The 55,608-nt window shown below is 70.1% G+C and carries 54 protein-coding genes (1 of these 54 only partly in view); 40 read left to right on the plus strand and 14 right to left on the minus strand.

Features of this window, described 5'->3' with window-relative positions; translation table 11 throughout:
- The first annotated feature begins 83 nt into the window (after positions 1–83).
- The 4 genes from HEP74_RS01010 (at position 84) to HEP74_RS01025 (ending at position 2,063) form a co-directional block, all read left to right on the plus strand.
- Positions 84–365 (plus strand): type II toxin-antitoxin system RelE/ParE family toxin, encoded by a 282-nt coding sequence (locus tag HEP74_RS01010; protein ID WP_185814803.1) that lies wholly within the window; start codon positions 84–86, stop codon positions 363–365.
- A gap of 14 nt (positions 366–379) precedes the next feature.
- On the plus strand, positions 380–670 hold the full coding sequence (locus tag HEP74_RS01015) for a HigA family addiction module antitoxin (protein ID WP_185814804.1): 291 nt from the start codon (positions 380–382) through the stop codon (positions 668–670).
- A 150-nt stretch (positions 671–820) separates the two neighbouring features.
- On the plus strand, positions 821–1,483 hold the full coding sequence (gene trhA / locus HEP74_RS01020) for a PAQR family membrane homeostasis protein TrhA (protein WP_185814805.1): 663 nt from the start codon (positions 821–823) through the stop codon (positions 1,481–1,483).
- A 127-nt stretch (positions 1,484–1,610) separates the two neighbouring features.
- The gene (locus HEP74_RS01025) at positions 1,611–2,063 is read left to right on the plus strand and encodes a hypothetical protein (protein ID WP_185814806.1); all 453 of its coding nucleotides are present in this window, start codon (positions 1,611–1,613) and stop codon (positions 2,061–2,063) included.
- Between the two features lie 186 nt (positions 2,064–2,249).
- Here the strand turns inward: HEP74_RS01025 and HEP74_RS01030 are convergent, their stop codons facing one another.
- The 5 genes from HEP74_RS01030 to HEP74_RS21815 all read right to left on the minus strand — a co-directional run bounded on the left by HEP74_RS01030 (position 2,250) and on the right by HEP74_RS21815 (position 5,755).
- A complete protein-coding gene (locus tag HEP74_RS01030; protein ID WP_185814807.1) occupies positions 2,250–2,669 on the minus strand; it encodes a BA14K family protein in 420 nt (139 codons plus the stop codon).
- 221 nt (positions 2,670–2,890) lie between these two features.
- On the minus strand, positions 2,891–3,184 hold the full coding sequence (locus HEP74_RS01035) for a DUF2388 domain-containing protein (RefSeq protein ID WP_185814808.1): 294 nt from the start codon (positions 3,182–3,184) through the stop codon (positions 2,891–2,893).
- Between the two features lie 226 nt (positions 3,185–3,410).
- Positions 3,411–3,602, minus strand: coding sequence for a hypothetical protein (locus tag HEP74_RS01040; protein ID WP_185814809.1), 192 nt, complete (start codon positions 3,600–3,602; stop codon positions 3,411–3,413).
- Between the two features lie 481 nt (positions 3,603–4,083).
- Complete coding sequence (locus HEP74_RS01045; RefSeq protein ID WP_185814810.1) at positions 4,084–4,995, minus strand: hypothetical protein; 912 nt, start codon at positions 4,993–4,995, stop codon at positions 4,084–4,086.
- Between the two features lie 217 nt (positions 4,996–5,212).
- A complete protein-coding gene (locus HEP74_RS21815) occupies positions 5,213–5,755 on the minus strand; it encodes a lysozyme inhibitor LprI family protein (protein WP_255427840.1) in 543 nt (180 codons plus the stop codon).
- A 303-nt stretch (positions 5,756–6,058) separates the two neighbouring features.
- Here HEP74_RS21815 and HEP74_RS01055 point away from each other — a divergent pair, with 303 nt between their 5' ends.
- The 12 genes from HEP74_RS01055 to HEP74_RS01110 all read left to right on the plus strand — a co-directional run bounded on the left by HEP74_RS01055 (position 6,059) and on the right by HEP74_RS01110 (position 19,313).
- Complete coding sequence (locus HEP74_RS01055; RefSeq protein WP_221893149.1) at positions 6,059–6,769, plus strand: hypothetical protein; 711 nt, start codon at positions 6,059–6,061, stop codon at positions 6,767–6,769.
- 84 nt (positions 6,770–6,853) lie between these two features.
- Complete coding sequence (locus tag HEP74_RS01060) at positions 6,854–8,452, plus strand: peptidoglycan-binding domain-containing protein (RefSeq protein WP_185814812.1); 1,599 nt, start codon at positions 6,854–6,856, stop codon at positions 8,450–8,452.
- A 206-nt stretch (positions 8,453–8,658) separates the two neighbouring features.
- Positions 8,659–9,561: a DUF4424 family protein gene (locus HEP74_RS01065; RefSeq protein ID WP_185814813.1), complete on the plus strand. Its 903-nt coding sequence runs from the start codon at positions 8,659–8,661 to the stop codon at positions 9,559–9,561.
- Positions 9,562–9,727: 166 nt separating this feature from the next.
- Positions 9,728–11,137: an MFS transporter gene (locus HEP74_RS01070; RefSeq protein WP_185814814.1), complete on the plus strand. Its 1,410-nt coding sequence runs from the start codon at positions 9,728–9,730 to the stop codon at positions 11,135–11,137.
- Between the two features lie 323 nt (positions 11,138–11,460).
- Positions 11,461–12,276, plus strand: a complete 816-nt coding sequence (locus tag HEP74_RS01075) for an EcsC family protein (protein WP_255423624.1) — start codon at positions 11,461–11,463, stop codon at positions 12,274–12,276.
- A 188-nt stretch (positions 12,277–12,464) separates the two neighbouring features.
- Positions 12,465–13,583 carry an alpha/beta hydrolase gene (locus tag HEP74_RS01080; RefSeq protein ID WP_255427841.1) on the plus strand — a complete coding sequence of 373 codons (1,119 nt, stop codon included), beginning with the start codon at positions 12,465–12,467 and terminating at the stop codon, positions 13,581–13,583.
- 156 nt (positions 13,584–13,739) lie between these two features.
- Positions 13,740–14,615: an NYN domain-containing protein gene (locus HEP74_RS01085; RefSeq protein ID WP_185814815.1), complete on the plus strand. Its 876-nt coding sequence runs from the start codon at positions 13,740–13,742 to the stop codon at positions 14,613–14,615.
- Positions 14,616–14,672: 57 nt separating this feature from the next.
- Positions 14,673–15,275: a DUF938 domain-containing protein gene (locus HEP74_RS01090; protein ID WP_185814816.1), complete on the plus strand. Its 603-nt coding sequence runs from the start codon at positions 14,673–14,675 to the stop codon at positions 15,273–15,275.
- Positions 15,276–15,459: 184 nt separating this feature from the next.
- Positions 15,460–16,476, plus strand: coding sequence for a glycosyltransferase family 2 protein (locus HEP74_RS01095; protein WP_185814817.1), 1,017 nt, complete (start codon positions 15,460–15,462; stop codon positions 16,474–16,476).
- A 10-nt stretch (positions 16,477–16,486) separates the two neighbouring features.
- On the plus strand, positions 16,487–17,224 hold the full coding sequence (locus HEP74_RS01100) for a hypothetical protein (RefSeq protein ID WP_185814818.1): 738 nt from the start codon (positions 16,487–16,489) through the stop codon (positions 17,222–17,224).
- On the plus strand, positions 17,215–18,402 hold the full coding sequence (locus tag HEP74_RS01105; RefSeq protein ID WP_255427842.1) for a hypothetical protein: 1,188 nt from the start codon (positions 17,215–17,217) through the stop codon (positions 18,400–18,402). Before HEP74_RS01100 ends, HEP74_RS01105 begins: the two co-directional genes overlap by 10 nt.
- Entirely contained in the window at positions 18,399–19,313 is a 915-nt protein-coding gene (locus HEP74_RS01110; protein ID WP_185814819.1) for a fatty acid desaturase family protein, read from the plus strand. Before HEP74_RS01105 ends, HEP74_RS01110 begins: the two co-directional genes overlap by 4 nt.
- A gap of 84 nt (positions 19,314–19,397) precedes the next feature.
- Here the strand turns inward: HEP74_RS01110 and HEP74_RS01115 are convergent, their stop codons facing one another.
- Positions 19,398–19,742 (minus strand): hypothetical protein, encoded by a 345-nt coding sequence (locus HEP74_RS01115; RefSeq protein ID WP_185814820.1) that lies wholly within the window; start codon positions 19,740–19,742, stop codon positions 19,398–19,400.
- 378 nt (positions 19,743–20,120) lie between these two features.
- Between HEP74_RS01115 and HEP74_RS01120 the strand changes: the two genes are divergently transcribed.
- On the plus strand, positions 20,121–20,900 hold the full coding sequence (locus tag HEP74_RS01120) for a hypothetical protein (RefSeq protein WP_185814821.1): 780 nt from the start codon (positions 20,121–20,123) through the stop codon (positions 20,898–20,900).
- A gap of 314 nt (positions 20,901–21,214) precedes the next feature.
- Here the strand turns inward: HEP74_RS01120 and HEP74_RS01125 are convergent, their stop codons facing one another.
- Positions 21,215–24,922 (minus strand): indolepyruvate ferredoxin oxidoreductase family protein, encoded by a 3,708-nt coding sequence (locus tag HEP74_RS01125; protein ID WP_185814822.1) that lies wholly within the window; start codon positions 24,920–24,922, stop codon positions 21,215–21,217.
- Positions 24,923–25,112: 190 nt separating this feature from the next.
- Between HEP74_RS01125 and HEP74_RS01130 the strand changes: the two genes are divergently transcribed.
- Together HEP74_RS01130 and HEP74_RS01135 are read left to right on the plus strand one after the other, a co-directional pair.
- On the plus strand, positions 25,113–25,721 hold the full coding sequence (locus HEP74_RS01130; RefSeq protein WP_185816443.1) for a tetratricopeptide repeat protein: 609 nt from the start codon (positions 25,113–25,115) through the stop codon (positions 25,719–25,721).
- Between the two features lie 488 nt (positions 25,722–26,209).
- Complete coding sequence (locus tag HEP74_RS01135) at positions 26,210–27,124, plus strand: AEC family transporter (RefSeq protein WP_185814823.1); 915 nt, start codon at positions 26,210–26,212, stop codon at positions 27,122–27,124.
- 126 nt (positions 27,125–27,250) lie between these two features.
- Here the strand turns inward: HEP74_RS01135 and HEP74_RS01140 are convergent, their stop codons facing one another.
- A complete protein-coding gene (locus HEP74_RS01140) occupies positions 27,251–28,744 on the minus strand; it encodes an AAA family ATPase (RefSeq protein WP_185814824.1) in 1,494 nt (497 codons plus the stop codon).
- 123 nt (positions 28,745–28,867) lie between these two features.
- Between HEP74_RS01140 and HEP74_RS01145 the strand changes: the two genes are divergently transcribed.
- From HEP74_RS01145 to HEP74_RS01185, 9 genes are all read left to right on the plus strand, one after another.
- Positions 28,868–29,500, plus strand: a complete 633-nt coding sequence (locus HEP74_RS01145; RefSeq protein ID WP_039006481.1) for a nucleotide-binding protein — start codon at positions 28,868–28,870, stop codon at positions 29,498–29,500.
- A gap of 15 nt (positions 29,501–29,515) precedes the next feature.
- Positions 29,516–29,992: a SixA phosphatase family protein gene (locus tag HEP74_RS01150; RefSeq protein WP_185816444.1), complete on the plus strand. Its 477-nt coding sequence runs from the start codon at positions 29,516–29,518 to the stop codon at positions 29,990–29,992.
- 50 nt (positions 29,993–30,042) lie between these two features.
- On the plus strand, positions 30,043–30,597 hold the full coding sequence (locus tag HEP74_RS01155) for a YceI family protein (RefSeq protein WP_255427936.1): 555 nt from the start codon (positions 30,043–30,045) through the stop codon (positions 30,595–30,597).
- Positions 30,594–32,591 (plus strand): phospholipase D family protein, encoded by a 1,998-nt coding sequence (locus HEP74_RS01160; protein ID WP_185814825.1) that lies wholly within the window; start codon positions 30,594–30,596, stop codon positions 32,589–32,591. Before HEP74_RS01155 ends, HEP74_RS01160 begins: the two co-directional genes overlap by 4 nt.
- Before the next feature lie 109 nt (positions 32,592–32,700).
- Positions 32,701–33,120 (plus strand): hotdog fold thioesterase, encoded by a 420-nt coding sequence (locus tag HEP74_RS01165; RefSeq protein WP_185814826.1) that lies wholly within the window; start codon positions 32,701–32,703, stop codon positions 33,118–33,120.
- Between the two features lie 76 nt (positions 33,121–33,196).
- Complete coding sequence (locus HEP74_RS01170; RefSeq protein ID WP_185814827.1) at positions 33,197–33,991, plus strand: lysophospholipid acyltransferase family protein; 795 nt, start codon at positions 33,197–33,199, stop codon at positions 33,989–33,991.
- Between the two features lie 71 nt (positions 33,992–34,062).
- Positions 34,063–35,055, plus strand: coding sequence for a YheT family hydrolase (locus HEP74_RS01175; RefSeq protein ID WP_185816446.1), 993 nt, complete (start codon positions 34,063–34,065; stop codon positions 35,053–35,055).
- A gap of 241 nt (positions 35,056–35,296) precedes the next feature.
- Entirely contained in the window at positions 35,297–37,369 is a 2,073-nt protein-coding gene (locus HEP74_RS01180; RefSeq protein ID WP_185814828.1) for a tetratricopeptide repeat protein, read from the plus strand.
- Between the two features lie 20 nt (positions 37,370–37,389).
- Positions 37,390–38,001 carry a YbhB/YbcL family Raf kinase inhibitor-like protein gene (locus tag HEP74_RS01185; RefSeq protein WP_185814829.1) on the plus strand — a complete coding sequence of 204 codons (612 nt, stop codon included), beginning with the start codon at positions 37,390–37,392 and terminating at the stop codon, positions 37,999–38,001.
- 398 nt (positions 38,002–38,399) lie between these two features.
- Here the strand turns inward: HEP74_RS01185 and HEP74_RS01190 are convergent, their stop codons facing one another.
- The gene (locus tag HEP74_RS01190) at positions 38,400–39,191 is read right to left on the minus strand and encodes an undecaprenyl-diphosphate phosphatase (protein WP_185814830.1); all 792 of its coding nucleotides are present in this window, start codon (positions 39,189–39,191) and stop codon (positions 38,400–38,402) included.
- A 223-nt stretch (positions 39,192–39,414) separates the two neighbouring features.
- Between HEP74_RS01190 and glnA the strand changes: the two genes are divergently transcribed.
- The 7 genes from glnA to HEP74_RS01225 all read left to right on the plus strand — a co-directional run bounded on the left by glnA (position 39,415) and on the right by HEP74_RS01225 (position 47,266).
- On the plus strand, positions 39,415–40,824 hold the full coding sequence (glnA, locus tag HEP74_RS01195; protein WP_003480122.1) for a type I glutamate--ammonia ligase: 1,410 nt from the start codon (positions 39,415–39,417) through the stop codon (positions 40,822–40,824).
- Between the two features lie 327 nt (positions 40,825–41,151).
- Positions 41,152–41,490: a P-II family nitrogen regulator gene (locus tag HEP74_RS01200; RefSeq protein WP_039009092.1), complete on the plus strand. Its 339-nt coding sequence runs from the start codon at positions 41,152–41,154 to the stop codon at positions 41,488–41,490.
- Between the two features lie 19 nt (positions 41,491–41,509).
- The gene (locus HEP74_RS01205) at positions 41,510–42,949 is read left to right on the plus strand and encodes an ammonium transporter (RefSeq protein WP_185814831.1); all 1,440 of its coding nucleotides are present in this window, start codon (positions 41,510–41,512) and stop codon (positions 42,947–42,949) included.
- Positions 42,950–43,288: 339 nt separating this feature from the next.
- Positions 43,289–44,326: a two-component system sensor histidine kinase NtrB gene (locus HEP74_RS01210; RefSeq protein WP_185814832.1), complete on the plus strand. Its 1,038-nt coding sequence runs from the start codon at positions 43,289–43,291 to the stop codon at positions 44,324–44,326.
- A 10-nt stretch (positions 44,327–44,336) separates the two neighbouring features.
- Positions 44,337–45,761 (plus strand): nitrogen regulation protein NR(I), encoded by a 1,425-nt coding sequence (gene ntrC, locus HEP74_RS01215; RefSeq protein WP_185814833.1) that lies wholly within the window; start codon positions 44,337–44,339, stop codon positions 45,759–45,761.
- Positions 45,762–45,979: 218 nt separating this feature from the next.
- Positions 45,980–46,561: a superoxide dismutase family protein gene (locus tag HEP74_RS01220; protein ID WP_185814834.1), complete on the plus strand. Its 582-nt coding sequence runs from the start codon at positions 45,980–45,982 to the stop codon at positions 46,559–46,561.
- Positions 46,562–46,630: 69 nt separating this feature from the next.
- A complete protein-coding gene (locus HEP74_RS01225) occupies positions 46,631–47,266 on the plus strand; it encodes a superoxide dismutase family protein (RefSeq protein ID WP_185814835.1) in 636 nt (211 codons plus the stop codon).
- A gap of 67 nt (positions 47,267–47,333) precedes the next feature.
- Here HEP74_RS01225 and HEP74_RS01230 read toward each other — a convergent pair whose 3' ends face one another.
- Both HEP74_RS01230 and HEP74_RS01235 read right to left on the minus strand, forming a co-directional pair.
- Complete coding sequence (locus HEP74_RS01230; protein WP_185814836.1) at positions 47,334–47,963, minus strand: TonB family protein; 630 nt, start codon at positions 47,961–47,963, stop codon at positions 47,334–47,336.
- 87 nt (positions 47,964–48,050) lie between these two features.
- Positions 48,051–48,938 carry a hypothetical protein gene (locus tag HEP74_RS01235; RefSeq protein WP_185814837.1) on the minus strand — a complete coding sequence of 296 codons (888 nt, stop codon included), beginning with the start codon at positions 48,936–48,938 and terminating at the stop codon, positions 48,051–48,053.
- Between the two features lie 103 nt (positions 48,939–49,041).
- Here HEP74_RS01235 and HEP74_RS01240 point away from each other — a divergent pair, with 103 nt between their 5' ends.
- Entirely contained in the window at positions 49,042–50,322 is a 1,281-nt protein-coding gene (locus HEP74_RS01240) for an acetyl-CoA C-acetyltransferase (RefSeq protein ID WP_185814838.1), read from the plus strand.
- 209 nt (positions 50,323–50,531) lie between these two features.
- Complete coding sequence (locus HEP74_RS01245) at positions 50,532–51,101, plus strand: hypothetical protein (protein WP_185814839.1); 570 nt, start codon at positions 50,532–50,534, stop codon at positions 51,099–51,101.
- 114 nt (positions 51,102–51,215) lie between these two features.
- Here the strand turns inward: HEP74_RS01245 and HEP74_RS01250 are convergent, their stop codons facing one another.
- From HEP74_RS01250 to HEP74_RS01260, 3 genes are all read right to left on the minus strand, one after another.
- Complete coding sequence (locus HEP74_RS01250; RefSeq protein ID WP_185814840.1) at positions 51,216–52,487, minus strand: heme biosynthesis HemY N-terminal domain-containing protein; 1,272 nt, start codon at positions 52,485–52,487, stop codon at positions 51,216–51,218.
- Complete coding sequence (locus HEP74_RS01255) at positions 52,484–53,461, minus strand: uroporphyrinogen-III C-methyltransferase (RefSeq protein WP_185814841.1); 978 nt, start codon at positions 53,459–53,461, stop codon at positions 52,484–52,486. Before HEP74_RS01255 ends, HEP74_RS01250 begins: the two co-directional genes overlap by 4 nt.
- A 118-nt stretch (positions 53,462–53,579) precedes the next feature.
- Positions 53,580–54,356: a uroporphyrinogen-III synthase gene (locus HEP74_RS01260; protein WP_458309642.1), complete on the minus strand. Its 777-nt coding sequence runs from the start codon at positions 54,354–54,356 to the stop codon at positions 53,580–53,582.
- A 42-nt stretch (positions 54,357–54,398) separates the two neighbouring features.
- Between HEP74_RS01260 and HEP74_RS01265 the strand changes: the two genes are divergently transcribed.
- The 3 genes in view from HEP74_RS01265 to HEP74_RS01275 are tightly spaced (at most 53 nt apart) and all read left to right on the plus strand, a layout consistent with a single transcriptional unit that may run on beyond the window.
- Positions 54,399–54,869, plus strand: a complete 471-nt coding sequence (locus HEP74_RS01265; RefSeq protein ID WP_185814843.1) for a YiiD C-terminal domain-containing protein — start codon at positions 54,399–54,401, stop codon at positions 54,867–54,869.
- A 37-nt stretch (positions 54,870–54,906) separates the two neighbouring features.
- A complete protein-coding gene (locus HEP74_RS01270; protein ID WP_185814844.1) occupies positions 54,907–55,326 on the plus strand; it encodes a hypothetical protein in 420 nt (139 codons plus the stop codon).
- A 53-nt stretch (positions 55,327–55,379) separates the two neighbouring features.
- Positions 55,380–55,608, plus strand: partial view of a rhodanese-like domain-containing protein gene (locus HEP74_RS01275; RefSeq protein ID WP_185814845.1) — the 5' portion only. 206 nt of this gene lie beyond the right edge of the window; 229 of the gene's 435 nt are visible here — the first part of the coding sequence; the start codon lies at positions 55,380–55,382; its stop codon lies off the right edge, out of view.

Here is a 55,608-nt window from a genome sequence, read left to right on the forward strand (position 1 = left end):
GCAGATTCAGCCAGCGCAGCGAAGGGCGCGCAGGATCTCCATGACGGGTTGCGTCATATGACGAGCTGCGTTATGGTTGCTGCGTGATCCGGAACTTTGTCGACAAGGAAGCCGAAAAGATCTGGCAGGGCACGCCTTCCCGGCGATTGCCGGCCGACATCCAGGCCGTGGCGCGGCGCAAGCTGCGCATGCTCAACAGCGCGGCCACGCTGGACGATCTGCGTGTTCCGCCGGCCAACCTTCTGGAGGCTTTGAAGGGAAACCGTAAGGGTCAGTGCAGCATCCGGATCAACGATCAATGGCGCGTGTGCTTCCAATGGAAGGACGGCGATGCGCTGGACGTGGAAATCGTCGACTACCACTGACCCATCGAGCCGCCATGAAGACCCTGCCCAACATCCACCCCGGCGAAGTCCTGCTGGAGGAATTCCTGACTCCGCTGGGCATCAGCCAGAACGCACTGGCGCGCGCCGCCGGCGTGCCGCCGCGCCGCATCAACGAGATCGTGCTGGGCAAGCGCAGCGTCAGTGCCGACAGTGCGATCCGGTTGGCGGCCGCGCTCGGGACCAGCGAGCGCTTCTGGCTCGGCCTGCAGGCCGACTACGACCTGGAACAGGCGCGGCGCGCGCTGGGTGCGCAAGCGCGCAAGATCGAACGCATCGCGGCGTAGCCGCCGCCATGCACGCAGCCGTTGCCGCCGCGCCGGACAGCGGTAGCGGCCGGCGGCCGAGAAAGCCGACTGATCGTCGCGGCCAGCGCGTATCCTGTGCTCCCCCCTCGCGCAGCGGCGCCGTCCCCCGACGTGCGCCGAAGACTCGCCTTGTCCGTGCCTGCCCCCGCTCCCGCCGCCCATTACAAAACCACCGGTGCCCGCCGCGCCGACCTGATCGTGCACGCCGCCGGCCTGCTGCTGTCCATCGTCGGCGGCGCCATGCTGATCTGGCGCCCCCACGCCAACCACGCGCTGCTCCTGGCCACCTGCGTCTACGCACTGGGGATGCTGGTGATGTTCGCTTGCTCGGCGGCCTACAACTTCGCCACGCCGCAGCGCCAGCCGATCCTGCGCAAGCTCGACCACGCCGGCATCTTCGTGATGATCGCCGGCTCCTACACGCCGCTGTTCGTGCTGGCGCTGTCCGGCGCCTGGGTCTGGTCGATGACCCTGGCGGTGTGGGGCGTGGCGCTGTTCGGCGTGTTCGCCAAACTGTTCCTGCCCGGCATCAGCAAGGGTTTCTGGGTGGCGATCTACCTGCTGCTGGGCTGGGCCGGCATCGTCGCGATCAAGCCGCTCATGGCCAGCCTGGACAGCGCCGTGCTGTGGTTCATCGCCGCCGGCGGCATGTTCTACACGGTGGGCGTGGGCTTCTACGTGCGCAAGTCGATGGTCTACAACCGCGCCATCTGGCACGCGCACGTGCTGGGCGGCGCGCTGTCGCACTGGTGCGCCATCTGGTTGTGCCTGCAGCCGTTGCAGACGGCCTGAACCGGCGCGCAAGGGCGAGCGCCGGCGGCGGCATGCGTCCTCCCATCGCCGCGGCAATGGCGACGTTCAGCCGCCGACCGTAAGCTCGGCAGTTGCCAGGGCGATGCATGGAAAAGGATCGATCTCGATGTGCAATGCCGCGCGTTTCGTCGTTGCCGCCGCGCTGCTTGGCGCGGTCGCGCAGGCGCATGCCCAGCAGGCCGACCCCGCGCCCGCCGCGGCCAGCCCGCCGCAGCAGGACATCCAGACCCTCGACGAAGTGCGCGCGCTGCCGCCGGACGTGGAGCAGCCGCTGGACCTGTATCGCTTCAAGAATCCGGTCAGCGCCCAACCCAACCGCTTCGACAAGGATTGGCGGCCACCGCCCTCGGTGGAGCAGGTCAGCCAGGGCGGCGGCTACATCGCGCTCGGCGTCTATTACGTCGCCGGCAAGGTCGCCAAGGGCCTGCACACCCTCACCGGCGCGCCGGACCAGGTCCAGGCGGCGGTCGCCCGCCCGCCGCCGTTGAGCGATGCGCAGATCCGCCGCGCCGCAGAGATCTGCGACGCGCAGAATGCGGACTGCGCTGGGCAGCAGTGAGTGTGTCCCAACTGATGCAGCCAGCGGTCCCAGCCGCTCGCCGGGTGGGGTCGCTCATCCCGTAGAAGATTGCGCTGCAGCACTTCGGTCTTCGACCAGGCCCGCGCGTGTCGCGCTCACCCGGCATCGAGAAGCCTGCCCCACGTTCTGCGCGGCTTGCGCAAAACGCGGGCAGGCGCTCGCCGCTTACAGCGAGCAGCGCAGGCGGCGGCCGCGATGGACGAAGGTGTCGGTGCGCGCGTCGTAGCTGCGGTAGCGCTGCTGGCAGGTGCGCACGTGGCGATACCAATCGTCGTGCCGCGCGCGGTGCGCGGGCGGGTTGCCCGGACGCGGGCCCCACTTGGGATCCCAACGCCCATAGCGCTTGTCGTCCGGGCGGTCGTCCCTGCGGTGGTCGTCGCGGTGGTCGCCGGGCCGATCGTCATGGCCGTTGTCGTGCCGCGCTTCGTCGCGGCGATCCGTGCCCAGTTGGCCCGGCCGCGGCGGGTCGTCGTGGCGCCGGCCGTCGTCGTGGCGGTCCTGGGGCGGGACCTGGTCCGCGCCTGCAACGGCAGGAAGGCCGGCGGCCAGGGCGCAAGCGAGCACAACGCCAAGCATCTTGTTCATTCGATTCTCCATGGGCGGGTAACGCACTGCGTGCGATCCGGCGCTGACGCTACGCGCACCGGTACGGTGACGCCGTGATGCCGGCCGTCCGTGCAGGCGGGCCGGCCGTCTGGCGAACGTGGGCGATGAGCGAATGGAGCGTGGCTGGCGGGTAGCCAGTGTCGAATGGGGACCGGGATGCCGGATGGAGTTGCCGCCGGACCGCAGTCGCCAGCCAGGTGTCAGCGGGCGAGGATGGCCTGGGCCAGTTGCAGGTCGCTGGCCCGGCGCGCGCCCGGGTCGCGTTCGCGCAGCGCGCGCAGCGCCGATTCCAGTTGCGCGCCGCGGATGCGGCCGTCGCTGGCGACGAAGCTGGCGGCATCGTCGCGCGCCTGCAGCACCACTTTGTCGTCGCCGGAACTGCTGCTGCCGGCCGAGGACGCGCCGGCGGAGCTGCCGGCGAAGCTGGAGGCCTGGGCCAGCATCGGCAGTGACAGGCTCGCCAGCAACGCGCCGGCCAAGGTGATCTTGTTCATGGATATCGCTCCAGGGTGGGTGCAGCGTGTTGCCGGCGCTCGGCGCCGGACGTTCGGCTATCGCTGCTGCAGATTGCCGCAGCGACTGCATCATCGCGTCGAATGGCGCTGCGCGCTGCAGCGAACCGATGCGCGCCGCACTGCCGGCGCTGGCCCGCGCTGCCGATGCTGCGGTGGCGTCGCTCGCGTGCGCGGACGCATGCGCCCGCTACCGACGCCGGCGCGTTCAATCGCGCCGACCGCAACGGTCCGAGCGACTGCGCGACAGCATCGCGGCGATCGTGTGCAGGCGCCGGCTCATCCAGCCGGCTGCCGGGCGCACGCGCGCCGACGGGATCTCCGGAAGGTCGAACAGCGCCTGCTCGCCTGGACGCAATGCGGGCGAGGAGGCGGAAGGAGTGGGATGGTGCGGCTTCATGGGGGAGGCCTGGCGGGGGTGGCAAAAAAGCGCTGGGGGGAATGAATGGCCGACACGATGCAGCATTGTTGCTACGCGGCGACGACGGGTCAGCGCTGCCGTCGTTGCCTGCTCGGAACGCTATTCCGAATAGCTTTGTAAAAAAACCAAACTGTACGGTTCTATTATTGAGCGGCTGCCTGTTGTTGTCAACACGAAACCCAGCAAGCAGTTCAGCTCGCGGCGTGGCGTTCGGCGACATCGCTGCGGCCATCGGCCGGCACCTGCAGTTGCCGGTGGGCTCGGTGCCGGCCGAGGCAGCGCCGGCGCAGTTCGGCTGGATGTCGCGCTTCGCCAGCCAGGACGTCCCCACTTCCAGCGCATGGACGCGCGAACGGCTGGGCTGGCAGCCGACCCGCCGGGCCTGCTGCAAGACCTGGACGGCGCCGGCTATTTCGCCGGTTGAGCCGATCGCGAGTGACGTTTACCGGCGTTGCCGACCTCAGCCGCAGGCCCAGTCGAACTGCATGTCCTTGAAGTCCAGTTGCGCGTTGCCGCCGCCGAAGTTGTAGCCGCCGAAGTCCTCTTCGAACCCGATGTAGTACGGGCTGAATTCCGGCACGTTCTGCACCGGGCGCATGGTGCCGCCGAGGTGGTTGACGGCGTGGCCGGCGGCCCAGTGGTGTTCGCGATAGTTCTCGGTCGCGATCTCGCCGTCCAGCCAGTAGTGGAAGGGCTGATAGTCGCCATCGCCGGGCGTATCGCCGAAGTACTCCCGCGGCGGTTTGCCGGCGTTGGGATCGTTGGCGCGCGCGCTCAGCTCGAACGGGCGATGGACGATGTGCGGGTCGCGCGCTTCCGGCAGTGGTATCTCCCGCCGCTCCCACGCAGCGAAGCCAGCTGCCGCTCCGGCGCCGAGCCACTGCGGCACGGCCAACACGTGCTGCAGCGGACTATCCACCAGCGGCGGCGGTGGGCACGGCGGGCCATCGGCTTCGTCCTGGCTCAACAGGATCACCGCGTAGGCGCAACCCAGGATGTCGCGCATCCGCCACAGCCTCGGATGCGCCTGCCGCGCGCGTTCCCAGAAGGGCAGCAGTGCCGCGTCGTCCGGCGGCAGCGGGCTTGGCGCATCGATCACGTCCCCCATGCCATCCGGTCCGCCGATCGGGCCGCCGTCGTTGTGATCCAGCGACGTGGCGAAGAACGACAGCGCCACCACGTCGGGACCATGCACGCGATAGTCCTCCGGCAGCCGCAGAGTGAAGCCGTGCAGCATCGGATAGCCGCTGTGCGGATCCAGCGGCCACTGCGCCGGGCGAATCCCGGGCGGCAGACCGAAGCACCAGCCGTCGCTATGGCGTGATGGTGGGCCGTCGTGCCAGTCGCCCAGGGCGATGTCGTAAGCGTGCATATGTCGTCTTCGGTTCGCGGAGCGATGAGATTCGCCGCCGTCGCGTGGAGGATGACAGGGCACTTGCAGGAGCGGCTTCAGCCGCGACAAGAAAGCGCGGTGACGTCACCGGGCATCGGATTCCCGTCGGGGCTTAAGCCCCTCCAGGATTGGGCAAATCGCGAGCCTTGTAGGCGTCACTTCGCCGCGACGGTCCACTTGCCACGCGTGGGCCAGTTCAGCGGGCTGCGCCGAGATATTTCTCCAGTTCGTCGGCGCGCGCGCAGATCCGCCACAGCGCCGCTTCGGCGCGCTGCAGGCTCTCGGCCTGGCTGCCGCCGTAAAGCGAATTGTCCAGATCGCGGGCCTGGGCATTGGATTGCTCCCAGGCGTATTGCGCCTCCATCAGCCGTGCGCGTGCGCTGCCATCGAGTTCGTAGCGCAGCCGGTCGTAGACCCGGGCCAAGCGGTCATCCTGCAAGGTCTGCTCGCGCTCGATGCAGCGCTCCTGATCGACCCCGCCACGCGCTTGCTTGCGGCAACTCAGGTAGGTGGCCGACAAGCCCTTGGGTGCACCCGAGTTTTGCGGCTGCTGCTGCTGTTGCAGCTGCTGAATCTGTTGCAGTTGCTGCTGCATCAGCTGTTGCTGCTGCTGCTGCATTTGCACCTGCTGCTGTTGCTGTTGCTGTTGCTGGTCCTGCGCTGCGGCGTCGACGCTGGCGACCGCGGTCAGCAGTACGACCCACAACAGCCAGCGGCGCTTGTGTTCCCTGGTTTCCATGCGTCCTTCCCCTTGTATCGTTTCCATGTGCGAGGACAGCTTTGCAAGTCTGCGGTTAATGTTTCGCAAAGAATACGGTGCGTGCAGCGATCCTGGCGATGCCGACCCACAATACGATGCCCGGAACCCTGAAATGGTATAGCCCCCCAAGAGATGGGGAGCACGGATCGCACCGCATGCCGGGGCTATACTCGCGCCGCTTCTCCGTCTCGCGACCTCGATCTGCTCAGGACCACGGATCGGTTCGCGCGCTCTCACTGGACGCGTCCCTGGAGTGCTATGACTTCCAAGCTCTTGCCACTCGTGCTGGCCACCGCGCTGCTGGCCGCTTGCCAGCCCGAACAAGGCTCCGCGGCGGCATCTGCCGCGGCCGCCCCTGCCGCCGCCATCGCCGACCCGATGCCCGCAACACCCGCCAGTGCAGTGGTGGCGCCTGCGTCGGGCGACGCCACGCCTTACCCGGCATCCTCGCTGCGCGCGGCGCTGACGGTCCTTGCGGCCGCGCAGCCGCCTTCCTGGGCTCAGGTGAAGGCGATTCCCGGTCTAGGCGAACTGGTGCCGGCCGACGGCGTGCGCATCTACCCGGTGGCCGTCCGCGGCAAGACCACCCTGGCCGGATTCGGCGAAGCGCCGCTGCCGGACGGCAAGGTGGGAGCGGATGCCGGAACGCGCACGGGCAACGAAGGCGAGGCCAGCGTGACTTTCGCTGGCGATGCGGCGACGGCGCTGCTATTGGTGGTGCGCAAGTTCTATCCGAGCACGGACTACGCCAAGGTCTTGCGCGCGCAATTGCGCGCCGGCGATCGGGTGGTGCGCCGCGATGGTGTCTGCGACGACAGCATCCCTTCGCCTGCGCCGGCCGCCATGGAGTATTGGGTCGCGCTGAAGGATGCCGAGCGGCCGCTGGCGGTCACCGCTTCGACGGTGGACGGCGGCAAGAACGGGCCGGGCTATACCGATTTCGAATTCAGGCGCGGCGGCGCCAATGTCACGCTGGCGCAGTGCGATCGCTGAAGCGCTCGCTCTGCGTCAGTTGATCCCGGATTGTGGGATTCATCCAACGGCGGCCTGGGGCCGGTCTTTGCAAGGAGCAGCGAGATGGACGACAAGCGCAGCGAAAATTCGGTCGCGACCGCACGTGCGTGGACGCAAGGCAACATCGCCGGCCTCGACGACAGCATGACCCGGCGGTTGGTGGCATCGACCGTCTACACCGAGAGCAACGGCGGCGATCTGGCGATCACCAATGACCAGGGCTACGTGGGCCGCTATCAGGCCGGTGCCGGGTGGCTGGCCGATGCCGGTCTGGTCGATCAGGACCGCTATCGGCAGGCGCTGAAGGATTCCGGCTATACGCGCGAGTGGGACTGGGCCGTGTCCGGCGGCATGACCCGGTTTCTGAACAACCCGGAAAACTGGAACAACGGCCTGAGCCTCGAGCAGTACAAGGCCTCGGCCGATGTGCAGGACGGCGCCTTCAAGACCATCAGCGATGCGGCCTACCAGCAGGCCATGCGCACCGGCGTGCTGCACGAGGGCGATACGCCCGAACATATCGCCGGCATCTTGAAGGCGCGGCATATCTCCGGCGCCGGCGGCGCGGCGCAGGTGGTGCAGGGCAGTTCGGTCGCCGACTCCAACGGCACCAGCAACGCCGACTACTACAACGATATCGCCATCAACCAGGATCGCCTGGATGCCGGCATGGGACTGGACCCGGCGCGCGCGCGCAGTGTGCTGATCCGCGGCGCATTGCAGGATGGGCAGCTGGCGCCCGGCGAAAAGGGCGAGGGCGTGCGCCAGCTGCAGGAAGCACTGGCGGCACAGGGCTATGCGGTGGGGACGCCGGACGGCAAGTTCGGTCCGAACACCGAGCGCTGCGTGCGCGAGTATCAACAGGCTCACGGCATGCCGGTTACCGCGACGGCCGATGCCGCGATGCTGGCGGCGCTCGGCGTGGGCCAGCATATCCGGCAGATGCCCGATGGCGCATTGCACGACGGCCGGCTGGAGCACGGCGAGAAAGGCGATGCGGTGCGCGCCTTGCAGCAGGCACTGCGCGACAACGGCGAGCAGGTCGGAGTCGATGGCGATTTCGGATCCGGCACGCAACGCGCGCTCAAGCATTACCAGGAAGGCGCGGGCTTGGCGCCGACCGGTGTGGCCGACCGGGAGACCCTGCAAGCGCTGGAGCTGGGTGCCTTGTTGCAGCAGGTTCCGCAGTCGCCCTCCGCCACGGCGACGCCGTCCGCACCAGTCGTGGCCGCGCCGCAACCGTCGGCGCCACCGCCCGGTACCGACGCGACCGCGGTGGCGCCGGTCAGCATGGCCGATCCCGGGCATCCGGATCACCCGATGTACGCCGACGTGGTCGGCAAGTTGGAGGCGCTCGGCGATCGTGCTGCGTTTCAGGGGCGCGAAGCGCTGGAGCGCGCTGCCGGCCAGATCGTGGTCGAGGCCAAGGTCAGCGGCTTGCACAAGGTGGACCACGTGGTGGCGAGCAACAACGGTGGTTTCATCGCCGTGGAAGGCGGATTGCACGATCCTGCGCATCGCCGTGTCTATGTCGATCAGGCGCAGGCCGTGAGCCAGTCGGTCGAGCAGAGTTCGCGCCAGCTGGAAACGTTGAACGCCGACGTGCAGCGCTTGCAGGCACAGGAGCCGTCGCAGAATCAGGCGCGCGGCATGCCGATGTGACCGGTGCCGGCGTTGCCTGCGCAGGGATGTGCAGACCGCCAGCTTGCCCGCCGCACGGGGTTTGCCCGGTCCAGTCGATCAGGCGAAGGTAACGCCCGAGCTGATCGGCCACAGAATATTCGGTGCTGGCCGCGCGCGAACCCCTAAGATAGCGCGCTCGTTAGCGTTCAAGCCGATGCGCGCCCCCTCTTCTCACTTGCCTCGCCATGACCCCGACACGCCTGCTGGTCCGCACCCTGTTCGCCCTCGTGCCGCTGTTCGCGGCCACCGCCCATGCCAACGACAGCAGCTTCGGCGATGCCAACGGCACCATCCAGCTGATCCAGCAGCCGGATATCCGCATGAGCAAGGAGGCCTTGTTCATCAGCGAGGATCTGGTGCGGGTGGACTACGTGTTCACCAACACAAGTACGCGCGATCTGGTGGTGCCGATCGCGTTTCCGATGCCGCCGATGTACTTCGGCATGGCCGACCACAGCAAACTGACCGAGTTCAAGCTGTGGGTGGACGGCAAGCCGGTGCGTACCGAGCGCAAGCTGGTGGCGCAGCTGGAGAATGGGACCGACGTGTCGCGGCAGTGGGCGGCCAGCGGCTGGAGCAGCGACGACCTGGCCAGCTACACCGAATCCGGCGAGACGCCGAAGGGCCGCAAGCCGCTGCCCAAGAGCTGGTTCGACCCGGATGGGCAGCCGCTTTTCACGCTCAGCGAGTATTTCACCTGGCAGCAGCCCTTTGCCGCGGGCAAGGCGGTGTCGATCCGTCACAGCTATGCGCCGAGCCTGGCGAGCGGCGTACCGCAGCCGGCCAGCGAGTTGATCCGCGACTACGCCAAGGACACCTGCATGGATGCCGGCGCGCAGCAGAGCGCGCGCCGCCGCGAGGGCGAGCAGGGCCTGCAATGGAGCAACCTGCGCTACATCCTGTTGACCGGCAACAACTGGAAGGGGCCGATCCAGGACTTCCACCTGACCCTGAAGAAGCGCGCGCCGAGCGACATGCTCAGCCTGTGCTTCGACGGCGCGCTGAAGCGCACCGATCCACTGACCTTCGAATTCGAGCAGAAGGAGTTCGTGCCGAAGCAGGATCTGAACGTGCTGTTCCTGCACTAGTTGGCTGACGCTGCGCGCGGGCCGAAGCCGACGTCCCGCTGAACGCGAGCCGGACTGCGCCGGCAACCATCGCCGCTTGCGGTAGCGGATACGCAGGGCAATCGGGCAGCATGCGCCAGCGCCGACGGTCGAGGCCGTCGGCGACCCTTTTCGCCGGTGCATGCCCATGCTCGATCCTGTCGCTGCTCGTTCCGATTCCGTCGCGCTGGTGGCCGCGCGCATCGATCGCCTGCCGGCCACGGCGACGCTGTGGCGCCTGGTCGCGCTGCTGGCGCTGGGCGGCTTCTTCGAACTGTACGACCTGTTCCAGACCGCCTACATCAGCCCGGGCCTGCTGCGCGACGGCATCTTCGCCACCGGCGCGGCCGGCGCGTTCGGAATCGCCGACCAGGCGGCGTTCGCGTCGGCCACCTTCCTGGGCCTGTTCCTCGGCGCCAGCCTGCTCAGTCCGTTCGCCGACCGTTTCGGGCGGCGTCCGGTGTTCACCTTCGCGCTGCTCTGGTACACCGCCGCGACCGTGGCGATGGGCCTGCAGAGCACGGCGTTGGGGGTGATCGGGTGGCGCTTCGTGGTCGGCATCGGCCTGGGCATCGAGCTGGTCACCATCGATACCTATCTGTCCGAGCTGATGCCCAGGCACATGCGCGGGGCGGCCTTCGCGTTCGCGTTCTTCGTGCAGTTCCTGGCGGTGCCGGCGGTGGCGGTGAGTGCGTGGGCGCTGGTGCCGCATGCGCCGTTCGGGGTCAGCGGCTGGCGCTGGGTGGTGCTGCTCAGCGGCACGTTCGCGGTGGCGATCTGGTGGCTGCGCCGGCGCCTGCCGGAATCGGCGCGCTGGCTGGCGGCGCAGGGCCGGCAGGCCGAGGCCGACGCCGTGCTGCGCCTGCTCGAGGCAGGTTGCACGGCCGACCTGGGCCGCGCGCTGGACGCGCCGCAGCCCGAACCGCAGCTCGCCGCCACCGCGGCGACGCAGGGGCGTTTCGCCGCACTGTGGAAAGCGCCTTACCGGCGCCGCGTGGCGATGCTGGTGGCGTTCCATGTGTTCCAGGCGATCGGCTTCTTCGGCTTCGGCAACTGGTTGCCGGCCCTGTTGTCGGCGCAAGGCGCGGACAGCGTGCACGGGCTGGGCTATGCGTTCGCGATCTCGCTGGCCTATCCGCTGGCGCCGCTGCTGTTGCTGCGTTTCGCCCAGCGCTGGGAGAACAAGTGGCAGGTGGTGTGGTCGGCGCTCGGCGCGGTGCTGTTCGGCGCGCTGTTCGCCTGGCAGACCCAGCCGCTGGCGATCATCGCCTGCGGCGCGGCGATCACCTTCTGCAACGCCTGGATGAGCTTCGCCTACCACGGCTACCAGGCCGAACTGTTCCCGACCGCCTTGCGCGCCCGCGCGGTGGGCTTCTGCTATTCCTTCAGCCGCCTGTCCACCGCCGGCAGCAGCCTGCTGATCGGGCTGTTGCTGGAGCGCGCCGGCAACCGCGGCGTGCTGGCCTTCATCGTCGCCAGCCTGCTGGCGGTGGCCGGGATCATCGGCTTCTTCGGCCCGCGCACCCGCAACCGCACGCTGGAGCAGATCGCAGGCTAGGGCGTGTCACCGATTCCGGAGTAGGTCGCGTTGGGTCTGTCAGGTCGCCAGCCGGTGCTGCGTGGCGCAGCGCCTGACTGGCGGTCAGGTCAAGCCGCGCGGCGCCGGCTGGCGGCCTGACAGGCCCAACCCGCAGGGCCGCTCTTGTGCGCCCTCGGCGCACGTCATCGCCTGGGTGGAACCACGCACAAGAGTGGCGCGATCTGCTCGGGGATTGATGACGCGCCCTAGGGCGCCGTGTTCCCGGTCTCGTCATCTGCTCTCGACAGCATCGCGGCGGCGGCCGGTGCATGCTGTGCGTTCCCACGCCACGACTCCTGGCCATGACCTCCAATCTCCCCGTTCCCGCCATGGATGCCGCCGACCACCGCGATCTGGCCCAGGCGCACGCGCTGCTCGAACATCCCGGCCTGGCGGCGAAGATCGCCAATACGGTCGGCGCGCCGATCGAGGATCTGCTCAGCAAGCGCCTGCCGAAGGCGCTGTCCTCGCGGATCGACGCGATCAGCCATCGCGCGCTGCGCATCGCCTTGCGCTCGGCGCTGCTGACCCTGCGTACCCAGGCACCGGGTGCGGCGCGGCCGCGCCTGCATGGTGTGGCGGTGGCCGCCACCGGTGCCGCCGGCGGTTTCTTCGGCCTGCCCGGGTTGCTGGTGGAATTGCCGCTGACCACCACGCTGATGCTGCGTTCGATCGCCGACATCGCCCGCGCCGAGGGCGAGCGGTTGGACGATCCGGCGACCACCCTGGCCTGCCTGGAAGTGCTGGCGCACGGCGGCCGCAGCGCGCGCGACGACGGCAGCGAATCGGGCTACTTCGCGGTGCGCACGGCGATGGCGCAGCAACTCAGCGCCGCCGCGCAGTACATCGCCGCGCACGGCATCGGCAGCAAGGGCGCGCCGGCGCTGGTGTCGCTGATGTCGCGGATCGCGGCGAAGTTCTCGATCACGGTCAGCGAGAAGCTGGCCGCGCAGGCGGTGCCGCTGGTCGGCGCGGCCAGCGGCGCGCTGCTCAACACGGTGTTCATGGCCCACTTCCAGGCCATGGCGCGTGGCCACTTCATCGTGCGTCGGCTGGAGCGGCGCTACGGCGAGGCCGCGGTGCGGCAGGCCTACGAGGCGTTGCCGGCGTCGGCATAAGCCAGGGCGACGTGCTTCCTGGTATGGATTGACGACGACCTGAGCGTTGTACGTTTTCCTGCCTGAAGACGGCGGGCGCGCGTTGGCATTGCGCGCAGCGTCGCCTGCGTTCGGCGGGATCGCGCAAAGCCGCGCGCGTGCGGCGCCGGTATCCTTTGCGCTCGATCGCCGCCTGGGAGGGCAAGCACGTGACGCGATACCTGCGGAACACGACACCGGCGCTGTTGGCGCTGCTCGCGAGCCTGGCGGCCCCGGTGGCGATCGCCGCCGAGGCTGCGGCGCACGACGGCATCCGCCACATGCCCGCATTCGACCTGCCGCTGTCGCCGTTCCTCAGCCCGCAAGCGCAGGCGGCGGCGCGCGACGGCATGGCCCATGGCGATCCCTTGGCGAAGATGGACAACGCCACGCTGGCGCGCGAACTGCCGCGCATCCGCGCCGAGACCGAGGCTTGGGCGAAGGGCGTGGTGGAGCCGCTGCGCGAGCGCTATGGCGTGAAGATCAGCACCGCGACCTGGAACGGCGTGCCGGTGACGCTGGTGCAGCCACGCGCTGCGTCGCCGGCGCAGCGCCAGCGGCTATTGATCGAACTGCACGGCGGTTCTTTCGTGATGGGCAGCGCCGCCTCGTTCGGCATGATGGAGGCGATTCCGGTGGCGGCGATGACCGGCGTCACCGTGGTCAGCGTCGACTACCGGATGGGGCCGGAACACAGGTTCCCCGCGGCCAGCGAGGATGTGGCCACGGTGTACCGCGAAGCGCTCAAGCGCTATGCGCCGCAGCACATCGGCCTGTTCGGTTGCTCGGCCGGCGGCGTGCTGACCGGCGAGTCGCTGGCCTGGTTCGCCAAGGAGAAGCTGCCGATGCCGGCCGCGGCGGGCATGTTCTGCGCCGGCGGCGATGCGCGTTACCGCGGCGATTCGCGCTATGTGGTGGCGGCGGTGAACGATGCGCCGCTGCCCGATGCGCAGGGCGCGCTGCCGATCATGGAGGACCTGTACTACGGCGCAGACGTGGATTTCCACGATCCGCTGGTGTCGCCGGTGTTTTCCGATGCGGTGCTGGCGCAGTTTCCGCCACTACTGTTCATCACCGGCACGCGTGCGGCCGAGCTGAGCAATGTCGCCTACACCCATTCGCGGCTGGTCGATCTGGGCCGCGAAGCGGATCTGCACGTCTGGGACGGCATGGGCCATGCGTTCCATCTCAATGACGCGCTGCCCGAGAGCCAGCAGGCCTTGCGGGTGATCGCGCGCTTCTTCCGCAAGCATCTGCAGTTGCCGCCCGCGCCTGCGGCAACGCCCTGACAGCGGGATCGCGCCTGGCGACGCGGCGACCGCCGCCATTCTTCGAGACTGGCCGCCGCTGTGCCGGAGTGGCACAGTGGCGCCTGGCGCCGAGCGCGCCGGCGTCACCACGCTGCGCTCGGCGCGGCCGCTTTCGTTTCCACGCAGGTCCTTGCCATGAAAACCCGTTCCAGATCCGAGACCGACGACGACCAGCCGCGCCTGGCGGTGCTGATCGATGCCGACAACGCGCAACCGTCGGTGATCGAAGGCTTGCTGGCCGAAGTGGCCAAGTACGGCGTGGCCAGCGTCAAGCGCATCTACGGCGACTTCACCAGCACGCGCATGACCCAGTGGAAGCAGGCGCTGCTGAAGCACTCGATCAGCCCGGTGCAGCAGTTCGCCTACACCAGCGGCAAGAACGCGACCGACAGCTCGCTGATCATCGACGCGATGGACCTGCTGTACACCGGCCGTTTCGACGGCTTCTGCCTGGTCTCCAGCGACAGCGATTTCACCCGCCTGGCGCAGCGCCTGCGCGAGGAGGGGCCGACCGTGTACGGCTTCGGCGAGCGCAAGACGCCGGACGCATTCGTGCAGGCCTGCGACAAGTTCATCTACACCGAAGTGCTGCGCAGCGAGGCGGCCAGCCCCGAACCGTCCAAGCCGGCAGCGGCGGTCGCCAAACCGGCGCGCAAGGGCCGCAAGACGCCACAAGGTGCGCAGGCTGCGCAGACGGCCAAGCCCGAGGCGACGGCCGTGGCCGCAACCACGGCGGCGCCCGCTGCGCCGGCCGATGCGAAGGCCGCGCCGCTGTCGGCACCGCTGAAACTGCTGCGCCAGGCGATCGAGGAAGCCTCCGACGACCAGGGCTGGGCCGGACTCGGCAGCGTCGGCAGCTATCTCAACAAGGTGCGCCCGGATTTCGATCCGCGCCTGTACGGGCACAAGAAACTCAGCGATCTGCTGCGCCGGCTGTCGGCGCAATTCGAACTCGAGGAGCGCGGCAACGAAGGCGGCAGCAAGCGCATCTTCGTGCGTTCGCGCAGTTGACCGCGATGCAACGCCGCGCGGCGCTGGCGCGCGCCGGCCACAACCGAGCGATGAACGATGCACGATAGACCCTACGCCCCCTCCTGCGACCGCAATGGCGACCCGATCCTGCAGGTGCTGCAGCGGCATTTCGCCGATCGCCGCCATGTGCTGGAGATCGGCAGCGGCACCGGCCAGCATGCGGTGCATTTCGCCGCCGCCTTGCCGCAGCTGACCTGGCAATGCAGCGAGCGCGCCGAGCACCTGCCCGGCATCGCGCAATGGCTGGATGCGGCGGCATTGCCGAACACGCCGCCGGCCTTGGCCCTGGACGTGCAGCAGGGGCCATGGCCGAGCGCCGGCTACGACGCGGTGTTCACCGCCAACACGCTGCACATCATGGGCTGGCCCGCGGTGCAGGCGTTCTTCGCCGGCGTCGGCACGCTGTTGGCCGACAGCGATGACGGCACGCTGGCGGTGTACGGGCCGTTCAATTACGGCGGCACCTTCAGCAGCGACAGCAACCGCGAGTTCGACGCCTGGCTGAAGGCGCGCGATGCCGCGAGCGGGATCCGCGACTTCGAGGCGGTCGCCGCGCTGGCGCAGGCGCAGGGCCTGGTGCTGCAGGAGGATGCGGCGATGCCGGCGAACAATCGTTGCCTGGTGTGGCGGCGCGGCTGAGTCCTGCGTCGTCCGGCAGCGCGCGTTCGGGTCCTGCCGCGGCACGGTGCCTGCGCAGCGAACACGGTGGTTCCCCGGTATAGTCGCTGCGATTTCAGGGACGCTGCCGTCCCCTCCCGTTCGAGCGCACAGGCCATGTCGTCGTGCGCGGCGCGGGCCATGGACGCCTACCGGGACTTGTTCGATGTCGATGCTCATTGCCGCGCGCAGCGCCCTGGTCCTGGAGACCAACAACCTGCGTGGCGGGGACGCGGCGGCGGTGCGCGCCGAGGCGAGCCTGCAGCGGGTCATGCGCGCCCTGGCCGCGCAGAGCGTACCGCTGGACGCGCTGGCGCAACTGATCGTGACCCACGATGGTTTGAGCGAAGCGGCGTGCGCGGCGCTGGTCGCGATCGCCGGGCGCCCGATCGGGTTCGTCTGCATCGACGCGGCGACCGGCTATTACGACGCCAAGAACGCCGGCTTCGCCGCCACCGATCCGCAGCGCTGCGACTATGTGGTGTTCGCCGACGCCGACTGTCTGCCGGATCGCGAGTGGCTGGCCGCACTGCTGCAGCCGTTCGCGCAAGCACCCGCGCCGGCGGCGGTGGCCGGGCGCACCAGCTACCGTGCCGACGTGCTCGGCACCGCGCTGACCACGCTGGACTTCATGTACTTCCCCAGCCCGCTGCAGGCGCAGGCGACGCGGAACTTCTATGCCAACAACGTGGCGTTCCGGCGCGAGGTGTTCGCCCAGCACGGCTATCAGCCGCTGGACGGCGTCTACCGCGCGCACTGCCAGGTGCTGGGGTTGCGCCTGCAGGCGGCGGGGGTGGCGGTGCATTACGCGGCGCAGGCGCACACCGTGCACCGGCTGCCCGATACTCGCCGCGAGGCGCTGCAGCTGCGCTGGTGGCGCGGCCAGGACACGCTGGGCCTGACCCCGCACCTGGTGCGCGCCTACCTGCCCGACGCACTGCAGTGGCTTGGTCGCAGCGGGCCGCTCGGGCCGCTGTGCGTGCTCGCCTCGCGCCTGTGGTTCAGCATGGGCGCGTTGAACCGGCAGGACCTGCCGCCGCTGCGCGGCCTGCGTTGGTGCGCTGCGCTGCTGCTGATCGCCGGCTTCTCCGCGGTGGACATGGCCGGCGCGCTGGCGCGCGGGCTGGGCTGGCGCCGTGGCGGCCAGGCCGACGCGCAGGCACTGTCCTATCACCGCGCGTGAGCGGCAGCCGGTGACGGCGCTGCCCGAGGGCGAGGGAGCCACCATCGCCACCCTGCGCGACCTGGAGCCGCCGCCGCTGCACGGCCCGCTGCGCTGGCAGGCGTGGCTGGTCGATCGGATCAAGCGTGCCGCGTTGCGGCAACTGCATGCCAGCGTCGCCGGCGAACGCCTGCTGCTGCGCATGTACCTGATCGGCGAGGAAGCCACCGAACTGGCGTTGCAGCGCGAAGTGCCGGTGCAGCGGCCGGCCTGGCTGGTGCCGCTGATGGACCGGCACCTGCAGGAAGAGCAGTGGCATGCGCAGGCGTTCGCCGCCGCGCTGGCCGCGCGTGGCGATCTGCAGCCCACGCGCCGGCCCGACCGCCTGAGCCGGCGCAAGATCGCGCAGTGGCATCGCCTGGCCGAGCGCTATGCCGGCGCCTTCGCGCAGGGGCTGCTGGTGCCGGCGTTCGCGATCGGGCTGTGCGCCGAGCAGATGGCGTCGCGGGTGCTGCAGCGGCATTGCGCGACCTTGCCTGCCGAGCATGCGCTGCAGCCCTTGCTGAGCCGGGTGCTGGGCGACGAACAACGGCACGTGCGGCAATGCCGGCAGATCCTGCAGCGGCTGGTGAGCGTGCAGGAGCAGCTGGCGTTGAGCGCCTTGCTGGCCGAGGTGCGGCGGATCGACCGTGCCTTCGGCGTCAGCGGCGCGCTGGGCATGTACCTGGCCGGGTTGCTGCTGCGCGTGCGCGGCGCAGTGTGGCGCTGAGCGCGCCGCGGCTGTTGTACCTGGCCACCGCCGATGCGCGCGGGCACCTGATGCGTGCGCAATTGCTGACCCACGCGCTGCGCGCGCAGGGCGCGCACGTGGATGTGCTGACCACCTCCGAGGCGGGTGTGCAGTTCCTGCGCCGCTTCGGCATCGAAGCCGCGCTGCTGTCGCCGCGCTACGCCGTGCAGTTCGATGCGCGGCAGAACATGCGCGCGGCTGCGACCGATGCCAATGTCGCCGCCTACCTGCTGCACCCGGCACGGATGCTGCGCGACATCCTGCGGCTGCGACGTCGCCTGCGCGGCGTCGACCTGATCCTCAACGATTCGTTCCATCCGGCGCTGCTGGTGATGGGCATGCTGCCCGGCTGGCGGCGCAAGATCGTTCATGTCTATGGCGCCAGCCTGCGCGCGGCGCTGCAGGGGAATTTCGACGGGCGCCTGCCGCGGCCGGTGGCGGCGCTGTTCGCGCGGCTGATCGGCTGGCAGATCGACGCGGCGGCGGGGCAACTGGAGCACGATTTCGCGCAGCCGCGGCTGCAGGCGTGCGGCCGACGTTTCCGCCTGCCTACCCCGGTCGCGCTGGCCGCGCCTGCGGTGCCAGGCGCGCAGCCGCAGGCGCCGACCGCGGCGGTGTACCTGAATCCGCACTTCCGCGATCCGGCCTTGGCGCAGGCGCTGGAGCAGGGCCTGCAGCGCGCCGGCCTGCACAGCCACCGGGTCGGCGAAGGCTATGCCGATCGCGCCGGCTGGGTGGGCGAGGATCCGCAGTGGATCGCCTGCGCCGCCGCCAGCACGCTGCTGGTCTCGGCGCCGGGCATGGCTGCGCTGTCGGTAGCGCAGGTGTATCGGCGGCCGATCCTGCTGCTGCTCACCGAGCAGCCCGAACAGCAGCGCAATGCGCGCCGCGCCGCGGCCTGCGGGCTCCCGCACCGGACCGTGGTGTGGCGCGGCGATGGCGAGGCGTTCGCGCAGGCGGTGGCAGCGGCGTGCCGTGCGCTGCAGTCCGAACCGCTGCCACCCGCGCCGGAACCGGCCCCGCTCGATGCGCCCGCGCGGCTGCAGCTATGGGTGCAACTGATCCTGGGGCTGGCGCGTGGGCAATGCGTGCCGAGCGCCGATGCTGCCGTTCCCGCACCCGCTCCTGTAACGGTGCGACAGGAGCAGGGCGCATGATCGCCGCCTTGCCGCCGGCGTTGCGGCGGCTGAGCCCGTGGCGCAGTGCGCTGGCCTTGGCATTGGACTGGGCAATGATCGCGTTGTGCTTCTCCGCGGCGATCCGCTATCCGCATCCGCTGGTGTATCTGCTGGCGGCGCTGCTGGTGGCGCGCACCCAGTTGGCGCTGGCGGTGATGATGCACGAGGGCGCGCACGGCCTGCTGGCGCGGCGGCAGACGCACAACGACCGGTTGGCGCAACTGTGCGCGGCCGGGCCGTTGTTCCTGTCGCTGTTCGCCTATCGCCAGGGCCATCTGCAACACCACCACGCGCCGATGGCCGACGACGATCCGGTGGCGATCGTGTTCGGCATCGCCGATTACCCGGTCTCGCGGCGCCGGCTGGCGGCGCGCTTGCTGCGCGATGTTACCGGCATCGGCTACGTGCTCGCCGTGCGCGATGCGCTGCGGCGGCGTCGCGCGCGTGCCGCCGAGTCCGGCGCGCCGGCGCCGGCCGGCCATCTGCCGTTTGTGCTGGGTTCGATCCTGGTCAGCAACGGCGCGTTGCTGGGGACGCTCGCCGCGCTCGGCCACGCAGGGTTGTACCTGGGCCTGTGGCTGCTGCCGGCGCTGACCTTCCTGCAACTGTTCGCGCGCATTCGCGCCATCGCCGAACATGCCGGCTATCCCGCGTGCGCCGACCAGCGCCACAACGCCCGCAGCATCGTCCGCCGCAGCTGGCAGACGTTCTTCTGCGGGCCGCACGCCATCCACTATCACATCGAGCACCACCAGCACGTGCGCGTGCCGTTCTACCGACTGCCGGACGTGCATCGCTGGATGCACGCGCACGGGCAGTTGCCTGCAGCCAATCTGTACCGCGGCTACGGCGCGGTGCTGCGCGAGGTCAGCCGCGGTCCGGCGGCATGATCGGTGCGATGCGCGGTGTGCGGCGCGCGCATACGACGCGGTGCATACGGTGCAGCGTGCCGATGCGTTCGCCGCAAGCGCCGCCTACAGCGGTTGCGCCGTGCACAACGCACGCATGCTGGCCGAACCCACGGTCTGCCGGTTTGCATCGGTGACCAGCACATTGGCGGTGATGTAGCCGCTGGTCCTGGGACAGTAGAAGCTGCAATAGGCCTGGTTGGTACAGTTCGCCGGATAAATCACGTTCAGCCCGTTGGAGTTGAACGACCAGGCATAGCCGTAGGCGCCGGCTGGCGTCACGTCGGCATAGCAGAGATCGCTGCCGGTGCAGTCGAGGGTGACGCTCTGGGCGCGTGCCGATGGGGCGATGCCCAGGGATGCGGCAGCGACGAACAGCAACGCGGCGAGTGTCGAAACGGCCTTGTTCATATGTATGTCCTGGCTGATGTTCCCCTGCGTCCGCGATGCTGCCAGATCGCTTGGGCGAAGACGCGATGTCCATCACCGTCCATGAAACGCAGCAGATAGACACGTCGCGACGTGGCGCATCTGGGATTGATTTCTCGGCGCATCGGTACGGCGATGGTTGCGCCTGCAGGGCGGCGGCGGGCAATGGATGCACCGCAGCATGGGGTTGCCGTGCCGGCGCTGCCGAGGCGACGTTGCGGGCACGTGAGGACAGGGGCGTGCAGCCTCATCGCGCGCTCACCCCGGTGGCACGGGGGATTAACCGGACGTTCGCCACTGTGCGACCACCACGGGCCGATGCAGATGGCCGGTGATCCCATCAACTGCGGAGCGTTCCCAATGAGCAGCAACAACGAAGCACGCGATCTGAATCGCGATCCCATCTCCGGCACGCCGGGCTCGCATCCGGTCGGCGTCGGCATCGGTGGCACCGCGGGTGGCGTTGCCGCGGGTGCGCTGGCCGGTACCGTGTTCGGGCCGCTCGGCACGCTGATCGGCGCCGCGGTCGGCGTGGTCGCCGGTGCAGCCGCGGGCAAGGGCGTGGCCGAACGCATCGACCCCACCGGCGAAGCCGAGTACTGGCGCGAGGAATACCGTAACCGCGACTACGTGAAGTCCGACTACGACTACGAGCGCGATTACGCGGCCGCCTACGGCCTTGGCCTGCAGGCGCGCGAGCAGTATCCGACCCGCAGCTGGGAAGAGAACGAAACCGAGTTGTCGCGCGACTGGGGCACGCGCCGCGGCGAATCGCGCCTGGAGTGGGAAGACGCGCGCCTGGCGGCACGCGATTCCTGGCAGCGCGCCGACACCACCTATCGCACCTATGAAGACAGCGACCGCTACTACGCCGAGCGCTTCGACCGCGTCGACTACCGCGATCCCGATGCCGGCTACGACGACTACCGCCCGGCCTACCGCTACGGCATCCAGGCGCGCAGCCGCTATCAGGACCGCGACTGGGACGACCGCCTGGAATCGGATCTGGAAAGCGGCTGGGAACGCGCCAAGGATCGCTCGCGGCTGACCTGGCAGCAGGCCAAGGCGGCGGTGCGCGAGGCCTTCCATTCGGACCGCTATGGTTCGGGCCGCGGCACGCCGACTGACCCGCGGGTTTGATAGCGTGAGGTGAGCATTGCGATCACGCGGGCATAGTCGCACTCGCGCCGTCGCGATCAACGCGTTTCGCTCTGCCCTCTAGAACGCTGCCGGCACGATGCCGGCAGCGTTTTTTATGGAAAACCGGATGCTTGGCCGCTGCACTGTAGGAGCGGCTTCAGCCGCGACCGTTTTTGTCCGATCGACGACGTTGTTGAACTAGCCGACACGCCAAAGGTCGCGGTTGAAACCGCTCCTACAAGAGCGTGCGGGGCGCAGTGCAGGAGGAGCTTCGGCCCCAAGCGCCGTTGCTGCGTTGCGCGCGCCTCCGTCATTCAAGCCGCCTGCACGATATGCAGCGCCTTCGGATTGCGCCAGGTCGCCAGCAGCCGCGCCTCGCGCTGCTTGGCTTCGTGCAGGTGCGCTTCCTTGACGTGGCCGTAGCCGCGGATGTGTTCCGGCACGCTGGCGATCTCCACCGCCAGCGACAGATTGTCCGCCGCCAGCCGTTCCAGCAGCTCGCCCACGGTGCGTTCGTAGTCGGCGATCAGCTGCCGTTCGCCGCGGCGTTCGGCGCTGTAGCCGAACACGTCGAACGCGCCGCCGCGCAGCACGCGCAGCCTGGCCAGCCACTTGAACGCGGTGAACATCCACGGCCCGAACTCGCGCTTCAGCGCGCGGCCTTGCGCGTCCTTCTTGGCCCACAGCGGCGGCGCCAGGTGGAAGCGCAGCGAATAGGCACCGTCGAACTGCTGCTGCAGCTGGCGCTGGAAATCGCCGCTGGTGTACAGCCGCGCCACTTCGTATTCGTCCTTGTAGGCCATCAGCTTGAACGCGTAGCGCGCCACCGCCTCGGTCAAGGCGGTGGAACCGGCGGCGATGCGCTGCTCGGCCTCGCGCACGCGTTCCACCAGCGCGGCGTAGCGTGCGGCGTAGGCGGTGTCCTGGTAATCGACCAGGAACGCGCGGCGGCGCGCGACCAGTTCATGCAGCGAGCGCGACAGGCGGGTGTCGTCCAGCGGCGCATGACCGGTGTCGGCGGCATCGCCGGCGGCGGGCAGGTCGCGCGCCTGGCGCGCGTTGTGCGGATTGCGCGGCGCGGCGCTGGCGCCGCCTTCGTGGCCTTCCCATTCGCCGGGCGGCAGCTGCTGCAGCCGTTGCGCGGTGGGTTCGGTTCCGGCAGCGATGCTGCCGGGCATGCCCGCGGCCTGCTGCACCGCGGCCAGGTCCAGCGCCGCCAGACGGCCCCAGGCGAAGGCCTGCTGGTTCATCGCCACGGCGGCACCGTTGAGTTCGATCGCGCGCATCAGCGCGTCGTGCGACAACGGCACCAGCCCCTGCTGCCAGGCGTAGCCGAGCATGAACAGGTTGCTGGCGATGGCGTCGCCGAGCAGCGCGGTGGCCAGTTGCGTGGCGTCGAGCAGCAAGGGCTCGCGCCCGCCCAAGGCCAGGCGCACGCCGGCGATGATGTCGGCCGCGGGGAACTGCATGTCCGGATGCGTGGTGAAGGTGCCGGGCATCGCCTCGTAGGTGTTGAGCACCACCTGCGAGCGGTCGCCGCGCACCTTGGACAGCGCCCAGTAGTCGTTGACCACGACCATGTCGCAGCCCAGCACCAGGTCGGCCTCGCCGGCGGCGATGCGCACCGCGTGCAGGTCCTCGGGCTGGCGCGCCAGGCGGATATGGGTGGTGACCGCGCCGCCCTTCTGCGCCAGTCCGGTCTGGTCGAGCACGCTGGCGCCCTTGCCTTCCAGGTGTCCGGCCATGCCCAGCAGCGCGCCGATGGTGACCACGCCGGTGCCGCCGACGCCGGTGATCAGGATGTTCCAGGGCTGCGCCAGGTCGCTGCGGAACACCGGCGGCGGCAGGTCCTGCAGCAGCGTGGCTGCGTCGGCCTTGCGGCCCTTGCGCAGCGCGCCGCCATGCACGGTGACGAAGCTGGGGCAGAAGCCGGAGACGCAGGAATAGTCCTTGTTGCAGCCGGACTGGTCGATCTGGCGCTTGCGCCCGAACTCGGTTTCCTTCGGCAGCACCGACACGCAGAAACTCTTTTCGCCGCAATCGCCGCAGCCTTCGCAGACCAGCGAATTGACCAGCACGCGCTTGGCCGGATCGGGCAGCTTGCCGCGCTTGCGCCGGCGCCGCTTCTCGGTGGCGCAGGTCTGGTCGTAGATCAGAATGCTGGTGCCCTTGACCTCGCGCAGGCGCTTTTGCACCGCGTCCAGCTCGCCGCGGTCGTGGAACTCCACGTCGCTGGGGAACAGCTCGCGGCGCCGCGTCCACTTGCCGATGTCGTCGCTGACCAGGGCGATGGTGTGCACGCCTTCGGCACGCATCTGCCGGGCGATGTCGGGCACGCTCAACGTGCCGTCCACCGGCTGCCCGCCGGTCATCGCCACCGCGTCGTTGTAGAGGATCTTGTAGGTGATGTTGACGCCGGCGGCGATCGACTGGCGGATCGCCAGCGAGCCGCTGTGGAAATAGGTGCCGTCGCCCAGGTTCTGAAACACGTGCGGGGTGTCGGTGAACGGTGCCTGCCCGGCCCAGGTGACGCCTTCGCCGCCCATGTGGGTGAAGGTGTCGGTGGAGCGGTCCATCCACGTCACCATGTAGTGGCAGCCGATCCCGCCGAGCGCGCGCGAGCCCTCCGGCACCACGGTGGAGGTGTTGTGCGGGCAGCCGGAGCAGTAATGCGGCACGCGCGGGAAATTGGCGCGCGGCAGGGCCATCTCCGCTTCCTTGGCCTCCATCCAGCGCAGTCGCTGCTCGATCGATTCGGTGTTGAAGAACCGTTGGATGCGCTTGCCGATCACCGCGGCGATGGTCGCCGGGGTCAGCTCGCCGGTGGACGGCAGGATCCACTCGCCGGCCTCGTCGTACTTGCCGACGATGCTCGGGCGCGGCCCGGCGCTGGCCGGCCAGTTGTAGAACTGCTCCTTCATCTGCCGCTCGATAAAGGCCTTCTTCTCCTCCACCACCACGATGTCGTCCAGGCCCTGCGCGAACGCGGCGATGCCGATCGGCTCCAGCGGCCAGGTCATGCCGACCTTGTACACGCGGATGCCGATGTCGCGGCAGGCGCGTTCGTCCAGGCCCAGGTATTCCAGCGCCTGCAGCACGTCCAGGTAGCTCTTGCCGGTGGTGACGATGCCCAGCCGCGCGTGCGGCGAATCCATCACCGTGCGGTCCACGCCGTTGGCGCGGGCGAAGGCCTGCGCGGCGCGCACCGCGTAACGGTGCAGGCGCATCTCCTGGTCCAGCGGCGGATCCGGCCAGCGGATGTTGAGCCCGCCCGGCGGCAATGCGAAATCCTCCGGCAGCACGATCTGCCGCGCGAACGGATCCACCTCTACCGAGGCCGAGGATTCCACCGTCTCGGCGATGGTCTTGAAACCGATCCAGCGCCCGGTGTAACGGCTCATCGCCCAGCCGAGCAGGCCCAGGTCGAGGATGTCCTGCACCCCGGCCGGGTTGAGCACCGGCATCATCGCGCTGACGAATTCCTCTTCCGAGCCGTGCGGCAGGGTCGAACTGCGGCAGGCGTGGTCGTCGGCGGCCAGCGCCAGCACGCCGCCGTGGCGCGAGGTGCCGGCGGCGTTGGCATGCTTGAACACATCGCCGCAGCGGTCCACGCCCGGGCCCTTGCCGTACCACATCGCGTACACGCCATCCACGCGCGCGCCGGGGAACAGGTTGGTCTGCTGCGTGCCCCACACCATGGTCGCGCCCAGGTCCTCGTTAAGGCCGGGCTGGAATTTCACGTTGGCCGCGTCCAGGTGCCTGCGCGCGCGCCACAGTTCCAGGTCGAAGCCGCCCAGCGGGCTGCCGCGGTAGCCGCTGACGAAGCCGCCGGTGTTGAGACCGGCGGCGCGGTCGCGCAGCTGCTGCATCAGCGGCAGGCGCACCAGCGCCTGCACCCCGGACAGATAGATGCGGCCGTCGGTACGGGTGTATTTGTGCTCCAGGGTGTAGCCGCTATCCACGCTGTCGGCGGCCGGTGCGGCGAGGGAGGACGGCGGACGCGGATCGGCGATGCGGTTCATGGCTTGCCTGGAGATGGAAGGCTGGCGCGCGCGCGGCGCAGGCCGGGCACGATCCCCCGATTGTATCAGCGGCATTTTGTGCGCCCGCCCCTCGCTCCCGGCGGCGGACGCGGTTAGGATGCGGATGGGGGAGGGGACCACCTCCAAGGGGTTGTCAGCAGTGAATGCACATAAATACGCACTGGCCGCGATGCTGGCCTGGGTGGGCATGGCCGCGGTCGATGCGCAGGCGCAGGCCTTGCCGGCGCCGAAGGAGTTCTATTTCGACCAGGATCGCAGCACCACGCGGCCGGTGGCGGCGATCGCCGGCAGCGGCGAGGCGCTGGTCGATCGTCTCGCCAGCACCGTGCAGCGCGATCCGAACGCGGTCGAGGCGCGCGCGCAGCTGGCGGCGATCGCGATGGCCGGCGGACGCCGCGAACTGGGCGAAGAGCTGTACCAGACGGCGCTGCGCGCGCTGAGCGCCGGCGCGCAGCGCCGCCAGATCGAGTGGAACTACGGCTGGGACCTGTTGCGTGCCGGCGACCCGGCGCGCGCGCTGGCGCAGTGGAGCGGCCTGGTCAATGGCCGTCCGGCGGCACCGGACTGGGTGCCGCCGACGCTGGCGCTGGTGCTGTGGCGGCTGGACCGCAAGGACGAGGCGGTGAAGTGGTACGCCGCCGCGGTGCGCACCTGGCCGGACCAGTGGGGCGCCGGCGCCGATTTCGCCAAGCTGCTGCCCGCCTGGCGCGACGACGAATGCGCCACCCTGGCCGACGTGCAGGCCGCCTGGCAGGCCAAGCCGCCCGCCTGGCCCTGAGCTGCGCTTGTCCTCGCGCTGTGGCCTGAGTCGCCGCCACCGCTACAGCTAGCGATGGCGTAGCTGAGTCACTGCAGGAGCGTCTTCGGCCTCGACGCTGTGCGCGGTCGTCAGGTGCATCGCTCCGTTCGTCGCGGCTGAAGCCGCTCCTACAGGGACTTGCGCCAAGCCGGCCGGGTGCACTGTGGGAGGGGCTTCAGCCCCGACGCAGGAACGCTGCAAGCACCCGAGCCACCGCGCAGCGTTCCGCCGCATGGTGCATATCCGAAACCGAAGAGTGCATCGCTTCGTTCGTCGCGGCTGAAGCCGCTCCTACAGGGGCTTGCGTCAAGCTGGCCGGGTGCACTGTGGGAGGGGCTTCAGCCCCGACGCAGGAACGCTGCGTGCGCCAGCGCCGCACGCCGCGCGCTGCGCTGCATGTGATCGACCGGCTTGCCTGCATGCGCATGCGATGATGCCGGCGTACCCGCCACATTCCCGTTGTACCGATGGCTTTCGACGCGTTCGCCCTGATCCTGGCCATGTTGGCGCTCGGCATGCTGTTCGCGCGCCTGCGCGTGTTGCCGGCCAACACCACCGAAGTGCTCAACGGCGTGGTGATGTACCTGTGCCTGCCAGCCTCGGTGCTGATCTACGTGCCGCGCCTGCAGTTGAACCTGTCCCTGCTCGGGCTGATGCTGACCCCATGGCTGCTGGCTGGCGTCACCGTGCTGGCGGTGCTGGCGCTGCGCCGGCCGCTGCGCCTGCGCCGCGAGGAGCACGCCGCGTTGCTGCTGTGCGTGGGCCTGAGCAATTCCAGCTTCATCGGCTATCCGATGGTGCGCGCGCTGCTCGGCGAGACGGCGCTGCCGTATGCGGTGATCTACGACCAGTTCGGCACCTTCGTGCTGCTGTCCAGCTTCGGCCTGTACGTGCTGGCCCGCTACGGCGGCGAGACCCCGCCGTCGCTGCGGCAGACGCTGCTGCGCATGGCCCGCTTCCCGCCGCTGTGGGCGCTGGCGTTTGCGTTGACCCTGATGCCGGCGCAGCCACCGGCGTGGATCTCCTCGGGCCTGCAGCATCTGGCCGATGCGATGCTGCCGCTGGTGATGCTGGCGGTGGGCTTCTCGATCCAGTTGCGGCTGCCGCGCGAGGAGCTCAAGCCGCTCGCCGCGGGCCTGCTGCTGAAGCTGCTGCTGTTGCCCGCCCTGGCCTGGCCACTGTCGTGGGCGCTGGGCCTGCGCGGACAGGCATTGCAGGCCAACGTGCTCGAATCGGCGATGCCGACGATGATCACCGCTGCGGCGCTGGCGATCTCGCACCGGCTGGCGCCGCGGCTGGCGGCGGCCTTGGTCGGTTACGGCATCCTGCTGTCGCTGGCCACGCTGCCGGCATGGGCGTGGCTGCTGGGGGCGCTGGGCTGACGCTTTCCGTTTCGGCGTGCGCGATCGCGAGTCGGGCGCCGTAGGCGGCGCTAGGAGGGCGCTACAGGCAAAACCCCGCGCGAGGGTGAAGCACCTTCCGCAGCGAGACGGAACCCAGCCGGTCGCTCAATCCGCCGGCACCGTGCGCTCGCGCGCCCATTCGCGCAGCGCCTGCACCTGTTCGGCCATCATCACCGACAGCGGCCGCGTGCCGCGAAGTTCCTGCATCAGCAGCTCGGTGTCCAGCGGCCGGCTCTCGGCATGCGCCGCGTACAGGCCGGAGACGATGGCCTGCTCGATCTCGGCGCCGGAAAAGCCGTTCGCCGCGGCGGCCAGCGCCGGCAGCGCGAAGTCGTCCTCGCGCAGTTTGCGCCGCGCCAGGTGCAGGCGCAGCAATTCCACCCGCGTGTCGGCATCGGGCAGGTCGACGAAGAAGATCTCGTCGAAGCGGCCCTTGCGCAGCAATTCGGCCGGCAGTTCGTGCACCTGGTTGGCGGTGGCGACGATGAACACGCCGCCGCCAGCGGCGGTGCCGCCACGCTCGGCCATCCAGGTCAGCAGGTAGCCGAGCACGCGCCGCGACACGCCGCCGTCCTCGCCGCCGCTGGCCAGGCCCTTCTCGATCTCGTCGATCCACAGCACGCACGGCGCCAGTTGCTCGGCCGCGGCCAGCGCGCCGCGCAGGTTCTTCTCGGTCTCGCCGTGGTACTTGTCGTACAGCGAGCCGAAGTCCAGGCGCAGCAGCGGCACGCCGAAGCCGGCGGCGGTGGCCTTGGCCAGCATCGACTTGCCGCAGCCCTGCACGCCCAGCAGCAGCACGCCCTTGGGCGGGTCCAGCCCGGGCGGGGCGGCGCCGGCGAACACCGCGCGGCGTTGCTCGATCCAGCGCTTGAGCCGGCGCGCGCCGGCCACGTCGGCGAAGCGGGTGGCGTCGTATTCGTAGTGCAGGTGGCCGCTGCGGTTGAGCAGCTCGAACTTGAGCTTGGCCAACTGCGGCAGGTCGGCGGCGTTGAGTGCGCCGTCGGCGTAGATCAGCTGGCGGGCGATGCGGCGCGCGTCGATCAGGCTCAGCCCCTGCAGGTTGCGCACGACCTGCTTGACCGCCTCGCCATCCACCTCGACCCGGCGCCCGCCGAACTCGCGCGCGTAGCCGGCGGCCTCTTCCTGCACCATCTTCAACAGCGCATTGGCGTCGGGCAGGCGCGGGTTGAAGCGCGTGGCCAGCGCTTCCAGCTCGGCCGGCAGCTCGATCTTGGCGCCGATCAGCACCAGCACGTGCGGCTGGCAGTGGCGGCGCTCGACGATGTCGCGCAGCAGGCGCTGGTGGCTGGCGTAGCCCAGGTACGGCACCACGTCCAGCAACAGGTAGATGCCGCGCTGGTCGGCCTGCTTGATCGCCTGCAGCACCGCGCTGGCGTCGGGCGGGCCGCTCGGCTCGTCCTCGCGGTCCAGGTCGATGCGGCGCAGGCCTTCGGTGATCGACCAGCGGTACAGCGCGCGCCAGACCTGCATCAGCGCCTGCCGGAACAGCGCCACGATGCGCGCCTCCTCCTGGGTCTCGATGACGATCAGGGGGGTGTTGGCGCGGATCAGCGCGGTCAGGTCCTGCAGCTCGCTCATGGGCGATCCGTTGCCGTGGGGCCGCCACGATAGCAACGCGCCGCCCCGCCCGCTACGCGTTGACTACCGGCCAACATGGGGCCGGTGTACGCTGCGGCCTCTTCTTCCGGAAGCGAGGCGCGCATGAAGACGATCCTGGTGGCCGGCTCCAAGGGCGGCGTGGGCAAGACCACGATTGCCACGCACCTGGCCGCGTACTACGCGCTGGCCGGCAAGCGCACGGTGCTGGCCGATGCCGACCCGCAGGGCTCCTCGACCCGTTGGGCCGAGCGCCGCGCCGGCCTGGACAGCGCGGTGCTGCCGATCGACGCCAGCCGCAAACGCAACTGGCGCGCGGCGCTGCCGGACGACACCCAGCGGGTGATCATCGACGGCGCGGCCGGCGCCATGGCCGAGGATCTGGCCCAGTTCCTGGACGAGGCCGACGCGGTGGTGGTGCCGGTGATGCCGTCGGCGCTGGACATCGAGGCCACCGTCGGCTTCCTCAACACCCTGGCCAAGGTGCCGCGGGTGCACCAGCGCAAGCTGCCGGTGGGGTTGGTGATCAACCGCAGCAAGCCGTGGACCCACGCCGCGCAACAGGCGCTGGAGATGCTCGGCGGCTGGCCGTATCCGGTGCTGGCGCAGCTGCGCGACAGCCAGGCCTACGTGGTGCTGGTCGGCCTCGGCCGCAGCCTGTTCGACTACCGTTCCGCTCAGGTGCGCGATCACCAGCAGGACTGGGAACCCTTGCTCAAGTGGCTCAAGAAGGCCTGACCGATGACCATCGTCCTGCGTGAAGTGATCCTGCTGCGCCATGCCCATGCCGAGCCGGCCGACACCGGCCAGGCCGATTTCGACCGTCCGCTGTCGCCGCACGGCATCGCCGAGGCCGAGGCCGCCGGGCGCTGGCTGCTGGAGCAGCGGCTGGTGCCCGACTGCGTGCTGTGCTCGCCCGCGCGGCGCGCGCGCGAGACCCTGGAAGCGGTGCTGGAAGTGACCGGCTATGCCGAGCAGCGCCTGGAGCCGCGGATCTACGAGGCCACCTCCGGCACCCTGGCCGCGCTGATGGACGAGCATCGCGACGTCGAACGGCTGCTGCTGGTCGGTCACAACCCGGGCCTGGAGCAGCTGGCGGCGCTGATGCACAGCGGCCAGTCCGGCGACTACCGCGGCATGCCCACCGCCAGCGTGGTGGTGCTGACGGTGCCGCAGGACGCGGCGATCGAGCCGGGTGTCGCCCGACTGACCGCGTTCTGGTGGCCCTGAACGCACCGCGCCGGCGCCTGAGCCCGGCGCTGTGCACCGCGCTGCTGTCGCTGTGCCTGGTGCCGGGCTGGGGTCGCGCGCAGGCGCCGCCGCTGTCGCCGGAGGAGCATGCCTTCGACCCGGCCCAGTCGCGCTTCGGTTTCGAGATCCGCACCCGCTTCGGGCAGCGCATCGAGGGCTTCTTCCCGCGCTTCGAAGGCACCGTGGAGATGCTGCCCGACGGCCGCCACCAGGTTCGCCTGCGCCTGTTCACCGCCTACGTGCAGATCCCCGGCAAGCCGCGCTACACCGGCTGGATGCGCGGCGAGGATTTCTTCGACGCGGAACGCTTTCCGACCGTGTCCTTCGATTCGCAACCGTTCTCCCCGCAACTGCTGACCACCGGCGGCGCGCTGGTCGGCACGCTGAGCATCCGCGGGGTCGGCCATACCGAGACCCTGACCATGATGCCGTCGGCCTGCAGCCGTCCAGGCTATGATTGCGATGTGATCAGCCGCGGTACGGTTCTGCGTGGACGTTATGGAATGGACAAGTGGGATCTGGCCTTGAGCGATCGGGTCACCTTCGTGCTGCGTGCACGGCTGACCGGAGCGGACGCCCGGTGACGGCGTGGTTGAGGGTCCTGGTGCTGGCGGCGATGCTGCTCGGCAGCGGTTGCGCGAGCCTATCGCAGGCCCAGCACGGCCGTGCTGTGGCAATCGCCGAGGCGGCGCGCGATGGCCGCGTCGACTGCACGCAAAGCGACCACTGCGCGCTGGCCTCGCCGCTGCGCGCGCTGGCGGGCAAGGCCTTTGCCGCATCCGGCGACGCCGCGCCGCACCACTACGCCACCATCCTGGACCACGGCGAGGAAGCGCTGGTGGCGCGGGTCAACCTGATCCGCAGCGCCAGCCGCAGCATCGACCTGCAGACCTACATCTTCGACAAGGACGACAGCGCGCGGCTGGTGATGGACGAGCTGCTGGCCGCGGCGCGGCGTGGCGTGCAGGTGCGGGTGCTGATCGACCAGCTGTCGGCGATCTCCGACCTGCAGATCCTCGGCGCGCTGGCCGGTGCCCACCAGAATTTCTCGCTGCGCATCTACAACCCCACCTTCGGCCTGGCCAAGCCCAACTACTTCCACTACGCCGCCAGCGTGGTGTGCTGCTTCCGCCGCTTCAACCAGCGCATGCACAACAAGATGCTGGTGGTGGACGACGCGGTCGGCGTGGTCGGCGGGCGCAACTACCAGGACGACTATTACGATTGGGACGCCGAGTACAACTTCCGCGACCGCGACGTGCTGGTGGCCGGCCCGGTGGCGCGCGAGATGGCGGCCAGCTTCGATGCGTACTGGGCGGCGCGGCGCAGCGTGCCGGTGGCGCGGCTCAACGACGTCGGCAAGCTGCTGCTGCGCGACGGCGTGCCGACGATGCCGCCGGCGCAGTTCCTGCGTCCGGAGCGGGTGCAGCGGGTGAGCGAGGAGGCGGCCGATCCAGCCTTCGTCGAGGACGCCTTCGTGCTGCCGGCGCTGCCGGTGAGCAACGTCAGCTACGTCGCCGATCCGCCGCAGAAGCACCGGCGCGATGCCGCATCCAAGCGGGCGCTGGCGGTGGCCGTGCCCAAGCGGGTCAGCCTGATCACCGGCGCGCAGCGCGAGATCATCCTGCAGACGCCCTACCTGGTGCTGTCCGACCCGGCGCAGGAGATCTTCCGCAACCTGCGCAAGCGGCCCACGCCGCCCAAGATCATCGTCGCCACCAACAGCCTGGCCTCCACCGACAACCCGGTGGTGTACGCGCTGTCGTACAAGTACAAGCGGCGCAACCTGCGCGAACTCGGCTTCGACATCTACGAATACAAGCCGTTCCCGCTGGACGCGCCGGTGAACTACGCCAACCTGCTGCCGTCGCCGTTGCTGCCCGATGCCGACGTGGCCGACGGTGGTGGCCGCAATCCGCTGATCGGCGGCAGCGCCGCCGGCCGTTCCAGCGCGCTCGGCAGCGGCGGCGGCAGCGGTAGCCCGGGCGGTAGCGGACGACGCGCCGACGGCAGCCAGGTCGACCGCCGCGTGCTGCGCACCGAGACGCGCCCGTCGTTCCTCAGCCGTCGGGCGGCCAACCGCCCGCTGCCGGTGACCCGCGAGGGCGCGCGCATGGGCCTGCATGCCAAGTCGCTGGTGGTGGACCGGCACATCGCGGTGATCGGCACCCACAACTTCGACCCGCGCAGCGAGAACTACAACACCGAGGGCGCGGTGATCATCGACGACCCGGCCTTCGCGCAGGCGCTGGCCACCAGCATCCTGCGCGACATCGAGCCATCGAACTCGTGGACGGTCGCATCGCGCGCCAAGCCGCCGGTGCTGTCGGGGCTGAACTACAGCCTCGGCAAGGCATCGGAGGCGCTGCCGGTGCTGGATTTCTGGCCATGGCGCTATGCCACCAACTACGACTTCCAGCCCGGCCCGGAATGCCCGGCGCCGCTGACCCGGCGCGATCCCGGCTTCCACCGCTGCTACAGCGCGGTCGGCGACTTCCCCGAGGTCAACGTCGGCCCGAAGTGGCTGCTGGTGCGGATGCTGACGGCATTCGGTTCGGGGTTGGTGCCGATTCTTTGAGTGCCGGGATTGGGGATTGGGGATTCGGGATTGGCAAAAGCGGTAGTACTGTTTGAGGGAGACGCCGCTGGCGAATCCCCAATCCCGAATCTCCAATCCCGGACACTCAATGGCCTTCCGCGACCCCGTCGATCTCGATGCCCTCAACGCCGCCGCCCGCGACACCCTGATCGCGCACCTGGGCATCGTCTTCACCGAGGCCGGGCCGGACTGGCTGCGCGCGACGATGCCGGTCGATGCGCGCACGCTGCAGCCGTACGGGCTGTTGCACGGCGGCGCCTCGGTGGTGCTGGCCGAAACCCTGGGCAGCAGCGCCGGGAATCTGTGCGTGGGGCCGGACCGGATCTGCGTGGGCCTGGAGATCAACGCCAACCACCTGCGCGCGGCCCGCGCCGGCTCGGTCACCGGCACCGCGCGGCCGCTGCACGTGGGCCGTGCCACCCAGGTCTGGGAGATCCGCATCGAGGACGCGGCCGGCAAGCCGGTGTGCGTGTCGCGGCTCACCCTGGCGGTGATCGCACGCGATTAGCGTGCACTCAGCCGTAACCGTCTTCATGCTGACACAATAGGGTGCTTCCCTCCCGGCTTCCGGTACCCTGACCAGAATGAGCGAGTTCTCCTCACCCGCCACGCGCCAACACGGTGAGGCGCTGCGCTGGGTCCGTTACGGTTACCGCATTCCGCTGCTGGCGCTGCACGTGTTGCTGTCGTTGCCGTTCCTGCTGGCGTGCATGGCGCTGTCGCCGGGCCGGGCCGGGGTCGAATCGTTCGGCGACCGCGTGGTGTGCTGGTGGTCGACCTGGCTGCTGCGCATCTTCGGCCTGCGCGTGCGCCGGGTCGGCACGCCGCTGCCCAATCCGGTGCTGTTCGTGGCCAACCACGTCAGCTGGATCGACATTGTGATGCTGCACAGCCAGCGCATGATGGGCTTCGTCGCCAAGCGCGAGATCGCCGGCTGGCCGCTGGTCGGCTGGCTGGCCACGCGCGGGCAGACCATCTTCCACCAGCGCGGCAACACCGAATCGCTGGGCGGGGTGCTGCAGGCGATGCTGGAACGGCTGCGCTCGGGGCGCTCGGTCGGCGTGTTCCCGGAAGGGCGCACCCGCGGCGGCCACGATGTCGGCCCGTTCCACGCGCGCATCTTCCAGGCCGCGGTGGAGGCCGAAGTGGCGGTGCAGCCGGTGGCGGTGCGCTACGGCGCAGGCGGCTCGGCGCAGACGGTGATCGCGTTCGGCCCGCACGAGAGCTTCTTCGCCAATTTCCTGCGCCTGCTCGGCGAGCCGGGCCGCGAGGCCGAGGTGCACTTCCTGGAGCCGATCCGGCTGCAGGACGTGGAAGGGCGCCGGGGCATCGCCGAGATCGCGCGCGCGCGCATCGTCGCCGCGATGGCGCAACGCTGAACCATGGAACACTTCGGTCCGGGCGATTTGACCTATTGCTCCAATCGCCAGGCGCAAGCTCGCTGCCGATGATGAATGCCGCCGACTACCTCCCCCCGCGTTGGCTGCGCAACCCGCACCTGCAATCGGTGCTGGGTTCCAGCGCGCTGCGCGTGCGCCGCGGCGAACAGCTGCTGGCGGCCAGCGGCGCGACCACCACCTCGCACATCCTCGACGGCGGCGACGGCGTGCGCCTGCAGGGCTGGCTCAGCGTGCCGGCCGGCACCGCCGCGCCGCGCGGCACCGTGTTGCTGCTGCACGGCTGGGAAGGCAGCGCCGACTCCAGCTACATGCGCCTGACCGCCGCGCAATTGCTGGCGCGCGGCTACCAGGTGTTCCGGCTCAACTTCCGCGACCACGGCGGGACCCACCACCTCAACGTGGACCTGTTCCACTCCGAGCGCCTGGACGAAGTGGTCAACGCCGCCGGCGACCTGTGGCGGCGTTTCCCCGCGCCGACGCTGCTGGCCGCCGGCTATTCGCTGGGCGGCAATTTCGCGTTGCGCCTGGCGCTGCGCGCGCCCGACGCCGGCCTGCCGCTGCAGCACGTGGCGGCGGTGTGCCCGCTGCTGGATCCGGCCACGACCATGCATCGGATCGAGCATGGCCCGCAGTTCTACGACTGGTATTTCCGCCGCAAGTGGCGCGAATCGCTGCTGCGCAAGCGCGAACTGTTCCCCGAACGGCACGGCTACGACGACGCCACCCTGGCGCTGGACATGCGCGAGCTGATGGGCTGGCTGGCGCAGCGCCACGCCGGCTTCGCCAGCCTGGATGCGTATTTCGAAAGCTATTCGATCGCCGGCGAGCGCTTGCGCAACCTGAGCGTGCCGGCCGACATCCTGATGGCCGAGGACGACCCGGTGATCCCGCTGGACGATTTCCGCAACCTGCGCCTGCCGGCCCTGGCGCGGCTGGAAATCGCGCGCTGGGGTGGGCACTGCGGCTTCATCGAGAATGCGCGCGGCGACGGTTTCGCCGAGCGCTGGGTGGCCGAACGCCTGACCGACGGCCTGCCCGCCTGAGCCAGGGCCTGTCGCCAGTTCCAGGGCAGGCCGCGCCGGGCGTGGCCTGCGGGTTGGGCCTGGCAGACCACCAGTCGGCACCGCGTAGCTTGCCCTGACCACCAGTCGGACGCTGCGCCACGCAGCTGGCCTGCCAAACCAATGCGGCCTGCTCGCGAATTGGTGACACGCCTGGCGTGCCCGGGCGCAGGCCGGCCGGGCGCTCCCGTTACAATGCCGGTTTGCCCAGAGCCGGACCCTCATGCAAGAGCAAATTCTCGACGCCCTGCGCCGCCAGGCCAACGCCGACGCGCTGCGCATCGCCCAGGCCTGGGTGGCCGACGCCGCCGCCGACGCGCAGGCGCACCGTTGGCTGGCGCTGGCGCAACAGCAGAACGGCGACACCGCCGCCGCGCTGGTCAGCATCGACCAGGCCATCGCGCTGGCGCCGGAAGACGCCGGCCTGCACATGTTGCGCGCCGGCATGCTGCTCAGCGCCAACGACCTGGCTCAGGCCGAGGACGCGCTGGCACGCACCGCCGCGCTGGATCCCAACCAGTTCCTGGCGTACGTGATGCGCGCGCACCTGGCGCTGGGCCGCGGCGACCTGGACGAAGTGGAGCGGCTCAGCCGCACCGCCGCGCGGCTGGATCCGGACCATCCGCAACTGCTGGGCCTGGACGGCATGCTGGCGCTGCGCCGGGGCGATGCCGATCGCGCGCTGGCGCTGCTGTCGCGCGCCAGCAAGGCGCTGCCCGACGATCCGCGCTTGCTGTACGCGCTCGGTTTCGCCTACCTGGACAAGCAGCACCTGGCGTTCGCCGAGACTGCGTTCCGCCGCGTCGCCACGCTGACCCGCGGCACCAGCGCGCTGATGGCGCTGGTCGCGCAGCTGGCGCACCGCCAGGGCCGCCTCGACGACGCCATCGCGGCGCTGGACGCGGTGCTGGCCGATCCGGTCAGCGACACCGCCGGCATGCGCCGGTTGGCGGGCGAATATGCCTTGCAGGCCGGGCGTCCGGCCGATGCGCTGGAACACCTGCGGCGCGCGCTGGGCGCCGCCCCGGCCGACCGCCGCACCCTGCATGCGGCGCTGATCGCCTGGCAGCGGCTGGGGGCGGTCGAGGACGCCCGCGCCACCCTGGAAGCGGCGCTGGCCACCACCACCGACGCGCACGACCTGTGGCTGGCGCGGCTGGCGCTGGAGCCGGTCGGCGGCGCCGAGGCGCGCGCGCTGATCGCGCGCTGGCAGGCGGCGATGCCGGGCCACGTGCCGGCGCTGGAAGCCCAGCTGCGGGTGCACGACATGGCCGGCGAACGCGACCAGGGCGAGGCCGTGGCGCAGCGCATCGTGGCGCTGGAGCCGGGCCGCATCAGCGGCGAGGAGCGCCTGGTCGAGGCGCTGCTGGAGCGCGGCGAGCACGACGCGGCCATCGCCCACGTGCGTGGCCTGATGCAGCGCATGCCCGAGAACGAGCAGACCACGCTGCGGCCGTGGCTGGCGGCGGTGCAGGACCGCGCCGGCCATTCGACCGAGGCGCTGGCGACGTGGCTGGCGTTCCAGCAGGAACAGCTGCCGCACCGCCTGCCGCTGCCGCCGCTTGGCCAGGCCACGGCGGCGTGGCCGGCGCTGGCCGAGATCGATCCGCAACAGCCTGCGCGGCCGCTGTTCGTGTGGGGTGCGCCGGGCAGCGGTGTGGAGCGGGTGATCGCGGTGATGGACGCGACCAGCCAGGTGCTGCGCAGCGACCGCTTCGGCGTGCAGCCGCCCACCGACGGTTTCCAGCGCTACCGCACCGTCCCCGAGCTGGACAGCGGCGAACTCGACGGCGCGGCGCTGATCGCCGAGTGGCGCGCGCAGCTGCCGGCGCGCGGCATCGACGACGGCAACATCGTCGACTGGCTGCTGTGGTGGGACAACGCGCTGCTGCGCGCGCTGCGTCCGCAGCTGCCGGAAGGACGGCTGCTGATCGCGCTGCGCGACCCGCGCGACATGCTGCTGGACTGGCTGGCCAACGGCGCCCCGGCACCGCTCGGCCTGGCCACCCCGGAGACCGGCGCGCACTGGCTGGCGGCGGTGCTGGCCCAGGTCGCCGACTTGCACGAGCAGGACCTGTATCCGCACCGCCTGCTGCGCCTGGACGGCATCGAGGCCGATCCGGCCGGCGTCGCCGCAGCGCTGGAACAGGCCTTCGGTATTCCGTTCCCGAGCGTGCCCACGATCGGCCCGCCGCGCCTGCCGTCCGGCCACTGGCGCGCCTATGCCACGCCGCTGGCGGCCGCGTTCGCGCTGCTCACGCCGGTGGCCGTGCGCCTTGGCTACGCTGAAACCTGATCCTCCACAGGAGTTTTCGCATGCGTCTTCGCAGTGACAGCATCCAGCCCGGCCAGCCGATCGCCGCGACCTACGCGATGGGCCAGGCCGACGGCTTCGCCGCCAACCGCAATCCGCACCTGGCCTGGGACGACGTCCCGGCCGGCACCGCGGCATTCGCGCTGCTATGCCTCGATCCGGATGTACCGACCGTGGCCGAGATGGTCGGCCGCGACGACGTGCAGATCCCGGTCGAGCAGCCACGCACCAATTTCGTGCATTGGGCTGCCGTTGATCTTCCGGCCGACCTGCGCGAGATCGCCGAGGGCAGCACCAGCGACGGGGTCGTGGCCAAGGGCAAGCAGCAACCGCCCGGCCTGCCAGGCGCGCGGCAGGGCTTGAACAGCTATACCGACTGGTTCGCAGGGGATGCGCAGATGGGCGGCGACTACTACGGCTACGACGGCCCGTACCCGCCGGCCAACGACCTGCGCGTGCACCGCTACTTTTTCCGCCTGTTCGCGCTGGACGTGGCCACGCTGGACCTGCCGGCACGCTTCACCGCCGCCGACGCGCTGCGCGCGATGCAAGGCCATGTGCTGGCCGAGGCCAGCCTCTATGGCACGTACAGCCTGAATCCCAAGCTCGCCTGAAGCCCCTCTCCCGCCGGGAGAGGTGAGTCGCCGCGTAGCCCCTCTCCCGCCGGGAGAGGGGTTGGGGTGAGGGTATGGCGCGAAGCGTCTCGCGGAGTTTGGGTGCACGAGGCTGCGCCCGCACCCTCATCCGCCCCTGCGGGGCACCTTCCCCCGAAAAGGGGGCCATGGTCCCGAGGGGAGAAGGGAGCAGCCGCTAGCCCCTCTCCCCTCGGGAGAGGGGTTGGGGTGAGGGTGCGGCGCGAAAGCGACTCGCGGAGTTGGGTGCGCGAGGCTTCGCCCGCACCCTCATCCGGCTCTTCGGGCCACCTTCCCCGATGGGAGAAGGGAGCAGCCGCTAGCCCCTCTCCCCTCGGGAGAGGAGTCGGGTGAGGGTACGGCCGCCAGCCAACCAGCCCTCAGGCCCCCGGCAACCACAGCAACAGCGCCGCACCCAGCACGATGCGATACACCGCGAACGCGGTGAAGCGGTGCGACTTGATGTAGCCCAGCAGCCACTTCACCACGATGAAGCCGGTCACCACCGCGGCGGCGAAGGCGATGGCCACGTCGCCCCAGTCCTCGCTGCCCACCGCACCGTCCTTGTACAGCTCCAGGAACGAATAGCCGCTGGCCGCGAACATGGTCGGGATGCCGACCAGGAACGCGAAATCGGCCGCGGCCGAGCGCTTGCTCAGGCCCAGCAGCATCGCCAGGAAGATCGTCGCGGCCGAGCGCGAGGTACCGGGGAACACGCCGGCCACCACCTGCGCCAGGCCCACCGCGATGGCCACCTTCCAGGTCACCAGTTCGCGCTCGGGCATGCGTGCGGCGAAATGCTCGGCCACCAGCATCCATACGCCGCCGATCACCAGCGCCCAGGCCACCGGTTGCACCGATTCCGGCAGCTGCCAGCCGGCCTTGCGCACCGCCAGGCCGACCACCGCGGTGACTAGGAACGCGGTGCCCAGCTTGAGCACGTAGTCGCGATTGGCGCGGTCGCCCAGCCCGGTGGCCAGCGTCCATAGCTTCTGCCGGAACACCAGGGTGGTGGCCAGGATCGCGCCGGCCTGGATCACGATGTTGAAGAAGTCCGAACGGCGGCCGAGCCATTGCTCGGCGATCAGCAGGTGGCCGGTGCTGGAGACCGGCAGGAATTCGGTCAGGCCTTCGAGAATGCCCAGCAGCAGGGCGGAGAACATGTCGCTCATGGGGGAGGGTTCGGCTCGTGGGGGAGGAAAAGCCGGGCAAGGATAAAACATTGCTTCAAGCACCATTTTGGTGCTCGCAATCGCCATCGAACTATTTTGGTGCATGGATTTCGCCCCGTTGGCGTGCTCCCTTCACCAAAATCAAGGACTTGTGAACCGGTCACAGTTGGCACGGCGATTGCTCTTACATGGGCAAGCCATTCACCAACCCGAGGTTTCATCGATGTCTGCGGAAAATATTGAGAAGCTGGTCAAGGACAACAAGGTCGAGTTCGTCGACCTGCGGTTCGTCGATATGCGCGGCGTGCAGCAGCACGTGACCTTCCCCGTGAGCATCATCGAGCCGGCGCTGTTCGAAGAGGGCAAGATGTTCGACGGCAGCTCGATCTCGGGTTGGAAGGGCATCAACGAGTCGGACATGGTCCTGCTGCCCGACGCCGACACCGCGTTCATCGACCCGTTCATGGCCGATCCGACCCTGGTCCTGACCTGCGACATCCTCGACCCGGCCACCATGCAGAGCTACGACCGCGACCCGCGCGGCGTGGCCAAGCGCGCCGAGGCCTACCTGAAGTCCAGCGGCATCGCCGACCAGGCGTTCTTCGGCCCGGAGCCGGAATTCTTCATCTTCGACGGCGTGCGCTTCGGCAACGAAATGGGCCACACCTTCTTCAAGATCGATTCGGAAGAAGCGGCCTGGAGCAGCGGCAGCAAGATCGAAGGCGGCAACAGCGGCTATCGCCCGGCGGTCAAGGGCGGCTACTTCCCGGTACCGCCGACCGACTCGCTGCAGGACCTGCGCGCGGAAATGTGCAAGACCCTGGAGCAGGTCGGCATCGAGGTCGAGGTGCACCACCACGAAGTGGCCACCGCCGGCCAGTGCGAGATCGGCACCAAGTTCAACTCGCTGGTGAAGAAGGCCGACGAGCTGATGATGATGAAGTACATCATCAAGAACGTCGCCTACCGCAACGGCAAGACCGCGACCTTCATGCCCAAGCCGATCGTCGGCGACAACGGCTCGGGCATGCACGTGCATCAGTCGCTGGCCAAGGGCGGCACCAACCTGTTCTCCGGCGACGGCTACGGCGGCCTGTCGCAGATGGCGCTGTGGTACATCGGCGGCATCTTCAAGCACGCCAAGGCGATCAACGCCTTCACCAACTCCGGCACCAACAGCTACAAGCGCCTGGTCCCGGGCTTCGAGGCGCCGGTGATGCTGGCCTACTCGGCGCGCAACCGCTCGGCCTCGTGCCGCATTCCGTGGGTCTCCAACCCGAAGGCGCGCCGCATCGAGATCCGTTTCCCGGATCCGCTGCAGTCCGGCTACCTGACCTTCGCCGCGCTGATGATGGCCGGCCTGGACGGCATCAAGAACCAGATCGACCCGGGCGCGCCCAGCGACAAGGATCTGTACGACCTGCCGCCGGAAGAAGAGAAGAAGATCCCGCAGGTGTGCTCCAGCCTCGACCAGGCGCTGGAAGCGCTCGACGCCGACCGCGAGTTCCTCAAGGCCGGCGGCGTGTTCAGCGACGACTTCATCGACGGCTACATCGCGCTGAAGATGCAGGAAGTGACCAAGTTCCGCGCCGCAACGCACCCGCTGGAATACCAGCTGTACTACGCCAACTGAGTTCCACGCGCGGCGATGGCGAAGGTTACCCCTCCCTCCTTCGTCATCGCCGCCACCTACTCGGCTGGGGAGCCGTGCCGGTGGTCCGCGCCCGAATCAGTCGCAACAGCCGGTTTTCCAGGGGATGCACCACGAAAGACAGCGCTTGCGTGCCGTGGGCCACGCTCCCTCCCACGTCGCCGTTGCCGTCGCACTCGCGTGCGCCGCGCCACGGCGTGATCCGCGGGACGCACCGCGCAGCAGGACGGCGCCGTTCGCGGCGCCGATGACATGCAAACCGCCGGCCGGCGTTCGGCGGCCGGCTCCTTCCACCAACGGGGTATGCGCATGAAACTGATCACCGCCATCATCCGGCCATTCAAGCTCGACGAGGTCCGCGAGGCCTTGTCGCAGGCAGGCGTGTCCGGCATCACCGTCACCGAGGTCAAGGGCTTCGGCCGGCAGAAAGGCCACACCGAGCTGTATCGCGGCGCCGAGTACGTGGTCGACTTCCTGCCCAAGATCAAGATCGAGACCGTGGTGACCGACGAGCGTCTGGAAGCCGTGGTCGAGGCGATCCAGACCGCGGCCGGGACCGGCAAGATCGGCGACGGCAAGATCTTCGTCACCGCGATCGAACAGGTCATCCGGATCCGCACCGGCGAGATCGGCGCAGATGCGCTCTAACCCCACCCTGGAGCCCCTCATGAAGACAGGTCTTTTCTCCGGGTGGAAGGCCCGGTTCTACGCGGTATGCATGCTGATGCTGGTCAGCGCGATGGCGGTGGGCGTGCCGGGCACGGCCTTCGCCCAGGCCGAAGTGACCCCGGCGCCGACCCCGGACGTGGTTACCGAACAACTGACGCCGCCGGCGCCGCCGGCCGCGGCCGCCGCGCCCGAAGCCGCCGCACCGGTGGTGGACAAGGGCGACGTCGCCTGGATGCTGACCTCCACGCTGCTGGTGCTGCTGATGGTGGTGCCGGGCCTGGCGCTGTTCTACGGCGGCATGGTGCGCTCCAAGAACGTGCTGTCGGTGCTGATCCAGGTCGGCGTGGTGTTCTCGCTGATCGCGATCCTGTGGGTGCTGTACGGCTACAGCCTGGCCTTCGCCGATGGCGGCCCGTTCGTCGGCACGCTCAACAAGGCGCTGCTGCACGGCGTGGATACCACCACGCTGGCCGATACCTTCTCCAAGGGCTTCAAGCTGCCGGAGTACGTGTTCGTCGCCTTCCAGCTGACCTTCGCCGGCATCACCGGCGCGCTGATCGTCGGCGCCTTCGCCGAGCGCGTGAAGTTCGCCGCGGTGCTGCTGTTCGTCGTCATCTGGTTCACCTTCGGCTACCTGCCGCTGGCGCACATGGTGTGGGCGGCCCCGGGCTTCCTGTTCACCAAGGGCGCGCTGGACTTCGCCGGCGGCACCGTGGTGCACATCAACGCCGGTGTCGCCGGTCTGGTCGGTTCCTACTTCGTCGGCAAGCGCCTGGGCTTCGGCCAGACCGCGCTCAAGCCGCACAACGTGACCCTGACCTTCGTCGGTGCCTCGCTGCTGTGGGTGGGCTGGTTCGGCTTCAATGCCGGCTCGGCGCTGGAAGCCAACGCCACCGCCGCGCTGGCCTTCCTCAACACGCTGCTGGCCACCGCCGCCGCGGTGCTGGCCTGGTCGCTGGTCGAGAAGCTGGTCAAGGGCAAGTCCTCGGCGCTGGGCGTGGCCTCGGGCATGGTCGCCGGCCTGGTCGGCATCACCCCGGCCGCCGGTACCGTCGGCCCGTTCGGCGCGATCGTCATCGGCCTGGCCGCCGGCGCGATCTGCGTGTGGGGCGTGACCGGGCTGAAGAAGCTGCTCAACGCCGACGACACCCTGGACGTGTTCGGCGTGCACGGCGTCGGCGGCATCGTCGGCGCAATCCTGACCGGCGTGTTCACCGACAAGGCGCTGGGCGGTTCCGGCTATGCCGAAGGCGTGACGATGGGCCACCAGCTGCTGGTGCAGGCCACCGGCGTCGGCGTGACCGTGGTCTGGATCGGCGTGGTCTCGGTGGTCGGCTTCCTGGTCGCCAAGCTGGTGTTCGGCCTGCGGGTGTCGGAAGAAGCCGAGCGCGAGGGCCTGGACATCACCTCGCATGGCGAAGCCGCGTACGAGTCCTGAGCAAGAACGGCCCGCGACCTGGCGTCGCGGGCCGCTGCGGCAATCCGCCTGCGGCCGGTATGCACCGGTCCTGGCGGTCAGAGGCCATCGCCGGCGCTCCATGGGGCGGAACGACGGCAGTTTTCTTAGCGATCTGAGGTATTCCCGCGTGGCCGCTAGCCTCGCCCGACCCCCAATTCTTTTCTTCTCCGTTGCCCGCGGCGCCTCGTGCCCGCTGGTGGCGGTGGCTGCGACAGGCCGCGCCTCGGCGCCGGCCGACATTGCCGGCAGGCTCCGGCAAATGGCCCGCCCGGCCAGGCGTTCAGCGCCTTCCGGTAGCCTTTGCACTACATTGGTGCAATGCCGATGACCTCGCCTCCACCCCCGCTCGACGCGCTCGGCACCCCGGTGGTCTGGGCCGATGCCGACGGCCGCCTGCTCGGCGCCAATCCGGCCTTCGCGCGCTGGCTGGGCGTGAGCGTGCGGCGCCTGCTCGACCAGCCGCTGGCCTCGCTGGAAGTGCAGGGCGACGCGCTGGCGCGGTTCCTGCTCAACGACGAGCGCGACGTGCTGCGCCTGCACCGCATGGCGCTGGCCATTCCCGGCGAGGCCCCGCGCTTCGCCGAGGGCTGGCTGTCGCGGATGGACAATGGCGGCTGGCTGCTGGAAGCGCATCCGGTCGACGAATTTCCCACCCTGGACCCGACCCAGGCGCTGCCCAACGCGCTCGGCGCGGCGCTGAAGGGGCTGGCCCACGAACTGCGCAACCCATTGGCCGGGCTCAAGGGCGCCGCGCAGTTGCTGGCGCGGCGCGCGCAGCACCGCGACGAGGACGAGCGCGAGCTGATCGAGCTGATCGGCGCGGAGATCGAACGCCTCAACAGCCTGCTCGACCAGTTGCTGTCGCCGGCGCCGGCGCGGCCGCACGCCATGCTCAACATCCACGCGGTGCTGGAACGGGTGCTGCGCCTGGCCGAGAACGAGGGCGGCTGGTCGGTGCGCCTGCAGCGCGATTACGACCCCAGCATTCCCGAATTCCTCGGCGATGCCGACCGCCTGACCCAGGCGGTGTGGAATCTGGTGCGCAACGCGATCCAGGCCGGCGCGGCGCAGGTGACCCTGCGCACCCGCGTCGAGCACGCCCAGCGCATCCGCGACCGCGTGCATGCGCGCGGCGTGCGCCTGGAGATCGTCGACGACGGCCGCGGCGTGCCGGAAGAGTTGGCCGAGCATCTGTTCCTGCCGCTGGTCAGTGGCCGCGCCGAAGGCAGCGGCCTGGGCCTGGCGCTGGCGCAGCAGGTGGCGCGCGAGCACGCCGGTTCGCTGACCTTCCGCTCCCGCCCCGGGCATACCGTTTTCACCCTGCTGCTGCCGCAGGCCGCAGCGGACCCCGAATAGGAGCATTTCGATGACCGAATCCCTGGAAGGATCGCAACGCATCTGGGTGGTCGACGACGACCGCTCGGTCCGCTTCGTGCTGTCCACCGCGTTGCGCGATGCCGGCTACAGCGTGGACGGTTTCGACAGCGCCGCCTCGGCGCTGCAGGCGCTGGCGCAGCGTCCGCTGCCGGACCTGCTGTTCACCGACGTGCGCATGCCCGGCGACGACGGCTTGGTGCTGCTGGACAAGCTCAAGGCCGCGCATCCGCAACTGCCGGTGATCGTGATGTCCGCCTATACCGACGTGGCCAGCACCGCCGGCGCGTTCCGCGGCGGCGCGCACGAATTCCTGTCCAAGCCGTTCGACCTGGACGACGCGGTGGCGCTGGCCGCGCGCGCGCTGCCGGAGGCCGGCGGCGTCGCCGAGGTCGCGCTGCCGGTGTCCAGCCAGGGCAGCGCCGAACTGATCGGCGACACCCCGGCGATGCGCGCGCTGTTCCGCGCCATCGGCCGCCTGGCGCAGGCGCCGCTGTCGGTGCTGATCAACGGCGAGACCGGCACCGGCAAGGAACTGGTCGCGCACGCGCTGCACACCGAGTCGCCGCGCGCGCGCAAGCCGTTCGTCGCGCTCAACACCGCGGCGATCCCGGCCGAATTGCTGGAAAGCGAACTGTTCGGCCACGAGGCCGGCGCCTTCACCGGCGCACAGCGGCGCCACATCGGCCGCTTCGAACAGGCCGACGGCGGCACCCTGTTCCTGGACGAAATCGGCGACATGCCGCTGCCGCTGCAGACCCGCTTGTTGCGCGTGCTGGCCGAAAACGAATTCTTCCGCGTCGGCGGCCGCGAACTGATCCGCGTCGACGTACGGGTGATCGCCGCCACCCACCAGGACCTGGAGGCGCTGGTGGAACAGGGCCGCTTCCGCGCCGACCTGCTGCATCGGCTGGACGTGGTGCGGCTGCAGCTGCCGCCGCTGCGCGAACGCCGCGCCGACGTGCCGCAACTGGCCGAGAACTTCCTGGCGATGGCCGCGCGCAAGCTCGACACCCCGCCCAAGCGGCTGTCGCCGGCGGCGCTGGACGCCTTGCGCGGCTACGCCTGGCCGGGCAATGTGCGCGAACTGGAGAACGTGTGCTGGCGGCTGGCCGCGCTGGCGCCGGCCGAAGTCATCGACGCGCACGACGTGGACGGCGCGCTGCTGCGCGGCAGCCGCCGCGAGCGCAGCGGCGAGGGCGGCGAATGGGACGCGCAGTTGTCGGCCTGGGCGCAGCAGCGCCTGACCGACGGCGCCGAAGGCCTGCACGCGGAAGCGCGCGACCGTTTCGACAAGGCGCTGCTGGAAGTGGCGCTGCGCTTCACCCAGGGCCGTCGTGCCGAAGCCGCCGCGCGCCTGGGCGTCGGCCGCAACACGGTCACCCGCAAGCTCGGCCCGGGCCTGCGCCGCCGTTGAGTGGCGCCGGGACTCGGGACTCGGGACCGGGGACTCGGAAAAGCACGATGCCTTGTCCGACCGCTCCGCAGACGTAGTAAGCAACAGCTGCGACGCTCTGCCGATTCCCGATTCCCGAACCGGCGCGCAGCGCCGGTTTAGACTTGCGCGCCGACGCCGCCTTCATGAGCTGTGAACGGCCATCCCTCTAGTTTTCGCTGCACAAGGAGTCAATGCCGATGCGTTACAGCCTGTATGCCGTCGTGGGAAGCGCGTTGCTGATACTGGCCGGCTGCAGCAGTGCGCCGCCGGTAGCGCCACCGCCGCCGCCGCCGAAAGCGCCGCCGATGCCCACCAGCGGCACCGCGCAGCAGGCGCAGGCGGTGCTCGCCCCGGCCTCCGGCAGCCTGGTCAGCGGCAAGCTGTCGCTGGTCGCCGCGCCCGGCGGCGTGCGCATCACCGGCACCCTCGGCGGCCTGCAGCCCAGCCGCGCGTTCGCGTTCCACGTGCACGAGCGCGGCGATTGCAGCGCGGCCGACGCCAGCAGCGCCGGCGGCCACTTCAATCCGCTCGGCGGTCCGCACGGCCGCGCCGGCAGCGGTCCGCACCACGCCGGCGACATGGACAACCTCAGCGCCAACGCCGACGGCGTCGCCCAGGTCGATGTGCTGCTGCACGGCGTGGTGCTCGGCGGCGGCGCGGCCAACGACATCGCCGGCCGCGCGCTGGTCGCGCATGCCGATGCCGACGACTACCGCAGCCAGCCGGCCGGCAACGCCGGCGCGCGCGTGGCCTGCGGCGTGATCCGCGTGCTGCGCTAACCGATCATCCGCCCGGGGCTTGCTCCGCGGCGAACGTCCGCATTCCGCGGCCCCTCAAGGAGAACCACCATGCGTACGCTTCCCACCGTCCTGTTCCTGGCCACGACCCTCGCGCTCGGCGCCTGCAAGCGCGAAGAGCCGGCCGCTGCCGACGCGCCCGCTGCGGCCGCGACGCCCGCCACCCCGGCACCGGCCGCAGAACCGGCGCCCGCCGCCACGCCCGCCCAGGCCGCCGCCAGCGCCGCGCTGAGCCCGACCCAGGGTAACCAGGTCGCCGGCGAGGTCAAGTTCGACACGGTCGATGGCGTCGTGCACGTCACCGGCACCATCACCGGTCTCAAGCCCAACAGCGAGCACGGCTTCCACATCCACGAGTTCGGCGATTGCAGCGCGCCCGACGGCAGCAGCGCCGGCGGCCACTTCAACCCGGCCAAGTCCGAACACGGCCAGGTCAGCGCCGACCCGCACCACGGCGGCGACATGCCGAACCTGAAGGCCGACGCTGACGGCAAGGCCACGATCGACGCGTCGGTGTCCAACAACGTCAACATCGGCAAGGGCGACGGCTTCGACATCCTCAACCACGCGGTGATCGTCCACGCCGACGCGGACGACTACAAGACCCAGCCCACCGGCAATGCCGGCGGCCGCCTGGCCTGCGGCGTGATCAAGGGCAACGCCAACGCCGCCGCCCCGGCGCAGTGAGCGATAGGGCGACGCAAGGGCTTCAGCGGTGAGGAACGGCGCGCGGACGCGCGCCCATTCCCGCGCGTTACTGCGCAAACCGCACAGGCACCTTTATCCATGTGTTGCCGTCTGCGGGTAGCGGGTCCGGACATTGGAACCGCCAGTGAGCAGCCGCGACCAATGCGGCTGCGTCGAGCAGGGGATATCCGCTGCTGGTGGCCACGCGCGACTCGCTGCTCAGGTCGGGCAACCGTGGTCGCATCTCCAAAACGACTTCACCCTGCTGCCGCTGTTTGAATGCCTTGGGGGGATAGACCGGAGGGTTGCGGAACTTTGTTTCGAGGTTCAGCGCACACGACTGTTGCGAAAAGCGGACGGTGACTCTGGCTGACCTCGGTTCGGCATCGCCGAGGCACCGGTAGGTCCAGCGTTGGGCTGCCTCTACGGCCGCATGTGCCAGCCGCAGGTCAAGCGTTGGCGCCACTACCGCGGCGCTGACGGCATGGCCTTGGGCATCAACCTGAACGTCCAAAGTGGCGACGGGAGCCGGCGCGTTCGCATAGGACAGCCCGGACGGCAGCGCCACCGGGATGGCTTGCTGCGAAGCGGGATCGGCTTCGCAAGACGGCTTGGCATCTGCTGCCTGACCGAAAGCGTGTCCTAGAGGCAAGGCGCACAATACCGCCACGGCGGTCATCCTGAGCGCTGAGTGCATGGGGATCCTTCTGTCATGTGCGATGCGCCGAGCGGCCCGCGCGAGGCCGCAGCGTCGTCCCCAATAACGACCGGTATCGGCGTTACTTTAGGCCGCCAGCAACGCCTGCCGCGCGTCCTCGCCGGCCTCGCAATGCACGTACAGCACCGGCATGCCATGCGCTTCCAGCACCGCGGCCAGTTGCCGCTGCCGGGCCAGGTAGTGTTCGTAGACCCGCTGCAGGCGCTCGCAGTCCTGGCGGTCGTGGGCGTAGTGCGCGCACCAGCTGGCCGGGTCGAACAAGGCCATGCGCACTTCGCCGCCGCGGTAGCGCAGCAGCGGTTCGGGTGGACTGGCCAGCCATTCCTCCTGGTCCGGCGCCAGCAGCGCGGTCTCGATCAGCGGCCACAGCGGCGCCAGGCCCTGGTTGTCGTACTGCATCGACATCATCGCGGCCAGGTCGTTGACCGTCAGATAGCGTGCGTGTTCGATCTGCGCGCCGAACGCCTGTTGCGCCAGCAGCGCGGTATCCGGCTGCGCCATGCCCTGCGCCAGCAACAGGTCTTCCAGCGCCTCGGCGACCGGTTGCAGCGTCTCGGCCGGACCGCTGAGCAGGAACGGCACCACCCGCAGCGCGCCGCCGAGCAGGGCGGTGTCGGCCTGGAACGGCAGCGGCACCGCGCCGTCGGCATCGGCGCCGAACGCCAGCAGGCGCGGGCCGGCGTCGCGGCCCGGCGCGCGTGCGCGCAGCTCGTCCAGGCGCCGGTGCATCGGCCAGTCCGGGCGCAGCACCTCGGCGGGGTCGAAATGCGCGCCGGCCAGGCTCAATTCCAGTTCGCGCACCGCCGGCACCAGTTGCGCCAGGTCGCGGCCGACCTTCTCGGCCAGTTCCGCGGCCAGGGCGTGCGGCAGCGCCGCGTGGGCCGGGGCGAGTCCGGCGGACAGTTCCAGGGCGATCACGCCGCGGGCATTCATGCTGGCAATGGCTTGGCTCATGGCTTGGCGGTTGGCCCGTCGCGGGCGCAAAGCTACACTCGCTTCATTATGCCTGCGCTAACGTGCAGGTCATGTCCCCAGACCCCTCGCGCGAGGTAATCCCATGCCAGTAGCCCGTCCCGTCGCCATTCTCGGCGGCGTCCGTATTCCGTTTTGCCGGCAGAACACGGCGTATGCGGATGTCGGGAACCTCGGCATGTCGGTGCGCACGCTAGGCGCGCTGGTCGAGCGCTACGGCCTGCACGGCCAGCAGCTGGGCGAGGTGGCGATGGGAGCGGTGATCAAGCACTCCAGTGACTGGAACCTGGGCCGCGAGGCCGCGCTGTCGTCGGGGCTGTCGCCGCTGACCCCGGGCATCACTCTGCAGCGCGCCTGCGGCACCAGCCTGGACAGCATCATCACCGTGGCCAACAAGATCGCGCTGGGGCAGATCGAGTCGGGCATCGGCGGCGGTTCGGACACCACCTCGGAAGTGCCGATCGTGTACGGCAAGAAGCTGCGCGCGCGGCTGCTGGCCGCCAACCGCGCCAAGACCACCGGCGACAAGATCCGCGCGCTGACCCGCAGCTTCAAGTTCGCCGAACTCAAGCCGGAGTTCCCCGGCGTGGCCGAGCCGCGCACCGGCAAGAGCATGGGCGACCACTGCGAGGACATGGCCAAGCAGTGGAACATCGCCCGCGACTCGCAGGACGCCTGGGCGGTGTCCTCGCACCACAAGCTGGCCGCGGCCTACGAGCGCGGCTTCTTCGCCGACCTGATCGCACCGTTCCGCGGCGTGGAGCGCGACAACATCCTGCGCGCCGACACCTCGCTGGAGAAGCTCGCCACGCTGAAGCCGGCGTTCGACAAGGTCAGCGGCCGCGGCACCCTGACCGCGGCCAACTCCACCCCGCTGACCGACGGCGCCGCCGCGGTGCTGCTGGCCTCGGAGGAATGGGCGCAGGCGCACGGCCATGTGCCGATGGCGTACCTGCGCGATGCGCAGGTCGCGGCGGTGGATTTCGTGCACGGCGAAGGCCTGCTGATGGCGCCGACCATCGCTGTGCCGGACATGCTCAAGCGGCATAACCTGAGCCTGCAGGACTTCGACATCTACGAAATCCACGAGGCCTTCGCCGCGCAGGTGCTGTGCACGCTGCGTGCCTGGGAGAGCGAGGACTACTGCCGCACCCGGCTGGGCCTGGACGCGCCGCTGGGGCAGATCGATCCGGCCAAGATCAATCCGCTGGGGTCCTCGCTGGCCACCGGCCACCCGTTCGCCGCGACCGGCGCGCGCATCGTCGCCACGGTGGCCAAGCAGCTGGTCGAACGCGGCGGCGGGCGTGCGCTGATCTCGATCTGTACCGCCGGCGGCATGGGCGTGGTGGCGATCGTCGAGCGCTGAGCCGCGGCGTGCGGTCCGCGCGCCTGGGCGCGTCGGGCCGCAAAAGCGCGCAGGGCGATAGCGCCTGACCCGAAGACGCGGCCACGACCGCCGCATCGTCGAATACGTTTCCCTCGCCATCGCCCGCCAGCAGCGCTTGCCGCTGCGCTACCATGCGCGCCGATCCGCCTGCACCACGCAGGCCGAACGGCGCGCAGGGGGCGCATGCCATGAACCAGCAGGACAGCTTCAATCCGTATCAGGCGCCCGACGCCGCCATCCAGACCGCCACCATGCCGCCGCTGCCGGGCGAGACGCTGTGGCGCGATGGCGACGACCTGCTGTGCCTGCGCGATACGCCGTTCCCGGCGCATTGCGTCAAGTGCGGGGTCGCGCTGCGCAACGATGAACTGAAAAAGCGCACGTTCTACTGGCATGCGCCGGGCTGGTACGTGCTGATCCTGGTGAGCGTGGTGATCTACGCGATCGCGGCGATGATCGCGCGCAAGCGCAGCATCCATGTGCTCGGCATGTGCGCCGAACACCGGCGCCGGCGCAACCGCTTCGTGCTGCTCACGGCGGCGGCGTTCGTGGCCGGGCCGCTGCTGGGGTTCGCTGTCGGCAATGAGGCCGGGATCTGGCTGGGCCTAGGGCTGTTCCTGGCCATGCTGGTCGCCGGCCTGCTCGGCGCGCGCATCCTGGTGCCGCGCCGCATGGACGAGCGCTATGCGCGCTACAAGGGCGTGGCGCCCGCATTCCTGGCGCGCCTGCCGGCGCTGCCGGCCGCGTTGCGGCGCTGAGCCGGTCGGTTCAACCGGCCAAGCGCTGGATTCGCAATCGTTGAATGAGAAAGCCGGCGCTGGCAGTAGCCGACGCCGGCCTCAGTCAACGGTGCGTCGTCCCTGCTACCGCGTTCATTCCTGCAGGCGCGGGAAACCGTGTTCGTCGCGGCGCTCGGCGCTGTCCGGATCCGGATCGATCGGAATCACCACCGGCGCGCTGGCCGCGGGCAGCGGCTGGGCCAGTTCGCCGCGTTGCAGGCGCAGCGCGTTGGCGTAGCAGTGCTGCGCCAGGACCGGGTCGCCGGCCTCGGCATAGCCATCGCCGAACGCCTCCCAGGCTTCGGCGCCGGCGCCCAGCGCCAGCGCGCGGTGCAGGAATTCCTCCGATTGCGGCCATTGCTGCTGCTGACGCGCCAGCCGCGCCAGGGTCAGCAGCAGCCCCGGGCTGTCCGGATGGCTCTGCAGCCAGCGCTGCGCGCTGGCGCGGCGCGAATCGTATTTCTCCACTGGCAGGCGTCCGTACAGCGCCGCCAGGCCTTCGTCCCAGCGCGTTTCCAGTGCCTGTTCCACCGCGCGCAGCGCCGCGTCGTCCCAGTGCAGCGCGGCGGCGCGGGTGGCATAGGCCTCGACCACCGCCGGTTCGCTGCGCTGCGACTTGGGCAGGCTTTCCCAGCGTTCGGCCAGCGCGTTGGCATCGTCCGCCTGCTGCAGCGAGGCGGCGGCCAGGCGCGATTCCAACGGACCGATCGCTTCCAGCGGCAAGGCCTGCTGCTGGCGGATCGCACCAAGCTGGCCATAGGCCTCGCCGGCACGGCCGATGCTGGTCAGCGCCTCGGTGCGCAGCAGCAAGCCGCGCGGCGGCAACGGCTGCGCCGCGGCAACGTCCAGCGCATTGATCGCATCGACCGGCCGTTGCTGGGCCAGAAGGCGTTCGCCCTGCAGCAGCGCGTGCGCGCCGGCGTCGCGTTCGCTGAGGCGCTGCAGGTAGCGGCTGGTCGCCTCCGCGTCGGCACGCGCATCGGCCACGCGGACCGCCGCGACCAGGGCGATGGCGCTGACCTCGGGATCTTCCGCAGCGGCATTGAGCTGCTTCTCGGCGCGCGTCCACTGGCCGTTGTGCAGCGCGGTCAGGCCTTCGATCAGGCGCGCGCGCGATTGCTTGCGGCGATGCCGGCCCCAGGCGCGGAACGGGAAGCTGAGCAGGTTCCACAGCAGCAACAGCACCAGGAAGGCGATCACCAGCAGCAGCGCCGCCTGCGGCAGCGGCGAGATGTAGTCGTTGCCGCCGGCGCGCACGATCACTTCGCCGAGGTCGCCCAGCTTGTCCTGCGCCAGCCACTGCGCGCCGATCACGCCCAGGGCGATCACCACCAGCAACACGATCAGGGAACGGAGGGATTTCATGGTTGGCTCCTTGCGTCGCGCATGTTGCGCAACTGCTGCAGGGTGGTGCCCAGCTCGGGGACGGCCGGACGCAGGGCGGCGTTGCGCAGGGTCTGCAATGTGGCACGGCGTTCGCGCAGTGGCGCCGAATCCGGCCACAGGCGTTGCAGCCATGTGCCGGCGCGGGTCAGCGCGCCGCGGTAGCCGCGCGCGTCGCCACGCTCCAGCGCGGCGCGCGCCAGGCTCAGGTCCAGCTGCAGCGCGTCGCGCGCGGCGACCCGCTCCGAACGCGCGACCAGCACGCCGCCCTGGGCGGGGCGGATCTTGACCAGCGGCGACAGCAGCCGTTGCCACAGCGGCGCTTGCGTGCGCTCGGGCAGTTGCGTGGGCAAGGCCTCCAGGCTGGCGGCGAAGGCGTCCAACTGCGCCGACAGCCGCGCCTGCGGGCCCTCGCCGAGCGCGTCCAGCGCGGTGCGTTCCTGCAGCAGCACTTGGCGCAGGTTGAGATAGCGCGGATCGTCCACGCCTTCCAGCACGCCGCTGGCCAGCGCATAGGCGCGGCGGGCGCCCTGGGTATCGCCAGCCACATCCAGGCGCTGCTGGCCCTGGCTCAGCAGCAGTTCCACCTCGTCCAGGCGCAGCGCCTGTGAGCCGTGGCGATTGGAGTCGGCGAGCTTGGCGACGTTGTCTTCGAGCAGCGCGCTGCGCTGGCTGAGGCCGAGCATCTCGTCGCGCAGCACGCGGTTGGTGCTGGCCGCGTCCTGGACCCGCTGCACGGTGGCGCGCTGGTCGCGGCGCAGGGTTTCCAGATTCTGTTGCAGGGCCTGCAACTGCAGTTGGGTCTCGGATTGCTCGGCCAGCGCGCGCGCATTTCGCGCCTGCCACCACTCCCAGCCGCGCCAACCGGCCAGCGCGAGCGCAACCAGCATGGCCAGCACCAGAAGCAGCCAGATCCAGCGCGTGGAGCGGCGAGGCGGGGACGAGATTTCGGTCATCGGCGGGGGCATCCTTTTAGCCTGCGTCCCGTCGCGACGATGGCGACGGCCGGACCCACGGCACGCGGGAGCATGGCGTGAGCGGCACCGCGCCCGCAAGCCGGGGGGCGGCGCGCGTTCAGCGAGGTGGCGAGCGCGTTACGACCGCGGCGGCGGCCGCGGCCAGTTGCTGCGGCAGCGGACCGGCGGCGCGCGCGATGTCGGCGAAGCCGAGTTCGGCGGCCAGCGCGGCCAGCCGCGCGCTGGCGGCGACCAGCGGCTGCGCGCGCCACGCTGCGGCCAAGTCGTCGGGCAGGTGCTCCAGCACCAGCCGCAGCGCCTCGCCGCTGCTCAGCGCCAGCACGCCCGGCGCCGCGGCGCGCAGCCGGGCGATGCACGCCGCGGACAGCGGCAACGGCACCCGGCGGTAGACATCGGCGCGCTGCAGCGGCGTGCCGCGCGCCTGCAGGTGCGCGGCGATCAGGCCGCGTCCGCCGGGCGCGGTGACCAGGCCGACGGCGCCATCGCTGGCCGCCAGCTGCGGCAGCGCCAGCAGGCCGTCGCTGTCCATCCGTTCCGGTACCGCGACCTCGGCGATGCCATGGCGCCGCAGCGCGCGCGCGGTGCCGGCGCCCACCGCCAACCAGCATTGCCCGGGCGCCGCCGCCAGCGGCTGCAGCGCCGCGGCCGCGCGCACCGCCGCCGGGCTGCTGAAGATCACCCGCGGCGCGGCCAGCGCCAGGGCCAGCGCGCTGCGCGTGGCAGCGTCGTCGCAGGCCTGCAGGCGCCATGGCGAGACCGCCAGCAGCCGCGCGCCGACCCGCGCCGCGGCCCGCCGCAGCGGCGCGTGCTCGCCCTGCGGGCGCAGCGAGATCAGGGTCCAGGCCGCGGCGGCAGCGGTTGCATGTGCGCTCATGCCAGGCATTATGCGAGCCCCCACCGGCAGCACAATCGCACCATGGCAGCGGATCTTTCTTTCGATGCGTTCCTGCAGCAGCTGCAGCGGCAGTTCGACGCGATGCCGCCGGTGGCGGCGCTGCAGGTCGCGCTGCAAGGCTATGCCGAACGGCGCTTGCAGGTGGTCGCGCCGCTGGCGGCCAACCTCAACGACAAGGGCAACGCCTTCGGCGGCAGCCTGGGTTCGGTGATGACCCTGGCCGGCTGGGCGCTGGTCACTTGCGAACTGCACCGCGCCGGCCTGCAGGCCGACGTCTACGTCGCCGATACCCAGGTGCGCTACCTGGCGCCGCTGTACGCCGACCTGCACGCGCAGGCCAGTGCCGACGCGCAGGCCGACTGGGACACCTTCGTGCAGACCTTCCGCCAGCGCGGCCGTGCCCGGATCGGCATCCAGGCCCAGGTCGGGCCGGCCGATGCCGCCGCGGCGGCGACGCTGAGCGGGCGTTTCGTCGCCATCGCGAAAGGGTAGGATGCGCGCACCGCTCGCGCCCATCCGGAAACCCGCCATGCACTCGACGTTCCGCGCCCTGGCGCTGCTGCTGGTGCTGGGTTTCGCCGGCACCGCGCTGGCCGGCAGCCGCAGCCAGCAGAACAAGCTCGACGACCTGCAGACCGCCTACGGCACTGCGATCCGCTGGAGCGAGTTCGAGTCAGCCTGGGAAGCGGTGGACCCGGCCTACCGGCAGGCGCACCCGCTGACCGATCTGCAACTGGAGCGCTACCGCCAGGTGCAGGTGTCCTCCTACAAGGTCGGTCGGGTCGGCGTGCTGGACGGCGACGCGGTACGCGACATCGAACTGGGCGTGATCAACCGCAATACCCAGGCCGAGCGCATCGTGCGCTACAGGGAGCGCTGGCGCTGGGACGCGCAGGCCAAGACCTGGTGGCTGCTGGACGGGCTGCCGGACTTGTGGAACGGCCAGTAGCGCCGCCGGCCAGCTGTGCGACAATCGGCGCCCGCTTCCAGCCCCCTATTCCTGTGAACTTCGAAGAACTGCTGGCCTTCGCCGGCCGCAACCCGATGCTGGCCCTGGCCCTGGTCGGCCTGACCATCGCCCTGATCGTCACTGAGGTCGCGCGCCTGTTCCGCGGCTTCAAGACCCTGCGCCCGGCCGAACTGACCCTGCTGATCAATGCCGGCAACGCGGTCCTGGTCGACCTGTCGGCCGCGGCCGATTTCGAGAAGGGCCATATCGCCGGCAGCCGCA

Source organism: Xanthomonas sp. SS (assembly GCF_014236835.1).
Taxonomy (GTDB): Bacteria; Pseudomonadota; Gammaproteobacteria; order Xanthomonadales; family Xanthomonadaceae; genus Xanthomonas_A.

Bases quoted from the DNA above. Each gene is read 5' to 3' on its own strand.
- HEP74_RS01015 (WP_185814804.1), top strand. From the start codon at position 380: ATGAAGACCCTGCCCAACATCCACCCCGGCGAAGTCCTGCTGGAGGAA.
- HEP74_RS01025 (WP_185814806.1), top strand. From the start codon at position 1,611: ATGTGCAATGCCGCGCGTTTCGTCGTTGCCGCCGCGCTGCTTGGCGCG.
- HEP74_RS01030 (WP_185814807.1), bottom strand. From the start codon at position 2,669: ATGAACAAGATGCTTGGCGTTGTGCTCGCTTGCGCCCTGGCCGCCGGC.
- HEP74_RS01035 (WP_185814808.1), bottom strand. From the start codon at position 3,184: ATGAACAAGATCACCTTGGCCGGCGCGTTGCTGGCGAGCCTGTCACTG.
- HEP74_RS01040 (WP_185814809.1), bottom strand. From the start codon at position 3,602: ATGAAGCCGCACCATCCCACTCCTTCCGCCTCCTCGCCCGCATTGCGT.
- HEP74_RS01045 (WP_185814810.1), bottom strand. From the start codon at position 4,995: ATGCACGCTTACGACATCGCCCTGGGCGACTGGCACGACGGCCCACCA.
- HEP74_RS21815 (WP_255427840.1), bottom strand. From the start codon at position 5,755: ATGGAAACCAGGGAACACAAGCGCCGCTGGCTGTTGTGGGTCGTACTG.
- HEP74_RS01060 (WP_185814812.1), top strand. From the start codon at position 6,854: ATGGACGACAAGCGCAGCGAAAATTCGGTCGCGACCGCACGTGCGTGG.
- HEP74_RS01065 (WP_185814813.1), top strand. From the start codon at position 8,659: ATGACCCCGACACGCCTGCTGGTCCGCACCCTGTTCGCCCTCGTGCCG.
- HEP74_RS01070 (WP_185814814.1), top strand. From the start codon at position 9,728: ATGCTCGATCCTGTCGCTGCTCGTTCCGATTCCGTCGCGCTGGTGGCC.
- HEP74_RS01075 (WP_255423624.1), top strand. From the start codon at position 11,461: ATGACCTCCAATCTCCCCGTTCCCGCCATGGATGCCGCCGACCACCGC.
- HEP74_RS01085 (WP_185814815.1), top strand. From the start codon at position 13,740: ATGAAAACCCGTTCCAGATCCGAGACCGACGACGACCAGCCGCGCCTG.
- HEP74_RS01090 (WP_185814816.1), top strand. From the start codon at position 14,673: ATGCACGATAGACCCTACGCCCCCTCCTGCGACCGCAATGGCGACCCG.
- HEP74_RS01095 (WP_185814817.1), top strand. From the start codon at position 15,460: ATGTCGATGCTCATTGCCGCGCGCAGCGCCCTGGTCCTGGAGACCAAC.
- HEP74_RS01110 (WP_185814819.1), top strand. From the start codon at position 18,399: ATGATCGCCGCCTTGCCGCCGGCGTTGCGGCGGCTGAGCCCGTGGCGC.
- HEP74_RS01115 (WP_185814820.1), bottom strand. From the start codon at position 19,742: ATGAACAAGGCCGTTTCGACACTCGCCGCGTTGCTGTTCGTCGCTGCC.
- HEP74_RS01120 (WP_185814821.1), top strand. From the start codon at position 20,121: ATGAGCAGCAACAACGAAGCACGCGATCTGAATCGCGATCCCATCTCC.
- HEP74_RS01125 (WP_185814822.1), bottom strand. From the start codon at position 24,922: ATGAACCGCATCGCCGATCCGCGTCCGCCGTCCTCCCTCGCCGCACCG.
- HEP74_RS01130 (WP_185816443.1), top strand. From the start codon at position 25,113: ATGCTGGCCTGGGTGGGCATGGCCGCGGTCGATGCGCAGGCGCAGGCC.
- HEP74_RS01135 (WP_185814823.1), top strand. From the start codon at position 26,210: ATGGCTTTCGACGCGTTCGCCCTGATCCTGGCCATGTTGGCGCTCGGC.
- HEP74_RS01140 (WP_185814824.1), bottom strand. From the start codon at position 28,744: ATGAGCGAGCTGCAGGACCTGACCGCGCTGATCCGCGCCAACACCCCC.
- HEP74_RS01145 (WP_039006481.1), top strand. From the start codon at position 28,868: ATGAAGACGATCCTGGTGGCCGGCTCCAAGGGCGGCGTGGGCAAGACC.
- HEP74_RS01165 (WP_185814826.1), top strand. From the start codon at position 32,701: ATGGCCTTCCGCGACCCCGTCGATCTCGATGCCCTCAACGCCGCCGCC.
- HEP74_RS01170 (WP_185814827.1), top strand. From the start codon at position 33,197: ATGAGCGAGTTCTCCTCACCCGCCACGCGCCAACACGGTGAGGCGCTG.
- HEP74_RS01175 (WP_185816446.1), top strand. From the start codon at position 34,063: ATGAATGCCGCCGACTACCTCCCCCCGCGTTGGCTGCGCAACCCGCAC.
- HEP74_RS01180 (WP_185814828.1), top strand. From the start codon at position 35,297: ATGCAAGAGCAAATTCTCGACGCCCTGCGCCGCCAGGCCAACGCCGAC.
- HEP74_RS01185 (WP_185814829.1), top strand. From the start codon at position 37,390: ATGCGTCTTCGCAGTGACAGCATCCAGCCCGGCCAGCCGATCGCCGCG.
- HEP74_RS01190 (WP_185814830.1), bottom strand. From the start codon at position 39,191: ATGAGCGACATGTTCTCCGCCCTGCTGCTGGGCATTCTCGAAGGCCTG.
- glnA (WP_003480122.1), top strand. From the start codon at position 39,415: ATGTCTGCGGAAAATATTGAGAAGCTGGTCAAGGACAACAAGGTCGAG.
- HEP74_RS01200 (WP_039009092.1), top strand. From the start codon at position 41,152: ATGAAACTGATCACCGCCATCATCCGGCCATTCAAGCTCGACGAGGTC.
- HEP74_RS01205 (WP_185814831.1), top strand. From the start codon at position 41,510: ATGAAGACAGGTCTTTTCTCCGGGTGGAAGGCCCGGTTCTACGCGGTA.
- HEP74_RS01210 (WP_185814832.1), top strand. From the start codon at position 43,289: ATGCCGATGACCTCGCCTCCACCCCCGCTCGACGCGCTCGGCACCCCG.
- ntrC (WP_185814833.1), top strand. From the start codon at position 44,337: ATGACCGAATCCCTGGAAGGATCGCAACGCATCTGGGTGGTCGACGAC.
- HEP74_RS01220 (WP_185814834.1), top strand. From the start codon at position 45,980: ATGCGTTACAGCCTGTATGCCGTCGTGGGAAGCGCGTTGCTGATACTG.
- HEP74_RS01225 (WP_185814835.1), top strand. From the start codon at position 46,631: ATGCGTACGCTTCCCACCGTCCTGTTCCTGGCCACGACCCTCGCGCTC.
- HEP74_RS01230 (WP_185814836.1), bottom strand. From the start codon at position 47,963: ATGCACTCAGCGCTCAGGATGACCGCCGTGGCGGTATTGTGCGCCTTG.
- HEP74_RS01235 (WP_185814837.1), bottom strand. From the start codon at position 48,938: ATGAGCCAAGCCATTGCCAGCATGAATGCCCGCGGCGTGATCGCCCTG.
- HEP74_RS01240 (WP_185814838.1), top strand. From the start codon at position 49,042: ATGCCAGTAGCCCGTCCCGTCGCCATTCTCGGCGGCGTCCGTATTCCG.
- HEP74_RS01245 (WP_185814839.1), top strand. From the start codon at position 50,532: ATGAACCAGCAGGACAGCTTCAATCCGTATCAGGCGCCCGACGCCGCC.
- HEP74_RS01250 (WP_185814840.1), bottom strand. From the start codon at position 52,487: ATGAAATCCCTCCGTTCCCTGATCGTGTTGCTGGTGGTGATCGCCCTG.
- HEP74_RS01255 (WP_185814841.1), bottom strand. From the start codon at position 53,461: ATGACCGAAATCTCGTCCCCGCCTCGCCGCTCCACGCGCTGGATCTGG.
- HEP74_RS01260 (WP_458309642.1), bottom strand. From the start codon at position 54,356: ATGAGCGCACATGCAACCGCTGCCGCCGCGGCCTGGACCCTGATCTCG.
- HEP74_RS01265 (WP_185814843.1), top strand. From the start codon at position 54,399: ATGGCAGCGGATCTTTCTTTCGATGCGTTCCTGCAGCAGCTGCAGCGG.
- HEP74_RS01270 (WP_185814844.1), top strand. From the start codon at position 54,907: ATGCACTCGACGTTCCGCGCCCTGGCGCTGCTGCTGGTGCTGGGTTTC.